Source organism: Burkholderia guangdongensis, assembly GCF_013403875.1.
GTDB classification, from domain to species: domain Bacteria; phylum Pseudomonadota; class Gammaproteobacteria; order Burkholderiales; family Burkholderiaceae; genus Burkholderia; species Burkholderia guangdongensis.
Window position 1 is genome coordinate 53,983 of the sequence record NZ_JACBNX010000004.1, and the last position, 55,040, is coordinate 109,022.

General features: G+C 66.7%; 53 protein-coding genes and 1 tRNA gene (2 of these 54 only partly in view). 28 read left to right on the plus strand and 26 right to left on the minus strand.

The genetic code is table 11. From position 1 onward, the window contains the following. Positions 1-1,268 carry the 3' portion of an NADP-dependent isocitrate dehydrogenase gene (locus tag HZI36_RS05115; protein ID WP_179401551.1) on the plus strand. It extends 961 nt beyond the left edge of the window, so only the last 1,268 of its 2,229 coding nucleotides appear in the window; the start codon falls outside the window, past its left edge; it ends in the stop codon at positions 1,266-1,268. Between the two features lie 69 nt (positions 1,269-1,337). Here the strand turns inward: HZI36_RS05115 and HZI36_RS05120 are convergent, their stop codons facing one another. Next, complete coding sequence (locus HZI36_RS05120) at positions 1,338-1,565, minus strand: hypothetical protein (protein ID WP_179401552.1); 228 nt, start codon at positions 1,563-1,565, stop codon at positions 1,338-1,340. Between the two features lie 345 nt (positions 1,566-1,910). Between HZI36_RS05120 and HZI36_RS05125 the strand changes: the two genes are divergently transcribed. After that, positions 1,911-3,548, plus strand: coding sequence for a multicopper oxidase family protein (locus HZI36_RS05125; protein ID WP_179401553.1), 1,638 nt, complete (start codon positions 1,911-1,913; stop codon positions 3,546-3,548). A gap of 216 nt (positions 3,549-3,764) precedes the next feature. On the opposite strand, the gene HZI36_RS05130 is transcribed toward HZI36_RS05125, so the two are convergent. Then, a complete protein-coding gene (locus tag HZI36_RS05130; RefSeq protein ID WP_004196460.1) occupies positions 3,765-3,968 on the minus strand; it encodes a cold-shock protein in 204 nt (67 codons plus the stop codon). Positions 3,969-4,501: 533 nt separating this feature from the next. On the opposite strand from HZI36_RS05130, the gene clpS reads away from it, so the two are divergent. Both clpS and clpA read left to right on the plus strand, forming a co-directional pair. Next, positions 4,502-4,816 (plus strand): ATP-dependent Clp protease adapter ClpS, encoded by a 315-nt coding sequence (gene clpS, locus HZI36_RS05135; RefSeq protein WP_179401554.1) that lies wholly within the window; start codon positions 4,502-4,504, stop codon positions 4,814-4,816. Beyond that, the gene (clpA, locus tag HZI36_RS05140) at positions 4,813-7,113 is read left to right on the plus strand and encodes an ATP-dependent Clp protease ATP-binding subunit ClpA (RefSeq protein ID WP_179401555.1); all 2,301 of its coding nucleotides are present in this window, start codon (positions 4,813-4,815) and stop codon (positions 7,111-7,113) included. Before clpS ends, clpA begins: the two co-directional genes overlap by 4 nt. A gap of 102 nt (positions 7,114-7,215) precedes the next feature. Here clpA and dut read toward each other — a convergent pair whose 3' ends face one another. The 5 genes from dut to HZI36_RS05165 all read right to left on the minus strand — a co-directional run bounded on the left by dut (position 7,216) and on the right by HZI36_RS05165 (position 13,436). Further along, a complete protein-coding gene (gene dut, locus HZI36_RS05145; protein ID WP_179401556.1) occupies positions 7,216-7,662 on the minus strand; it encodes a dUTP diphosphatase in 447 nt (148 codons plus the stop codon). A gap of 14 nt (positions 7,663-7,676) precedes the next feature. After that, positions 7,677-8,888: a bifunctional phosphopantothenoylcysteine decarboxylase/phosphopantothenate--cysteine ligase CoaBC gene (gene coaBC, locus HZI36_RS05150; protein WP_179401557.1), complete on the minus strand. Its 1,212-nt coding sequence runs from the start codon at positions 8,886-8,888 to the stop codon at positions 7,677-7,679. A gap of 74 nt (positions 8,889-8,962) precedes the next feature. Beyond that, positions 8,963-9,478 (minus strand): signal peptidase II, encoded by a 516-nt coding sequence (lspA, locus tag HZI36_RS05155; RefSeq protein ID WP_179401558.1) that lies wholly within the window; start codon positions 9,476-9,478, stop codon positions 8,963-8,965. Further along, complete coding sequence (ileS, locus tag HZI36_RS05160) at positions 9,479-12,316, minus strand: isoleucine--tRNA ligase (protein ID WP_179401559.1); 2,838 nt, start codon at positions 12,314-12,316, stop codon at positions 9,479-9,481. Between the two features lie 133 nt (positions 12,317-12,449). After that, entirely contained in the window at positions 12,450-13,436 is a 987-nt protein-coding gene (locus tag HZI36_RS05165; protein ID WP_179401560.1) for a bifunctional riboflavin kinase/FAD synthetase, read from the minus strand. A gap of 123 nt (positions 13,437-13,559) precedes the next feature. On the opposite strand from HZI36_RS05165, the gene purN reads away from it, so the two are divergent. The 6 genes from purN (at position 13,560) to nadC (ending at position 20,456) form a co-directional block, all read left to right on the plus strand. Further along, positions 13,560-14,222 carry a phosphoribosylglycinamide formyltransferase gene (gene purN / locus HZI36_RS05170; protein WP_179401561.1) on the plus strand — a complete coding sequence of 221 codons (663 nt, stop codon included), beginning with the start codon at positions 13,560-13,562 and terminating at the stop codon, positions 14,220-14,222. Continuing rightward, the gene (locus tag HZI36_RS05175) at positions 14,219-15,481 is read left to right on the plus strand and encodes an RsmB/NOP family class I SAM-dependent RNA methyltransferase (RefSeq protein WP_179401562.1); all 1,263 of its coding nucleotides are present in this window, start codon (positions 14,219-14,221) and stop codon (positions 15,479-15,481) included. The genes purN and HZI36_RS05175 overlap by 4 nt, the downstream gene beginning before the upstream one ends. Positions 15,482-15,499: 18 nt before the next feature. Further along, positions 15,500-16,846 carry a mechanosensitive ion channel family protein gene (locus HZI36_RS05180; protein ID WP_179401563.1) on the plus strand — a complete coding sequence of 449 codons (1,347 nt, stop codon included), beginning with the start codon at positions 15,500-15,502 and terminating at the stop codon, positions 16,844-16,846. Positions 16,847-17,055: 209 nt separating this feature from the next. Continuing rightward, complete coding sequence (locus tag HZI36_RS05185; protein WP_179401564.1) at positions 17,056-18,255, plus strand: DesA family fatty acid desaturase; 1,200 nt, start codon at positions 17,056-17,058, stop codon at positions 18,253-18,255. A 108-nt stretch (positions 18,256-18,363) separates the two neighbouring features. Beyond that, entirely contained in the window at positions 18,364-19,500 is a 1,137-nt protein-coding gene (gene nadA, locus HZI36_RS05190) for a quinolinate synthase NadA (protein ID WP_179401565.1), read from the plus strand. Then, positions 19,497-20,456, plus strand: coding sequence for a carboxylating nicotinate-nucleotide diphosphorylase (gene nadC / locus HZI36_RS05195; protein WP_246326970.1), 960 nt, complete (start codon positions 19,497-19,499; stop codon positions 20,454-20,456). Before nadA ends, nadC begins: the two co-directional genes overlap by 4 nt. A gap of 14 nt (positions 20,457-20,470) precedes the next feature. Here nadC and nadB read toward each other — a convergent pair whose 3' ends face one another. The 4 genes from nadB to radC form a co-directional block, all read right to left on the minus strand. Then, the gene (nadB, locus tag HZI36_RS05200; RefSeq protein ID WP_179401566.1) at positions 20,471-22,057 is read right to left on the minus strand and encodes an L-aspartate oxidase; all 1,587 of its coding nucleotides are present in this window, start codon (positions 22,055-22,057) and stop codon (positions 20,471-20,473) included. A gap of 151 nt (positions 22,058-22,208) precedes the next feature. Continuing rightward, positions 22,209-22,376, minus strand: coding sequence for a 50S ribosomal protein L33 (gene rpmG, locus HZI36_RS05205; protein ID WP_121281636.1), 168 nt, complete (start codon positions 22,374-22,376; stop codon positions 22,209-22,211). A gap of 18 nt (positions 22,377-22,394) precedes the next feature. Beyond that, positions 22,395-22,628: a 50S ribosomal protein L28 gene (rpmB, locus tag HZI36_RS05210; protein ID WP_007586227.1), complete on the minus strand. Its 234-nt coding sequence runs from the start codon at positions 22,626-22,628 to the stop codon at positions 22,395-22,397. Positions 22,629-22,893: 265 nt separating this feature from the next. Further along, a complete protein-coding gene (gene radC, locus HZI36_RS05215; protein WP_179401567.1) occupies positions 22,894-23,625 on the minus strand; it encodes a RadC family protein in 732 nt (243 codons plus the stop codon). 138 nt (positions 23,626-23,763) lie between these two features. Here radC and HZI36_RS05220 point away from each other — a divergent pair, with 138 nt between their 5' ends. From HZI36_RS05220 to HZI36_RS05245, 6 genes are all read left to right on the plus strand, one after another. After that, entirely contained in the window at positions 23,764-24,219 is a 456-nt protein-coding gene (locus tag HZI36_RS05220; protein WP_179401568.1) for an FKBP-type peptidyl-prolyl cis-trans isomerase, read from the plus strand. 2 nt (positions 24,220-24,221) lie between these two features. Beyond that, the gene (ispH, locus tag HZI36_RS05225) at positions 24,222-25,205 is read left to right on the plus strand and encodes a 4-hydroxy-3-methylbut-2-enyl diphosphate reductase (RefSeq protein WP_179401569.1); all 984 of its coding nucleotides are present in this window, start codon (positions 24,222-24,224) and stop codon (positions 25,203-25,205) included. A 700-nt stretch (positions 25,206-25,905) separates the two neighbouring features. Then, complete coding sequence (locus HZI36_RS05230) at positions 25,906-26,856, plus strand: branched-chain amino acid ABC transporter permease (protein ID WP_179401570.1); 951 nt, start codon at positions 25,906-25,908, stop codon at positions 26,854-26,856. An 18-nt stretch (positions 26,857-26,874) separates the two neighbouring features. Continuing rightward, positions 26,875-28,041 carry an ABC transporter permease subunit gene (locus HZI36_RS05235; RefSeq protein WP_179401571.1) on the plus strand — a complete coding sequence of 389 codons (1,167 nt, stop codon included), beginning with the start codon at positions 26,875-26,877 and terminating at the stop codon, positions 28,039-28,041. A gap of 21 nt (positions 28,042-28,062) precedes the next feature. Continuing rightward, positions 28,063-28,839 carry an ABC transporter ATP-binding protein gene (locus HZI36_RS05240; protein WP_179401572.1) on the plus strand — a complete coding sequence of 259 codons (777 nt, stop codon included), beginning with the start codon at positions 28,063-28,065 and terminating at the stop codon, positions 28,837-28,839. Between the two features lies 1 nt (position 28,840). After that, entirely contained in the window at positions 28,841-29,557 is a 717-nt protein-coding gene (locus HZI36_RS05245; protein ID WP_179401573.1) for an ABC transporter ATP-binding protein, read from the plus strand. A gap of 45 nt (positions 29,558-29,602) precedes the next feature. Here the strand turns inward: HZI36_RS05245 and HZI36_RS05250 are convergent, their stop codons facing one another. The 3 genes from HZI36_RS05250 to HZI36_RS05260 form a co-directional block, all read right to left on the minus strand. Further along, complete coding sequence (locus HZI36_RS05250; protein WP_179401574.1) at positions 29,603-30,055, minus strand: GNAT family acetyltransferase; 453 nt, start codon at positions 30,053-30,055, stop codon at positions 29,603-29,605. Positions 30,056-30,068: 13 nt separating this feature from the next. Then, positions 30,069-31,253 (minus strand): acetylornithine transaminase, encoded by a 1,185-nt coding sequence (locus HZI36_RS05255; protein WP_179401575.1) that lies wholly within the window; start codon positions 31,251-31,253, stop codon positions 30,069-30,071. A 316-nt stretch (positions 31,254-31,569) separates the two neighbouring features. Continuing rightward, entirely contained in the window at positions 31,570-32,601 is a 1,032-nt protein-coding gene (locus HZI36_RS05260) for a CDP-6-deoxy-delta-3,4-glucoseen reductase (RefSeq protein ID WP_179401576.1), read from the minus strand. An 83-nt stretch (positions 32,602-32,684) separates the two neighbouring features. Between HZI36_RS05260 and HZI36_RS05265 the strand changes: the two genes are divergently transcribed. After that, a complete protein-coding gene (locus HZI36_RS05265) occupies positions 32,685-33,734 on the plus strand; it encodes an NAD-dependent epimerase/dehydratase family protein (RefSeq protein WP_179401577.1) in 1,050 nt (349 codons plus the stop codon). On the opposite strand, the gene HZI36_RS05270 is transcribed toward HZI36_RS05265, so the two are convergent. Together HZI36_RS05270 and HZI36_RS05275 are read right to left on the minus strand one after the other, a co-directional pair. After that, entirely contained in the window at positions 33,717-33,905 is a 189-nt protein-coding gene (locus HZI36_RS05270; protein WP_179401578.1) for a hypothetical protein, read from the minus strand. The genes HZI36_RS05265 and HZI36_RS05270 overlap by 18 nt on opposite strands. A 165-nt stretch (positions 33,906-34,070) precedes the next feature. Beyond that, entirely contained in the window at positions 34,071-34,790 is a 720-nt protein-coding gene (locus tag HZI36_RS05275) for a 16S rRNA pseudouridine(516) synthase (RefSeq protein WP_179401579.1), read from the minus strand. 218 nt (positions 34,791-35,008) lie between these two features. On the opposite strand from HZI36_RS05275, the gene HZI36_RS05280 reads away from it, so the two are divergent. Beyond that, positions 35,009-35,167, plus strand: a complete 159-nt coding sequence (locus HZI36_RS05280; protein ID WP_179401580.1) for a hypothetical protein — start codon at positions 35,009-35,011, stop codon at positions 35,165-35,167. Here the strand turns inward: HZI36_RS05280 and HZI36_RS05285 are convergent. Genes HZI36_RS05285 through HZI36_RS05295 form a run of 3 tightly spaced genes read right to left on the minus strand, consistent with a single transcriptional unit; the run spans position 35,154 to position 39,258 of the window. Then, positions 35,154-36,632, minus strand: coding sequence for a hybrid sensor histidine kinase/response regulator (locus HZI36_RS05285; RefSeq protein WP_179401581.1), 1,479 nt, complete (start codon positions 36,630-36,632; stop codon positions 35,154-35,156). The genes HZI36_RS05280 and HZI36_RS05285 overlap by 14 nt on opposite strands. Next, the gene (locus HZI36_RS05290; RefSeq protein ID WP_179401582.1) at positions 36,629-37,081 is read right to left on the minus strand and encodes a response regulator; all 453 of its coding nucleotides are present in this window, start codon (positions 37,079-37,081) and stop codon (positions 36,629-36,631) included. The genes HZI36_RS05285 and HZI36_RS05290 overlap by 4 nt, the downstream gene beginning before the upstream one ends. Positions 37,082-37,095: 14 nt before the next feature. Beyond that, on the minus strand, positions 37,096-39,258 hold the full coding sequence (locus tag HZI36_RS05295) for a sensor histidine kinase (RefSeq protein WP_179401583.1): 2,163 nt from the start codon (positions 39,256-39,258) through the stop codon (positions 37,096-37,098). A 353-nt stretch (positions 39,259-39,611) separates the two neighbouring features. Between HZI36_RS05295 and HZI36_RS05300 the strand changes: the two genes are divergently transcribed. The 3 genes from HZI36_RS05300 to HZI36_RS05310 all read left to right on the plus strand — a co-directional run bounded on the left by HZI36_RS05300 (position 39,612) and on the right by HZI36_RS05310 (position 41,239). After that, the gene (locus HZI36_RS05300) at positions 39,612-40,127 is read left to right on the plus strand and encodes a hypothetical protein (protein WP_246326971.1); all 516 of its coding nucleotides are present in this window, start codon (positions 39,612-39,614) and stop codon (positions 40,125-40,127) included. Beyond that, positions 40,124-40,882 (plus strand): DUF1828 domain-containing protein, encoded by a 759-nt coding sequence (locus tag HZI36_RS05305; RefSeq protein ID WP_179401584.1) that lies wholly within the window; start codon positions 40,124-40,126, stop codon positions 40,880-40,882. The genes HZI36_RS05300 and HZI36_RS05305 overlap by 4 nt, the downstream gene beginning before the upstream one ends. A 120-nt stretch (positions 40,883-41,002) precedes the next feature. Further along, complete coding sequence (locus HZI36_RS05310) at positions 41,003-41,239, plus strand: hypothetical protein (RefSeq protein WP_179401585.1); 237 nt, start codon at positions 41,003-41,005, stop codon at positions 41,237-41,239. A 167-nt stretch (positions 41,240-41,406) separates the two neighbouring features. Here HZI36_RS05310 and HZI36_RS05315 read toward each other — a convergent pair. The 3 genes from HZI36_RS05315 to HZI36_RS05325 all read right to left on the minus strand — a co-directional run bounded on the left by HZI36_RS05315 (position 41,407) and on the right by HZI36_RS05325 (position 43,794). Further along, a tRNA-Leu gene (locus tag HZI36_RS05315) sits at positions 41,407-41,491 on the minus strand. A 95-nt stretch (positions 41,492-41,586) separates the two neighbouring features. Then, positions 41,587-42,747, minus strand: a complete 1,161-nt coding sequence (locus HZI36_RS05320; protein WP_179401586.1) for an ABC transporter substrate-binding protein — start codon at positions 42,745-42,747, stop codon at positions 41,587-41,589. A gap of 105 nt (positions 42,748-42,852) precedes the next feature. Beyond that, positions 42,853-43,794: a CysB family HTH-type transcriptional regulator gene (locus tag HZI36_RS05325; protein WP_179401587.1), complete on the minus strand. Its 942-nt coding sequence runs from the start codon at positions 43,792-43,794 to the stop codon at positions 42,853-42,855. A gap of 202 nt (positions 43,795-43,996) precedes the next feature. Between HZI36_RS05325 and HZI36_RS05330 the strand changes: the two genes are divergently transcribed. The 6 genes from HZI36_RS05330 (at position 43,997) to cobA (ending at position 50,201) form a co-directional block, all read left to right on the plus strand. Further along, positions 43,997-45,676: a nitrite/sulfite reductase gene (locus HZI36_RS05330; RefSeq protein ID WP_179401588.1), complete on the plus strand. Its 1,680-nt coding sequence runs from the start codon at positions 43,997-43,999 to the stop codon at positions 45,674-45,676. Between the two features lie 24 nt (positions 45,677-45,700). Beyond that, a complete protein-coding gene (locus HZI36_RS05335; RefSeq protein ID WP_179401589.1) occupies positions 45,701-46,258 on the plus strand; it encodes a DUF934 domain-containing protein in 558 nt (185 codons plus the stop codon). Then, entirely contained in the window at positions 46,255-47,004 is a 750-nt protein-coding gene (locus HZI36_RS05340) for a phosphoadenylyl-sulfate reductase (RefSeq protein WP_179401590.1), read from the plus strand. The genes HZI36_RS05335 and HZI36_RS05340 overlap by 4 nt, the downstream gene beginning before the upstream one ends. Before the next feature lie 74 nt (positions 47,005-47,078). Next, the gene (gene cysD, locus HZI36_RS05345; RefSeq protein ID WP_179401591.1) at positions 47,079-48,041 is read left to right on the plus strand and encodes a sulfate adenylyltransferase subunit CysD; all 963 of its coding nucleotides are present in this window, start codon (positions 47,079-47,081) and stop codon (positions 48,039-48,041) included. 22 nt (positions 48,042-48,063) lie between these two features. Beyond that, positions 48,064-49,380: a sulfate adenylyltransferase subunit 1 gene (locus HZI36_RS05350; protein WP_179401592.1), complete on the plus strand. Its 1,317-nt coding sequence runs from the start codon at positions 48,064-48,066 to the stop codon at positions 49,378-49,380. A 68-nt stretch (positions 49,381-49,448) separates the two neighbouring features. Then, a complete protein-coding gene (cobA, locus tag HZI36_RS05355) occupies positions 49,449-50,201 on the plus strand; it encodes a uroporphyrinogen-III C-methyltransferase (protein WP_179401593.1) in 753 nt (250 codons plus the stop codon). 48 nt (positions 50,202-50,249) lie between these two features. Here cobA and HZI36_RS05360 read toward each other — a convergent pair whose 3' ends face one another. The 4 genes from HZI36_RS05360 to lptF form a co-directional block, all read right to left on the minus strand. After that, positions 50,250-51,092, minus strand: coding sequence for a hypothetical protein (locus tag HZI36_RS05360; RefSeq protein ID WP_179401594.1), 843 nt, complete (start codon positions 51,090-51,092; stop codon positions 50,250-50,252). A gap of 163 nt (positions 51,093-51,255) precedes the next feature. Beyond that, positions 51,256-51,648 (minus strand): sirohydrochlorin chelatase, encoded by a 393-nt coding sequence (locus tag HZI36_RS05365; RefSeq protein ID WP_179401595.1) that lies wholly within the window; start codon positions 51,646-51,648, stop codon positions 51,256-51,258. A gap of 28 nt (positions 51,649-51,676) precedes the next feature. After that, positions 51,677-52,825, minus strand: a complete 1,149-nt coding sequence (lptG, locus tag HZI36_RS05370) for an LPS export ABC transporter permease LptG (protein ID WP_179401596.1) — start codon at positions 52,823-52,825, stop codon at positions 51,677-51,679. 3 nt (positions 52,826-52,828) lie between these two features. Next, positions 52,829-53,926, minus strand: coding sequence for an LPS export ABC transporter permease LptF (gene lptF, locus HZI36_RS05375; protein ID WP_179401597.1), 1,098 nt, complete (start codon positions 53,924-53,926; stop codon positions 52,829-52,831). Positions 53,927-54,048: 122 nt separating this feature from the next. Between lptF and HZI36_RS05380 the strand changes: the two genes are divergently transcribed. Continuing rightward, positions 54,049-55,040, plus strand: the 5' portion of a protein-coding gene (locus HZI36_RS05380) for a leucyl aminopeptidase (protein ID WP_179401598.1). It continues 523 nt past the right edge of the window; 992 of the gene's 1,515 nt are visible here — the first part of the coding sequence; it begins with the start codon at positions 54,049-54,051; its stop codon lies beyond the right edge, outside the window.

Consider the following 55,040-nt stretch of genomic DNA (forward strand, 5'->3'; position numbering starts at 1 on the left):
AGGCGCTGTACGCGCGCCAGCCGCGCGTCGCGATGGTGAACTCCGACCGCGGGATCACGAACCTGCACGTGCCGAGCGACGTGATCGTCGACGCGTCGATGCCGGCGATGATCCGCGACTCGGGCGGCATGTGGGGCCCGGACGGCGAGCTGTGCGACGCGAAGGCGGTGATTCCGGACCGCTGCTACGCGGGCGTCTACCAGGCGGTGATCGACGACTGCAAGGCGCACGGCGCGTTCGACCCGGTCACGATGGGCAGCGTGCCGAACGTCGGCCTGATGGCGCAGGCGGCCGAAGAGTACGGCTCGCACGACAAGACGTTCCAGATTCCGGCGGACGGCGTCGTGCGCGTGATCGACGAAACGGGCAACGTGCTGCTCGAGCACTCCGTCGAGGCGGGCGACATCTGGCGCATGTGCCAGACGAAGGACGCGCCGGTGCGGGACTGGGTGAAGCTCGCGGTGAACCGCGCGCGTGCGACGGGCGTGCCGGCCGTGTTCTGGCTCGATCCGGCGCGCGCGCATGACGCGCAGATCATCGCGAAGGTCGAGCGTTACCTGAAGGATCACGACACGAGCGGCCTCGACATCCGGATCATGACGCCGGTCGACGCGACGCGCTTCTCGCTCGAGCGGATCCGCCAGGGCCTCGACACGATCTCGGTCACGGGCAACGTGCTGCGCGACTACCTGACCGACCTGTTCCCGATCATGGAGCTCGGCACGAGCGCGAAGATGCTGTCGATCGTGCCGCTGATGGCGGGCGGCGGGATGTTCGAGACGGGCGCGGGCGGCTCGGCGCCGAAGCACGTGCAGCAGTTCGTCGAGGAGGGCTTCCTGCGCTGGGATTCGCTCGGCGAATTCCTCGCGCTTGCGGCGTCGCTCGAGCATCTGGGCGCGGCGTACGCGAACCCGAAGGCGCTTGTGCTGGCGAAGACGCTCGATCAGGCGACCGGCAAGTTCCTCGACGAAAACAAGTCGCCGGCGCGCAAGGTCGGCGGCCTCGACAATCGCGGCAGCCATTTCTACCTGTGCCTGTACTGGGCGCAGGCGCTGGCCGCGCAGACCGACGACGCGGCGCTGCAGGCGCAGTTCGCGGGCGTCGCGAAGGCGCTCGGCGATGCCGAGGCGCGGATTCTCGACGAACTGGGCGCCGCGCAGGGCAAGGCGATGGAGATTGGCGGCTACTATCGTCCGGACGTCGAGCTGACGAGCCGCGCGATGCGTCCGAGCGCGACGCTGAACGCGATCGTCGACGCGATAGCCTGACGCGTCGCCGCGTGCCGGGATGAAATGAAACGGGGAGCGCCCGGACCGCCGGACGCTCCCCGTTCGCCATTACACGTGGACGATTTCCCAGTCCACGATCTGTTCGGGAACGTCGAGGGTCGCGGTGTCCAGTTCGGACAGTGCCGGGCAGCTCGCGCCACGCGCGATGTGATCGGCCGCATGTTCGGGGCTCGCGAAAGCGCCGAGCGACGCGTTGCCGAACGTCGCTTCCCAGCCGTCGTTGCCCGGCAGGATGTAGAACGATCCTTGCGCTGAACCGAAGCGAAATCCCTTCATTGCCGTTCTCCCTTTCTATGACGCGTTTTCGGTGACGCTCCCGCTGCCTGGGCGGGAACGGAGTCGACTGGCGGTCTGCGGCGCAATGTCTGCTTCCGGAGCGCAGCGGAACGTCGGTCCATGTGGAGCAGTCTACGTCCGGGCCCCCATTCCGCGGAGTGGGTGTAGGCGATGCTCGACGCAAAAAATAATCTTTTATAAACAAAGAGATATTTTTCTTGTTCCGAATGGCGGAATGGTCTGCGGCATTGCGAAACCGGCGATTTGTGCCTTGCATCATGGTTTTTTACAGTGCAACGGTATATTCCGCATCGTGAAATTTTGAGCGATTATGAGGACCGATCGATGATTCGCAGAACCTTCCTGTCGCGCGCCGTCGGCGTTGCCGTTGCGTCGCTGTTCGCGCGCGGCGCATGGGCCCAGCACGCGGACCACGCCGGCATGGGCGGCATGAGTGACATGGACGGCATGGGCGGCATGGGCGGCATGGGTGATATGGAAATGGACGACATGCCCGGCATGTCGATGCACGCTCGCCACGCGCAGGCGGCGCCTGCGGCGCCGGCCTCGCTCGCGGCGCCCGATGCGCTGCCGGCGGGCGCGCCGCTGCCGGCGCTGCGCACGCTCGCCGACGAGAGCCGCGAGCCGGGCACGTTTCGCGCGACGCTCGTCGCGCAGCCGGTCGCTCGCGCGATACTGCCGGGTGCGCGGCCGACGACGTTCTGGCAGTTCGGGGCGGGCACGCAGGGCCCGGTGGTCGGCCCGCTGATCGACGTGCACGAGGGCGACACGGTCGAGATTCGCTTCGTGAACCGGCTGCCGCAGCCGTCGACGATTCACTGGCACGGGCTGCCGGTGCCGCCGGACCAGGACGGCAACCCGTCCGATCCGGTCGCGCCGGGCGCGACGCGCGTCTACCGTTTCACGCTGCCGAAGGGCAGCGCGGGCACGTACTGGTATCACCCGCATCCGCATGGGATGACGGCCGAGCAGGTGTTTCGCGGGCTCGCGGGGCCGTTCGTCGTGCGAGCGGCCGACGATCCGCTCGCCGGCTGGCCGGAGCGGCATCTGTTCGTGTCCGACCTGAAGCTTGCGCGCGACGGTACGATTGCGCCGAACGACATGATGGACTGGATGAACGGCCGCGAAGGGCAGTACGCGCTCGTCAACGGTGCACGCCGGCCGCGGATCGACGTCGCGGGCGACGAGCGATGGCGCGTATGGAACGCATGCAGCGCGCGCTATCTGCAGCTCGCATTCGACGACGGCCGTGCGTTCGAGCACGTCGGCAGCGACGGCGGGCTGTTCGACGTGCCGCGCGGCGTGACGTCGCTGCTGATCGCGCCGGGCGAGCGCGCGGAGCTGCTGGTGCGCGCGGGCGAGCGCGCGTCGCGCGCGGTGCTGATCGCCGCGCAATACGACCGGCGCAAGATGGCGATGTCGACGAGCGGGCACGGCAGCCTGCCGCCGGCCCCGGCGCTGCCGCTCGCGGATCTGTCGTTCGCCGCGGCCGAGTCACGCGCGCGGCCGGCGACGCTGCGCACGGTGCCGGCGCTCGGCGAGCGGGCCGCGCAGAAGGCGGTGACGTTCGCGGAGTCGATGGACATGGCCGCGATGATGCGCGCGCCCGTACAAGGCCGCCCGGCCGGCATGCGCTTCATGATCAACGGCGAGACCTACGCGCCGCATCGCGCGACGCTGACGAGCCGCGCGGGCGACGTCGAGCGCTGGGCGATCCGCAACGATACCGACATGGATCATCCGTTCCATCTGCATGGCACGCAGTTCCAGGTGATCGCGCGCGAGTCGGACGGTGCGCGCACGCCGGAGCCGTATCGCGCGTGGCGCGACACGGTGAACGTGCGCAGCGGGGAAACCGTGACGATCGACACGCGGCAGCCGACGCCGGGCGAGCGCATGTTCCATTGCCATATCCTCGAGCACGAGGATATGGGGATGATGGGGACGTTGAAGGTCGTGTAATGCGCACGTAATGCACACGTCAAGCGCACGTCAAGCACGCGTAAATCACACGTAAAGCGCGACGCGCGGCGATTATGCAATGCAGGCGAAACAGTGTGTCGCGCGCGTCGCGATAATCCATTCAGCGGTACAAAAAAGACGGCGGCACAAAAGACGGCGGCACAAAAAAAGAAACCCGGCGCTTCGCCGGGTTTCCTCACTCGAAATCCGATGCCCTCAGGCGGCCTGGATGTTCGACGCTTGTTTGCCCTTCGGGCCTTGGACGACCTCGAAGCTCACTTTCTGGCCTTCCTTCAGGGTTTTGAAGCCCTGCATGTTGATGGCCGAGAAGTGTGCGAACAGATCCTCACCGCCCTCGTCGGGGGTGATGAAACCGAAGCCCTTCGCGTCGTTGAACCACTTGACAATACCTGTTGCCATACCTACTTCCCCTGTCACACAGTCGCTACTTACCACGAGCACGCTCGAAAAGCTAAACGACCGGAAAATACAGCCGTTCCCCCCTCACAAGCTCACCACGGCCCCTTTTTATTTGCCTTTACGGCAAATTGAAAAAAGTGCCAGCTTGATTGTTGGCGCTCTTTATTTGAGTGTCAAGAAAATTTTTGGGCGTATCGGAGGGCGTTGTAAAGAACCCATTTTCAGGGTTTTTCCGGCTTTGCTTTGCGTGGCCGTCACAAGCGCGACGTCTTGAAAAGAAGCATAATCGACGCACATACCAGGCTCGAGTGACACGCGTTCGAGCGATCCCGGCTTGTGGGATACTGGATGCGATCGCGGCGAAACGAATCGGTTCTCGCCGCGCGCGCCAAGCGTGAAAGCCGGCACCGCAGCCGGCTTTCGCATGGCGCGAAAACGCGCAAGCGTGATTCCGGGAAGCCGGGGAGGGCGCCGGCCGGTCGGTCGGGTTATGACAGGATTGCGGGCCTGTCCGAGTTGTTTAGAATGGGTGTATGGCGATTATCCCGGACAAGCAGGACAGCACCGTCCTGGAACGCAAGCAGCAGAAGCTGAAGCCGCCTTCGATGTACAAGGTGGTGCTGCTCAACGACGACTTCACGCCGATGGAGTTCGTCGTGATGGTCGTGCAGGAGTATTTCAAGAAGGATCGCGAAACGGCCACGCAGATCATGCTGAAGGTGCATCGCGAAGGGCGAGGGGTATGTGGGGTCTTCACGCGGGACATCGCGTCGACCAAAGTTGAGCAAGTCGTTACCCATGCGCGGCAGGCAGGGCATCCGCTGCAGTGCGTGATGGAGGAAGCATGATTGCCCAGGAATTGGAAGTCAGCCTGCACATGGCGTTCATGGAGGCACGTCAGGCGCGCCATGAGTTCATTACGGTAGAGCATCTGTTGCTGGCGCTGCTCGACAATCCGACGGCGGCCGAGGTGTTGCGCGCGTGCGCGGCGAACATCGAGGACCTGCGTCAGAACCTGCGCAATTTCATCCACGACAACACGCCCACCGTTCCGGGCACCGACGACGTCGACACGCAGCCGACGCTCGGTTTCCAGCGCGTGATCCAGCGCGCGATCATGCATGTGCAGTCGACGTCGAACGGCAAGAAGGAAGTGACCGGCGCGAACGTGCTCGTCGCGATCTTCGGCGAGAAGGATTCGCACGCGGTCTACTACCTGCAGCAGCAGGGCGTGACGCGTCTCGACGTCGTCAACTTCATTTCCCACGGCATCGCGAAGACGAGCAGCGGCGAGACCGCGAAGGCGGCCGACGCGAACGCCGAGGGCGAGGACGCGAACGCGCAGAAGGAAACGCCGCTCGCGCAGTTCACGCAGAACCTGAACCAGATGGCGAAGGACGGCCGCATCGATCCGCTGATCGGCCGCGAGTCCGAAGTCGAGCGCGTCGTGCAGGTGCTGTGCCGCCGCCGCAAGAACAATCCGCTGCTCGTCGGCGAGGCCGGCGTCGGCAAGACGGCGATCGCCGAAGGCCTCGCGTATCGCATCACGCGCGGCGAAGTGCCGGACATCCTCGCGAACGCGCAGGTCTACTCGCTCGACATGGGCGCGCTGCTCGCCGGCACCAAGTATCGCGGCGATTTCGAGCAGCGCCTGAAGACCGTGCTGAAGGAGCTGAAGGAGCGTCCGCACGCGATCCTGTTCATCGACGAGATCCACACGCTGATCGGCGCGGGCGCCGCGTCGGGCGGCACGCTCGATGCGTCGAACCTGCTGAAGCCGGCGCTGTCGTCGGGCACGCTGAAGTGCATTGGCGCGACGACGTTCACCGAATATCGCGGGATCTTCGAGAAGGATGCGGCACTTTCGCGTCGTTTCCAGAAAGTCGACGTGACCGAGCCGACCGTCGAGCAGACCATCGCGATCCTGCGCGGCCTGAAGTCGCGCTTCGAGGAGCATCACGGCGTCAAGTATTCGTCGGGTGCGCTGTCGGCGGCGGCCGAACTGTCGGCGCGCTTCATCACCGACCGTCATCTGCCGGACAAGGCGATCGACGTGATCGACGAGGCCGGCGCCGCGCAGCGGATCCTGCCGAAGTCGAAGCAGAAGAAGACGATCGGCAAGAGCGAGATCGAGGAAATCATCTCGAAGATCGCGCGCGTGCCCCCGCAGAGCGTGTCGCAGGACGACCGCAGCAAGCTGCAGACGCTCGATCGCGATCTGAAGAGCGTCGTGTTCGGCCAGGATCCGGCGATCGACGCGCTCGCGGCGTCGATCAAGATGGCGCGCGCCGGGCTCGGCAAGACCGACAGGCCGATCGGCTCGTTCCTGTTCTCGGGCCCGACCGGCGTCGGCAAGACCGAAGTCGCGCGCCAGCTCGCGTTCACGCTCGGCATCGAGCTGATCCGCTTCGACATGTCCGAATACATGGAGCGCCATGCGGTGAGCCGGCTGATCGGCGCGCCGCCGGGCTATGTCGGGTTCGATCAGGGCGGCCTGCTGACCGAAGCCGTCACGAAGAAGCCGCATTGCGTGCTGCTGCTCGACGAGATCGAGAAGGCGCATCCGGATATCTACAACGTGCTGCTGCAGGTGATGGATCACGGCACGCTGACGGACAATAACGGCCGCAAGGCGGACTTCCGCAACGTGATCATCATCATGACGACGAACGCGGGTGCGGAGTCGATGCAGAAGTCGACGATCGGCTTCACGACGCGCCGCGAGACCGGCGACGAGATGGCCGACATCAAGCGGCTGTTCACGCCCGAGTTCCGCAACCGGCTCGATGCGACGATCAGCTTCCGCGCGCTCGATGAGGAAATCATCATGCGCGTGGTCGACAAGTTCCTGATCCAGCTCGAAGACCAGTTGCACGAGAAGAAGGTCGACGCGTTGTTCACCGACGCGCTGCGCAAGCATCTCGCGAAGCACGGCTTCGATCCGCTGATGGGCGCGCGCCCGATGCAGCGGCTGATCCAGGATACGATCCGCCGCGCGCTCGCCGACGAACTGCTGTTCGGCAAGCTCTTGAACGGCGGCCACGTGACGGTCGATGTCGACGAGAACGACAAGATCCAGCTGTCGTTCGACAAGCTGGCGAATCCGCCGCACAAGCCGAACGAGGAAACGGTCGAAGTCGAATGAGCCGGCGGGTCCGGCGGCTCACCGAACGGCGCGGGAAGTTTCCCGCGCCGTTTTCATTTTCGGGCGACGGCGGCGCGCCGCCGTCTGGTCAGTGACGCCCGGTCAGTGGCGCCCGGTGCTGCCGAAGCCGCCTTCGCCGCGCTCGCTCGCGCCGAATTCGTCGACGATGTTGAACCGCGCCTGCACGACCGGCACGATCACGAGCTGCGCGAGGCGCTCGAACGGGTTCAGCGTGAACGTCGTCTGGCCGCGGTTCCACGTCGAAATCATCAGCTCGCCCTGGTAGTCGGAGTCGATCAGCCCGACCAGGTTGCCCAGCACGACGCCGTGCTTGTGGCCGAGCCCCGAGCGCGGCAGGATCAGCGCCGCGTAGCCCGGGTCGGCGACGTGGATCGCGAGGCCGGTCGGCACGAGTACCGTCGCGCCCGGCTCGAGCGTGATCGGCGCGTCGATGCACGCGCGCAGGTCGAGGCCGGCGCTGCCGGGCGTCGCGTACTTCGGCAGGTAGTCGCGCATCCGCGCGTCGAGAATCTTCAGGTCGAGGTTCATGCGGCAGTATGAGGTCAGATGAGGCGGGTGTCCGGCACGCGCTTCGCGATCTCGTCGATCAGCGTGTGCGCGAGCAGATCCTTGTTCGCGCGCGGCAGGCGCGTGATGCCGGACGCTTCGAACAGCACGACTTCGTTGTCGTCGCGGCCGAACGTCTGCGGGCCGAGGTTGCCGACGAGCAGCGGCACGTTCTTGCGGCGGCGCTTCTCGTCGCCGTGCACGTCGAGATCGCCGCTCTCGGCCGCGAACCCGACGCAGTACGGCGGATGCGGCAGCGCCGCGACCGTCGCGAGAATGTCCGGATTCTCGACGAACGCGAGCGTCGGCATCTTGCGGTCGGCGGTCTTCTTGATCTTGTGCTCGGCCGGCTGCGCGGCGCGCCAGTCGGCGACCGCCGCGACCGCGATGAAGATGTCCGCGTCCGGCACCGCGTGCATCACCGCGTCGTGCATCTGCTGCGCGGTCTGCACGTCCTCGCGGTACACGCCCCACGGCGTCGCCAACGCGACCGGGCCCGCGACGAGGTGCACGTCGGCGCCCGCCTGCTGCGCGGCGCGCGCGAGCGCGAAGCCCATCTTGCCGCTCGAGCGGTTCGTGATCCCGCGCACCGGGTCGAGCGGTTCGAACGTCGGGCCGGCCGTGATCAGCACGCGGCGGTGCACGAGCCGCTTCGGCTGGAAATGCGACACGATCGCTTCATAGATTGCTTCCGGTTCGAGCATCCGGCCGTCGCCGACCTCGCCGCATGCCTGCGCGCCGGAATCGGGGCCGAGCACCGCGACGCCGTCCGCGCGCAGTTGCGCGACGTTGCGCTGCGTCGCCGGGTTCTGCCACATCTGGCGGTTCATCGCGGGCACGACGAGCAGCGGGCAGTCGCGCGCGACGCACAGCGTCGACAGCAGATCGTCCGCGAACCCGTGCGCGAGCTTCGCGAGGAAGTCGGTCGACGCGGGCGCGATCACGATCGCGTCGGCTTCGCGCGACAGGTCGATGTGCGCCATGTTGTTGTCGATGCGTGCGTCCCACTGGCTCGTGTAGACGGGCCGGCCGGACAGCGCCTGCATCGTGACGGGCGTGATGAACTGCGTGGCCGCTTCGGTCATCGCGACCTGCACGGTCGCGCCGGCTTTCGTCAGCAGGCGCGTGAGCTCGGCGATCTTGTAGCAGGCGATGCCGCCCGTCAGGCCGAGAACCAGATGCTTTCCTGCGAGTTCTGCGTGTGCCAACTCATGTCTCCGTTGGGGGCGAGCGCGTCGGCCGGCGCGCGGGCGCCGGCCGACGACGCAGAGTATGCGCTGCTTTAGCGCGCGCCGCGCACGCGACGCAGCTCGTCGTAGATCAGCAGCACCGCGCCGACCGTGATCGCCGAGTCGGCGAGATTGAACGCGGGCCAGTGCCACGCGCCGACGTGGAAGTCGAGAAAGTCGATCACGTGGCCGTACATCACCCGGTCGATCACGTTGCCGAGCGCGCCGCCGAGGATCAGCGCGAGCGCCAGGCTGAACAGGCGCTGATGGCCGTGGCGCTTCAGCAGCGCGCAGATCACGAGCGTCGCGACGATGCCGAGCGCGGTGAACGCCCAGCGCTGCCAGCCGCTCGCGGTCGACAGGAAGCCGAACGCGGCGCCGCGGTTGTACACGAGCACGAGGCTGAAGAACGACGTGAGCGCGTGCTGCGCGCCGTATGCGAACGTCTTCACGATCGCGATCTTCGACAGCTGATCGAACAGGATCACGATCAGCGACACGCCGAGCCACGGCACGAGCGCGCCGCCCGTTGTGGAATTGCCGCGCGATTTCGTCATCGTTTTCGCCATTTACGCTGCGCTCCGGATTTCGCCGTTGTCGAACAGGTTCGAGAAGCAGCGGCCGCAGAGCGTCGGATGCTCGGCGTGCGTGCCGACGTCCGCGCGATAGTGCCAGCAGCGCTCGCATTTCTGGTACGCCGATGCCGCGACGTCGACGCTTTCGTCCGCGACGTCGTCGACCTTCTCGACCGTCGCGGCCGACGTGATCAGCACGAACTTCAGGTCGTCGCCGAGGCTCGCGAGCGCGTCGTAGCGCGCGTCGCTCGCGCGCACGGTCACTTCGGCCTGCAGCGACGAGCCGATCCGGTTCGCGGTGCGCGCTTCCTCGAGCGCCTTCATGATGTCGCCGCGCACCGCGCGCAGCACGGCCCACTTGGCCGTCAGCTCGGCGGCGCCGGCGATCTCCGGATACGCGTAATACGTTTCGGTGAAGATCGTGTCGCTCGCCGGCTGGAACACCTTCCACGCTTCCTCGGCCGTGAACGACAGGAACGGCGCGAGCACGCGCAGCAGGCCCTGCGTCAGGTGATGGAGCGCCGTCTGCGCGGAGCGGCGGGCCTTCGAATCCGGCGCGCTCGTGTACAGGCGGTCCTTCAGCACGTCGAGGTAGAAGCCGCCGAGATCTTCCGAGCAGTACGTCTGCAGCTTCGCGACGACCGGGTGGAACTCGTACTTCTCGTAGTGCGCGAGCAGCTCGGTCTGCAGCTGCGCGGAGAACGCGACCGCGTAGCGGTCGATCTCGAGCCATTCCTCGGCCGGCACCGCGTGCTTCGCATAGTCGAAGTCCGACAGGTTCGCGAGCAGGAAGCGCAGCGTGTTGCGGATCCGGCGATAGCCTTCGGTCACGCGCTTCAGGATCTCCTCGGAGATCGCGAGCTCGCCCGAGTAGTCGGTCGACGCGATCCACAGGCGGATGATCTCCGCGCCGAGGCGGTTCGCGACCTCGTGCGGATCGACGCCGTTGCCGAGCGACTTGCTCATCTTGCGGCCTTCGCCGTCGACGGTGAAGCCGTGCGTGAGCAGGCCCTTGTACGGCGCGCGGCCGTCGAGCATCGACGCGGTCAGCAGCGACGAGTGGAACCAGCCGCGGTGCTGGTCCGAGCCTTCGAGATACAGGTCGGCCGGGAACTGCAGATCGTGCGCGTGCGAGCGGCGCAGCACGTGCCAGTGCGTGGTGCCCGAGTCGAACCACACGTCGAGCGTGTCGCGGTTCTTTTCGTACATGTTCGCGTCATCGCCGATCAGCTCGCGCGCATCGAGCGTCTGCCATGCCTCGATGCCGGCCGCTTCGACGCGCTTCGCGACGGCCTCGAGCAGCTCGAGCGTGCGCGGATGCAGCTCGCCCGTTTCCTTGTGCACGAAGAACGCCATCGGCACGCCCCACTGGCGCTGACGCGACAGCGTCCAGTCCGGGCGGTTCGCGATCATGCTGTAGAGGCGCTGCTGGCCCCACGACGGATAGAACGCGGTCGCGTCGACTGCCGCGAGCGCGGTTTCGCGCAGCGTGCCGGCGCCGTCGTTCGGTTTCACGTCCATCCCGGCGAACCACTGCGACGTCGCGCGGTAGATGATCGGCGTCTTGTGGCGCCAGCAGTGCATGTAGCTGTGCGTGTACTTCTCGTTGCGCAGCAGCGTGCCGGCCGCGTTCAGCGCGTCGACGACCTTCGGGTTCGCATCCCAGATCGTGAGGCCGCCGAACAGCGGCAGCGACTCGATGTAGCGGCCGTCGCCCATCACCGGGTTGATGATGTCGGAATCCGTCATCCCGTGCGCCTTGCACGACTGGAAATCCTCGACGCCGTACGCGGGCGACGAGTGCACGACGCCGGTGCCGGTGTCGGTCGTCACGTAGTCGCCGAGGTAGACGGGCGCGGTGCGCTTGTAGCCCGGATGCGCGGCCGCGAGCGGGTGATGGAAGCGCAGGTTCGCGAGCTTCTCGCCGCGCGTCGTCGCGACGATCGTGCCGGTCAGCTTGAACTCCTGCATGCACGCGGCGACGCGCTCTTCCGCGATGATCAGCAGCCCGCGTTCGGTGTCGACGAGCGCATAGACGATCTCGGGATGCAGGTTCAGCGCCTGGTTCGCGGGAATCGTCCACGGCGTCGTGGTCCAGATCACGATCCCGCCCTCCGTGCGCGGCAGCGCGGCGAGGCCGAACGCCTTCGCGGTTCGGTCGGGCTCGGCGAACGGGAACATCACGTCGATCGTCGGGTCGGTGCGGTCCTTGTACTCGACCTCGGCTTCCGCGAGCGCGGAGCCGCAGTCGAAGCACCAGTTCACCGGCTTGAGCCCGCGATACACGTAGCCCTTCTCGATGATCTTGCCGAGCGCGCGGATTTCCTCGGCCTCGTTGACGAAGTTCATCGTCTTGTACGGATTGCCCCAGTCGCCGAGCACGCCGAGCCGCTTGAAGCCGGCCTTCTGCTTCTCGATCTGCTCGCTCGCGTACGTGCGCGCCTTGCTCATCACCTCGGCCGCGGGCAGCGACTTGCCGAACTGCTTCTCGATCTGGATCTCGATCGGCATGCCGTGGCAGTCCCAGCCGGGCACGTACGGCGCGTCGAAGCCGGCCATGTTGCGCGACTTCACGACCATGTCCTTCAGAATCTTGTTGACCGCGTGGCCGAGGTGGATGTCGCCGTTCGCGTACGGCGGGCCGTCGTGCAGGATGAACTTCGGCCGGCCCTTGCTGGCCGCGCGGATCTTCTCGTAGATCCCGCGCTCCTCCCACTCCCTGACCCACTGCGGCTCGCGCTTCGGCAGGTCGCCGCGCATCGGGAACGGCGTGTCGAGCAGGTTGACCGGATACTTCGCCTGCGGTTTCGAATCGGCTTTCTTGTTGCTCATGGTGAGATCGCTATCTGAATCGAGGGACGCTCGTGCGTCGTGAATCGGGGGCGTTGACGCGCGCGCTCGCGCGTCATGGCGTCATGGCGTCATGCGGCGTCGGCGGCGCCGTGCGCCGTCGTCCGGCGGAGAATCAGCTAATTCGGTCGGTTGCCGACGTCGAGAAGCCGGTCGCGCAACTGCCCGGCGCGTGTTCCGCGAAATACGCGCGTGCGTTCGCGACGTCCTGCGCGATCGCGCGCGACAGCGCCTCGAGATCGTCGAACTTCGCCTCGTCGCGCAGCTTCTTCAGGAATTCGACGCGCACGAGCTTGCCGTACGCGTCGCCGTGCCAGTCGAGCAGGTGGACTTCGAGCAGCACGCGGCCCGAATCGACGACGGTCGGGCGCAGCCCGAGGCTCGCGACGCCGGGCAGCGGCGTGTCGCCGAGCCCGTGCACCTGGACGACGAGGATCCCGGCGAGGGCCGGCCGCTTGTGCGCGATCGGCAGGTTCAGCGTCGGGAAGCCGAGGTCGCGGCCGAGCTTCAGCCCGTGCGTCACGTGGCCGCTGATCGCGTAGCCGTGGCCGAGCGCCTGCGCGGCCGTGGCGAGATCGCCGGCCGCGAGCGCGGCGCGCACGCCGGAGCTCGAGATCCGCTGGCCGCCCGGATCGACGATCGTGCCCATCTGCTCGACGTCGAAGCCGTGCCGCTCGCCCGCCGCGCGCAGCGACTCGAACGTGCCCGCGCGCTTCGCGCCGTAGCGGAAATCGTCGCCGACCATCATCCAGCGCGTGTGCAGCCCGCCGACGAGCGTATGCTCGACGAACGTCTCGGGCGACTGGCTCGCGAACGAGTGATTGAAGTGCTCGACGACGACGCGGTCGACGCCGTGGTCGCGCAACGCTTCGAGCTTGTCGCGCAGCATCGCGATCCGCGGGGGGGCAGCGGCCGGATTGAAGAACTCGCGCGGATGGGGCTCGAAGGTCATCACGCAGACCGGCAGCCCGCGCGCGTCCGCTGCCGCGCGCACGCGCGCGAGCAGGGCCTGGTGGCCGCGATGGACACCGTCGAAGTTGCCGATCGTCAGCGCGCAGGGCGCGCGGCTTTCGGCGTTGGGCAGGCCGCGGAAGACTTTCACGATAGTGAGTGGCAGCGTCGGGGAACGGGCAGGGGATCCCGCAAAGCAGAAGATTATAAACGTTCGGGCGGACGGGCGGCTCGGCGCGCCGGAAACCGCATGGCCGAATGGTAAAATCCGCGGATGAAAAATCTCGTCATCCTGATCTCCGGTCGCGGCAGCAACATGGAGGCCATCGTCCGCGCGTGCGCGGACGAAGCGTGGCCCGCCCGCATCGCCGCCGTGATCGCCAACCGGCCCGACGCGGCCGGTCTCGCATTTGCCGCGTCGCGCGGCATCCCGACCGCGGTCGTCGACCACCGCGCGTTCGACGGCCGCGACAGCTTCGACACCGCGCTCGCGGCCGAGATCGACCGCTTCGGCGCCGATCTCGTGATCCTCGCGGGCTTCATGCGCATCCTGACGCCGGCCTTCGTCCAGCGCTACGAGGGCCGGATGCTGAACGTCCACCCGTCGCTGCTGCCGAGCTTCAAGGGCGTGCACACGCACCAGCAGGCGCTCGACGCGGGCGTCGCGCTGCACGGCGCGAGCGTGCATTTCGTGATTCCCGAGCTCGACAGCGGCGCGATCGTCGCGCAGGGCGCGGTGCCGGTGCGCGCCGGCGACGACGCCGACGCGCTCGCGAAAAGGGTGCTCGCGGTCGAGCACGTGCTGTATCCGCGCGCGGTGCGCTGGTTCGTCGACGGCAAGCTGCGCCTCGACGGGAGCCGCGCGGTGGTCGCGCCGGACGAGAACCGCTGGATCTTCGCGGACGATACGAACGTAAAAACGAGCGAGAACGTATGAAACTGCACGGTTTCCTGATCGGCCAGACCGAGACGCTGCTGGCCGAGGTGCTGAAATTCGCGGGCCCGGCCGACGCGACGACGAGCCGCTTCTTTCGCGCGCACCCGAAGCTCGGGCACGCGGAGCGCGGCGTGATCGCCGAGGCGGTGTTCGCGGTGCTGCGCCGCAAGATGGAGTATGGGCATCTCGCCGAGAGCGGCAGCGGCAGCCCGGCGCGGCGGCTCGCGCTGCTCGGGCTGATGCAGACGAACGGCCGCGGCGCGCTGCGGCCGTTCGTGTCGGAGGCCGAGCACGCGTGGCTCGAGCACGTGTCGAAGATCGATCCGGCGAGCCTGCCGCTGCGCGTGCGCACGAACCTGCCGGACTGGATCCACCAGGCGCTCGCGACGCGCTTCGACGCGGCCGAACTCGCGCAGCTCGCCGCCGCGCTGAATTATCCGGCGCCGCTCGACCTGCGCGCGAACGCGCAGAAGGCGACGCGCGACCAGGTGCTCGCCGCGCTGAAGGCGTCCGGCATCGAGGCGGGCGCGACGCCGTTCGCGCCGTACGGCGTGCGCGTCGTCGGCAAGCCCGCGCTGACGAAGCTCGCGCTGTTCACGGACGGAATGATCGAGGTGCAGGACGAGGGCAGCCAGCTGCTCTGTTCGCTGGTCGCGCCGAAGCGCGGCGAGATGGTCGTCGATTTCTGCGCGGGCGCCGGCGGCAAGACGCTCGCGCTCGGCGCGGCGATGCGCTCGACCGGGCGCCTGTACGCGTTCGACGTGTCCGAGAAGCGGCTCGCGAAGCTGAAGCCGCGGCTCGCGAGAAGCGGGCTGTCGAACGTGAACCCGGTGCTGATCGACAGCGAGCACGACGCGAAGATCAAGCGGCTCGCGGGCAAGATCGACCGCGTGCTCGTCGACGCGCCGTGCAGCGGCCTCGGCACGCTGCGCCGCAATCCGGACCTGAAGTGGCGCCAGTCGCCCGCGTCGATCGACGAGCTGCGGCCGAAGCAGGCGTCGATCCTCGCGAGCGCCGCACGCCTCGTGAAGCCGGGCGGCCGGCTCGTCTACGCGACCTGCAGCGTGCTCGACGCCGAGAACGAGCAGATCGTCGCGCAGTTCGTCGCCGATCACCCGGAATTCGTGCTCGTGCCCGCGCAGCAGGTGCTCGCCGACCAGCGGATCACGCTCGAAACCGGCGATTACCTGTCGCTGTGGCCGCACCGCCATGCGACCGACGGCTTCTTCGCGGCGGTGCTCGAGCGGCGCGCGCGCTGACGGCGACGATTTCGTCCGATGATAGACGGTCGGCTGTTCGCGCGCCGTGTCGCGGCGGTGATCCAGGATTTCAACGAGCCCGCGACGGTCTGGCAGCTCGGCGTGCTCGCCGGCGCGCTCGGCCTCGCGTGGGTCGTTGCGCGCTTTTTGCGCGGCCGCCTCGACGCGCGGCGCCGCGCGGCCGGGCGCCGGCCGGGTGCCGGCGCGCGGAGCCTGAACCGCGCGATCTTCCCGCTGATCGGCGGCGTGTTCGTGTCGATCGCGCAGGCCGCGCTCGACGGCGTGATGCCGACGGCGGTGCTGTCGCTCGCGCTCGTGCCGCTCGTCGGCATCGGCCTCATCTACATCCTGTTCTTCGTCGCGCGCCGCGTGTTCGCGCGCGACGGCAGCACGTACGCGTGGCTGTCGATCGTCGAGAAGATCGTGTCGGTCGTGATCTGGGCCGGGATGGCGTTCACGGTGCTCGGCATCCAGCGCGACGTGCTGCAGTGGCTCGACAGCGTGCAGTTCCGCGTCGCGAACGCGCACCTGACGCTGCTGTCGGTGCTGTCGGGCGCGCTGTGGATCTGCGTGACGCTGATCGTCGCGATGTGGCTCGGCTCGATGCTCGAGGATCGCCTCGCGCGCGCGAGCACGCTCGACGCGAACCTGAAGGTCGTGCTGTCGCGGATCGGCCGCGCGCTGCTCGTCGTCGCGGCGGTGCTGATCGGGCTGTCGCTCGTCGGCATCGACGTGACGGTGCTCGGCGTGTTCGGCGGCGCGCTCGGCGTCGGGCTCGGCTTCGGGCTGCAGAAGATCGCGAGCAACTACGTGTCCGGCTTCATCATCCTGCTCGACCGGTCGCTGCGGCTCGGCGACGCGATCAGCGTCGGCGGGCTGAACGGCATCGTCACGCAGATCCGCACGCGCTACACGGTCGTGCGCGGCCTCGACGGCAACGAGACGCTGATCCCGAACGAGAAGCTGATCACCGACGTCGTGCAGAACCAGTCGTCGTACCAGACGCGCGGCTACGCGAAGCTCGCGGTGCAGGTCGCGTACACGAGCGACGTCGAGGCGGCGCTCGCGTTGCTCGCCGACGCGGCGAAAGGCGTGCCGCGCGTGCTGGGCGAGCCGGCGCCGACGCCGTATCTGGCGGGCTTCGGCGCGGACGGCATCAATCTCGAGCTCGGCTTCTGGATCGAGGACGCCGCGAAGGGCACGTCGGGCGTGCGCTCGACGGTGAACCGGAACATCTGGCGCCTTTTTTCGGAGCACGGGATCTCGATTCCGTTCCCGCAGCGCGAGGTGCGCGTCGTCGGGCTGCCGGACGGCTTCGCGGGCCGCGCGCAGGCGGACGGCGACGCGGATCGCGTACACGAGTAAGGTAGCCAAAAGCGCGGCCAAAAGCGGATTGTCAGGCGGAGAACGTCCGTACATGGACTGCCAGACGTTGCGAACCGTCAAGAAATATTCATTTTTTACAAAGACTTGGATCGAATGCAGTAAAATTCTGGTCTATCGTTCTGCACGCTTTCATTTTTCTGACGCCCGGCCGTGTGGCCGGCGCCACTTTCACACCGCAGGTAACCGACTTGTTGAATTCCCTGTCCGATTTTCTTGCCCACGGGCTGCTGCACTTCTCGTGGTGGCAGATCGTGCTGTTCGCGCTTGCCGTCACGCACGTGACGATCATCGGCGTGACCGTCTATCTGCATCGCTGCCAGGCACACCGCGCGCTGGATCTTCATCCGATCGCGAGCCACTTCTTCCGCGCATGGCTGTGGGCGACCACCGGCATGCTGACCGGCCAGTGGGCCGCGATCCATCGCAAGCATCACGCGAAGTGCGAGACCGAGGAAGATCCGCACAGCCCGCAGACGCGCGGCATCTGGAAGGTGCTGCTCGAGGGCGCCGAGCTCTATCGCGCGGAGGCGAAGAACGAGGAAACGCTGCGCAAGTTCAGCCACGGCACGCCGAACGACTGGCTCGAGCGCAACGTCTACTCGAAGTACCCGATTCTCGGCATTAGCCTGATGATGGTGATCGACGTCGCGCTGTTCGGCCTCGTCGGCCTGACCGTCTGGGCGGTGCAGATGATCTGGATCCCGTTCTGGGCGGCCGGCGTGATCAACGGCCTCGGCCACTTCTGGGGCTATCGCAACTTCAACTCGGCCGACGCGAGCACGAACCTGATTCCGTGGGGCATCGTGATCGGCGGCGAGGAACTGCACAACAACCACCACACGTTCGCGACGTCGGCGAAGCTGTCGAACAAGTGGTACGAGTTCGACATCGGCTGGATGTACATCCGGATCATGTCGGCGCTCGGGCTCGCGAAGGTCAAGAAGATCGCGCCGACGCCGCGCCTGAAGGCCGGCAAGGCCGTGCTCGATCAGGAAACGCTGCAGGCCGTGTTGTCGAATCGCTACGAAGTGATGGCGCGTTACGGCAAGGCGGTGAAGCGTGCGTATCGCCAGGAGCTCGCGCGTCTGAAGGAGCTCGGCGCCGCGCGCGAGAAGTATCAATTGATGCGCGGCGCGCGCAAGTGGTTCCACAAGGACGAAGACGGCCTCGACGAGCCGCAGAAGCGCCTGCTGCCGGAAATCTTCGCGAACAGCCAGAAACTGCAGACGTACTTCCAGCTCCGCCAGGATCTCGCGGCGATCTGGGATCGCTCGACCGCGTCGCGCGAACAGCTGCTCGTCCAGTTGCAGGACTGGTGCCATCGCGCCGAGCAAAGCGGCATCAAGGCGCTGCAGGAATTTGCGTCGCGTCTGCGCCGCTACGCGTAATCTGAAATCGATTAGAATTCGAGGACGTCACAAACCCCGCGTTGGCGGGGTTTTTTCTTTTGAGCCGTCCATTTCGAGCGGCGGATCAGCAGGGCTGAGGAGATGATGATGCAATCGGCGATCAAACCCGTCGAGTACGACCGGCCGGTCGCGGCAGGCATGACCTGTGGCGTCGGGCAGGCTTGGGCGAAAGTGCCCGACGCGCTGTCCCCCAACGAGCGCGCGGCGCTCAAGGCGCGTATCAGGACACTGCTCGCGCGCGAGAAGGCGGTGCTGGTCGCACACTATTACGTGGACGCCGAGTTGCAGGAACTCGCGGACGAAACCGGCGGCTGCGTGGCCGATTCGCTCGAGATGGCCCGCTTTGGCCGCGATCACGATGCGCAGACGCTCGTCGTCGCCGGCGTGCGCTTCATGGGCGAGACCGCGAAGATCCTGAGCCCGAACAAGCGGATCCTGATGCCGGATCTCGACGCGACGTGCTCGCTCGATCTCGGCTGCCCGGTCGATGAATTCACCGCGTTCTGCGACGCGCATCCGGATCGCACGGTCGTCGTCTACGCGAACACGAGCGCTGCCGTGAAGGCGCGCGCGGACTGGATGGTCACGTCGGCGATCGGTCTCGATATCGTCGCCGATCTGCATGCGCGCGGCGAGAAGATTCTCTGGGCGCCGGACCGTCACCTCGGCCAGTATATTCAGAAGAAAACCGGCGCCGACATGCTGATGTGGCAGGGCTCGTGCCTCGTGCACGACGAGTTCAAGGGCATCGAGCTCGATCTGCTGCGCGCCGAATACCCGGACGCGAAGGTGCTCGTGCATCCGGAGGCGCCGGAGAGCGTCGTCGCGCTGGCCGACGTCGTCGGCTCGACCAAGCAGCTGATCGACGCCGCGCAAAAGCTCGATGCGACGCGCTTCATCGTCGCGACCGACCTCGGCATTCTGTACAAGATGCGGCTCGCCGCGCCGGGCAAGACCTTCATCGAAGCGCCGACCGCCGGCAACAGCGCGACCTGCAAGAGCTGCGCGCATTGCCCGTGGATGGCGATGAATGGTCTCGCGAATCTCGCGGACGTGCTCGAGCGCGGCCACAACGAGATCTTCGTCGACGCGGCGATCGGTGAGCGTGCGCGCGTGCCGATCGACCGGATGCTCGACTTCGCCGCGCGTCAGAAACAGCGCGTGCAGGCGAGTGGCGACCTGCAGCGCGACGCGCAACTGTTCGCGAACGTGGGGCCCGCATGAACGAACGACCCCCACGCTCACATTCGTTCGCTGCCCCCCGAGGGGGCGACGGCCTTCCTTGGGGCGGCCCGGCGGAAGGCCGCGCGGTTTCACCGCTGTACGACGAAATCCGCGCGCAGTACGGCGCCGCGTTCGATCAGGCGCTCGCGCGCAACGTCGCCGATGCGATCGCCGAGGACGTCGGCGACGGCGACCGGACCGGGCGGCTCGTACCGGCCGACGAGCGGCGCCGCGCGCGCATCATCGTGCGCGACGAGGCAGTGCTCTGCGGCGTGCCGTGGTTCGACGCGGTGATGCGCACGATCGATCCGTCGATCGCGGTGCGCTGGCAGTATCGCGAAGGCGACCGGATGACCGCCGATTCGACCGTCTGCGAGCTCGACGGCCCGGCGCGCGGGCTGCTGACCGCCGAGCGCAACGGCCTCAATTTCCTGCAACTGCTATCGGGCGTCGCGACCGCGACGCGCCGCTACGTCGAGCGGATCGAAGGCACGCGCGCGAAGATTCTCGACACGCGCAAGACGCTGCCGGGCCTGCGGCTCGCGCAGAAGTACGCGGTGCGCGTCGGCGGCGGCGCGAACCAGCGGCTCGCGCTGTACGACGGCATCCTGATCAAGGAGAACCACATCGCGGCGGCGGGTGGCGTCGGCGAGGCGCTCGACGCCGCGTTCGCGCTGAACGCGGGCGTGCCGGTGCAGATCGAGGTCGAGACGCTCGCGCAGCTCGACGTCGCGCTCGCGCACGGCGCGCAGTCGGTGCTGCTCGACAACTTCACGTTCGACATGATGCGCGACGCGGTGCGGGTCGCGGGCGGCCGGGCGGTGCTCGAAGTGTCGGGCGGCGTCAATTTCGACACGGTGCGCGCAATCGCCGAGACCGGCGTCGACCGCATCTCTATCGGCGCGCTGACGAAGGACGTGCGTGCGACCGATTATTCGATGCGTATTATCGGTTGATTCCGGTCGGTTGATCAGCGCCGCACGCGCGGCGCGAGCACCGACGGCAGCGCCTTCGGCAGCGTCTGCGGCCAGTCGCGGCTGAAGTGCAGGCCGCGGCTCTCGCGCCGCGACTGCGCGCTTTTCACGATCAGCGACGCGACGTCGACGAGATTGCGCAGCTCGAGCAGATCGCGGCTCACGCGGAAGTTCGCGTAATACTCGTGGATCTCGTCGCGCAGCAGCGACAGCCGGTGTTTCGCGCGCTCGAGGCGCTTGTCGGTGCGCACGATGCCGACGTAGTTCCACATCAGGCGGCGCAACTCGTCCCAGTTGTGCGCGACGACGACTTCCTCGTCCGCATCCGATACGCGGCTCTCGTCCCACGCGGGCAGCGGGCCGGGCGGCGCGGCGTCGAAGCCAGCCGTCTCGATCGCTTGCGCGGCCGCGCGGCCGATCACCACGCATTCGAGCAGCGAGTTGCTCGCGAGGCGATTCGCGCCGTGCAGCCCGGTGTACGCGGTTTCGCCGACCGCGTACAGGCCCGCGAGATCGGTGCGGCCCGCGAGATCGGTGACGACGCCGCCGCACGTGTAGTGCGCGGCCGGCACGACCGGAATCGGCTCGCGCGCGATGTCGATGCCGAACTCGAGACAGCGCGCGTGAATCGTCGGGAAATGCTCGCGCAGGAACGCTTCGGGCTGATGGCTGATGTCGAGGTACACGCAGTCGATCCCGCGCTTCTTGATCTCGAAGTCGATCGCGCGCGCGACGATGTCGCGCGGCGCGAGCTCCGCGCGCTCGTCGTGCGCGGGCATGAAGCGGGTGCCGTCCGGCAGCTTCAGCAGGCCGCCTTCGCCGCGCACCGCCTCGGAGATCAGGAACGATTTCGCGTACGGATGGAACAGGCAGGTCGGATGGAACTGGATGAACTCCATGTTCGAGACGCGGCAACCGGCGCGCCACGCCATCGCGATTCCGTCGCCGGTCGCGGTGTCCGGGTTCGTCGTGTACAGATAGACCTTGCCCGCGCCGCCGGTCGCGAGCACCGTGTGCTGCGCCTCGATCGTGACGGTCCGGCCTTGCTTCACGTCGAGCGCGTAGAGCCCGTGGCAGCGCTGGCCGGGCACGCCGAGCCGTTCGGACGTGATCAGGTCGATCGCATGATGGTCTTCGAGGAACGTGATGTTCGGATGGCGCCGCACGCGCTCGGACAGCGTCGCGAGCACCGCATGGCCGGTCGCGTCGGCGGCGTGGATGATGCGCCGGTGGCTGTGACCGCCTTCGCGCGTCAGATGGAAGCCGAGTTCGGCCGCATCGTCCTTCGTGAACGGCACGTGTTGCGAGATCAGCCATTCGATCGCCGCGCGGCCGTTCTCGACGATGTAGCGCGTCGCGCCCTCGTCGCAGAGGCCGCCGCCGGCGATCAGTGTGTCGCTGACGTGATTCTCGATGCTGTCGGCGGAATCGAGCACGGCGGCGATGCCGCCCTGCGCGTGATTGCTCGCGCCGTCCATCAGCGAGCGTTTCGCGATCACCGCCACGCGTCGTGTGCCGGCCAGGTTGAGCGCGACCGACAGCCCTGCCAGGCCGCTGCCGACGATCGCCACGTCGAATTTCATACTGCGTCTCCGTTGTTGCGCCAGGGGCGCCCGCGTTCGTCCGGGGCGGCTGGGCAAAGGGGAGAGGATACCGCGTCGCGCGCGCGTGCAAAAACAAAAAGCCCCGCGATTGCGGGGCTTTTCGTCGTCGTCGAGCCGACAGGAACCAGGCTTACTTGATCTTGGTTTCCTTGTACTCAACATGCTTGCGGACGACGGGATCGAACTTCATGATCGCCATCTTTTCCGGCATGTTGCGCTTGTTCTTCGTGGTCGTGTAGAAATGACCCGTGCCAGCGGTGGACTCGAGCTTGATCTTGTCGCGTGCGCCTTTTGCCATGATTACGCTCCTTCGGCTTTAGGCTTCGCCACGTGCGCGCAGGTCAGCGAGCACGGTATCGATGCCGTTCTTGTCGATCAGGCGCAGGCCGGCGTTCGAAACGCGCAGGCGCACCCAACGGTTTTCGCTTTCCACCCAGAACCGGCGGTTCTGCAGGTTCGGAAGGAAGCGACGCTTCGTCTTGTTGTTCGCGTGGGAAACGTTGTTGCCGCTCATCGGCGCTTTCCCAGTTACTTGGCATACGCGTGCCATGAGAGCACTCCTAATACGCTAAATTCGGGGTTCGATCGCCGGTGAAGGTCATCTTCGAGCGCGCACGTGATCCATGCACGCCTTCGGAACGCCCAAGCCCTGACAGACGAGGCCCTTCGATGGCTAGAACTGGTTGGAAAAAAGTCAGACGGCGATTCTAGCAGAAAAAACTCAGAAAAATCAAACCGAATTTCGCTCGCGTGATGCGGGCCGATGCGCGCGCGTGCCGCGCTCGCGTGCGCGGCCCGCCGGGCGGCCCTCGGCGCTACAGCCAGCCGGCCCGCGCGAACGAGAACGTGTCGCTCACGCCGACGACCACGTGATCGAGTAGCTGCACGTCGACGAGCGCAAGCGCGTCGCGCAGCACGCGCGTCAGGCGCCGGTCCTCCGCGCTCGGGCGCACCGCGCCGGACGGGTGATTATGCGCGACGATCAGCGCGGCTGCCTGCGTCGATAGCGCGCGGTGCACGATTTCGCGCGGATACACGGCCATCCGCGTCAGCGAGCCGCGCGCGCTTTCCTCGGTGGACATCACCCGGTGGCGCGCGTCGAGAAACAGCGTGACGAACACCTCCTGCGGCTGCGTGCCGATTTTGAGGCGCAGGTAGTCCTCGACCGCGCCCGGCGAATCGACGAACGGCCGCTCGCACGCCTTCTCCGCGAGCGCGCGCCGCGCGAGCTCGGTCACCGCGACGAGCAATGCGGCGCGCGCCGGGCCGATCCCGCGCTGGCCCTGGAAGTCGTTGGGCGACGCGTCGAGCAACTCGCGCAGCGAGCGGTACTGCCCGACGAGCGCCCGCGCGACATCGAACACGTTGCGGCCCGGTATGCCGGTGCCGAGCAGCACCGCGACGAGCTCCGCGTTCGTCAGCGCCGCCGGCCCGCGGTCGAGGAGCCGCTCGCGCGGCAGGTCGGGCTTGCGGCGCTTTTTCGGGGGCGCGCGCCGGGTGTCGTCGTCGGCGTCGCGGCACACCAGCGCGAGGGAGGAAAGCAGCATCGTCGAATCTCCAGCAGCGGCGCGCGCGGCGGCGGTCTCGCCGGACTCTCCGCCCTGTGCGCCGAGGTGACTTACAATAACGGTTTTGCGCCGGGCATCACGGCTGTCGCGGGCGCGACCGAACGAGTCATTCCATTCATGAGCCTCATCGATCTTTCCGAAGTCAAGCCCGGTTCGCACGTCACGCTCCATTACCGGCTGGCCCTCGCCGACGGCGCCGACATCGTCAACACCTTCACCGACAAGCCCGCCACGCTGCTGCTCGGCGCCGGACAGCTCGCGCCGTCGCTGGAACAGATTCTCGTCGGGCTCAGGGTGGGAGACCATTCGACTTTTCGGCTAGCGCCCGAGCAGGCGTTCGGTCCCCGGAATCCGGACATGATCCAGCGCGTGACGCTCGCGGCGCTGCGCGCGAACGGCATGGTCGGCGACGATTTCGCGCCCGGCGACTTGATCGAATTCAACGCGCCCGACGGCGGGCGCTACGCGGGCGTGCTGAAGGAAATCAGCGAGACCTCCGCGCTGTTCGACTTCAACCATCCGCTCGCGGGCCAGGCGCTCACGTTCGAAGTGAAAATCATCGGGATCCTGTAATCATGCGTTCCACCGATTCCCTGACCGGGCAGACCGTCGCCGCCGACGCGGAAATCCTGCTGGCCCAGCCGCGCGGCTTTTGCGCCGGCGTCGACCGCGCGATCGAGATCGTCGAGCGCGCGATCGCGATGTATGGCGCGCCGATCTACGTGCGCCATGAAATCGTGCACAACAAGTATGTCGTCGAGGATTTGCGCAAGAAGGGCGCGATTTTCGTCGAGGAACTCGCCGAGGTGCCGACCGGCAACACCGTGATCTTCAGCGCGCACGGCGTGTCGAAGGCGGTGCGCGACGAGGCGGCGGTGCGCGGTCTGCGCATTTACGATGCAACGTGCCCGCTCGTCACGAAGGTGCACGTCGAGGTCGCGAAGATGCGCCAGGATGGTGTCGACATCGTGATGATCGGGCACAAGGGCCATCCGGAGGTCGAGGGCACGATGGGGCAGGTCGAGCGCGGGATGCATCTCGTCGAGAGCGTCGACGACGTCGCGAAGCTCGAATTGCCCGATCCCGAGCGGATCGCGCTCGTCACGCAGACGACGCTGTCCGTCGATGACGCCGCCGAAATCATCGCCGCGCTGAAGGCGAAGTATCCGGACATCCGCGAGCCGAAGAAGCAGGACATCTGCTACGCGACGCAGAACCGCCAGGACGCGGTGAAGTTCATGGCGCCGCAGTGCGACGTCGTGATCGTCGTCGGCAGCCCGAACAGCTCGAACTCGAGCCGTCTGCGCGAGGTCGCCGAGAAGCGCGGCGTCGCCGCGTACATGGTCGATGCGCCCGAGCAGATCGATCCCGCGTGGGTCGCGGGCAAGCGCCGGATCGGCGTGACGGCCGGCGCGTCGGCGCCCGAGGTGCTCGCGCAGGCCGTGATCGCGCGGCTGCGCGAACTCGGCGTGCGCAACGTCCGCGCGCTCGACGGGATCGAGGAGAACGTGTCGTTCCCGCTGCCGCGCGGCCTGAATCCGCCGCCCGCCGCCGCCTGACGGCCCGCGGTTTTTCCCGCTCATCGCAAAAGGCGCGCCTCGTGGCGCGCTTTTTTTTCGTCTTGCCGTTTTGAACGTGCAACTCCGAGCCTTCATTCAAAGTGCAACCAGGTTGCTCCCATTTTGCATTCGCGCTTGCCAAAAAAGGTTGCAATGCAGGAAAACCCTGTCGAATCAGGAATATTGACGCCTCATAAATGGAGTTACAATGCGCCCGTTTTCAGGCTGGATTGGCCCGGGAAACCGGGTTTGGAAGGCGTGGGAGAACTAATAAATGCATCTAAAGTTGGCTAACGACGTATTCGTCGCCACGGGGGTTGCACTGCCGTTCGACTGCAGCGGCAAGTGCGACGACGAGATGGGCATGCAATTTGCCTGTCTCAACTTTTTTTCACGCATGCCGATGACGCCGCGTCGAAAAACGGCGCGATCACGCTCTACGATTTCAAGGAGGCCTCGACAACCGTCCTCGATGTCGTGACGATGTAGTGACGGGACGCGTGACGGTGCCGAACCAGTGCGGTGCCGTTTCTGTATCCGCTTCGGCGGCGCGCGAGGCCGAACAGGCTGAACGATGCCGCCGGACGATCCAACCCTTACCGGTCTTTTCTAGTACCCGCAGTGCGGTCGAGGTGATCCGATACCCCGCTTACCCGCGTGGCATGACGTTCATCCGGCTGTATCGGCCAAGGAGCGTTAAATGGATATCTTCATCCAGCAGGTTCTCAACGGATTGGTGCTCGGTAGTGTGTACGCCATCATCGCGTTGGGCTACACGATGGTGTACGGCATTCTCGGCATCATCAACTTCGCGCACGGCGACGTGCTGATGATCGGCGCAATGGTCGCGCTCTCCGCGATCACCGTGCTGCAGAACCACTTTCCCGCGCTCGGTAGCGTCGCGACACTCGTGATCGCGCTCGGCATCGCCGCGGTCGTCTGCGCGGTCGTCGGCTACGCGATCGAGAAGATCGCGTACCGGCCGCTGCGCCGCGCACCGCGCCTCGCGCCGCTGATCACCGCGATCGGCGTGTCGATCCTGCTGCAGACCGCCGCGATGATCATCTGGGGCCGCAACCCGATGTCGTTCCCGCAGCTGATCTCGACCGATCCGCTCAACGTGATCAAGGCGACCGACACCACGCCGGGCGCGGTGATCTCGATGACCGAAATCGTGATCATCGCGGTCGCGTTCCTCGTGATGGCGGGCCTGTTGCTCCTCGTCCACAAGACCAAGCTCGGCCGCGCGATGCGCGCGATCGCGGAGAACCCGAACAACGCGAGCCTGATGGGCGTGAACCCGAACTTCGTGATCTCGGCGACGTTCATGATCGGCTCCGCGCTCGCCGCGCTGGCCGGCGTGATGATCGCGTCCGAATACGGCAACGTGCACTTCTACATGGGCTTCATCCCCGGCATGAAGGCGTTCACCGCCGCAGTGCTGGGCGGGATCGGCAACCTCGGCGGCGCGATGGTCGGTGGCGTCGTGCTCGGCCTGATCGAGCAGCTGGGCGCCGGCTACATCGGCGGTCTCACGGGCGGCGTGTTCGGCAGCAACTACCAGGACGTGTTCGCGTTCGTCGTGCTGATCATCGTGCTGGTGTTCCGTCCGTCGGGCCTGCTCGGCGAACGTGTCGCGGACCGCGCGTAACGGCAACGGGAGAACAACATGACATCCATTCAACCGATCGAATCGTCGACGTCGCTCGTCGAAGAGCGCAACACCGCGAAGACCATCACCATCGGCGCGCTCGTCACGCTGTTCGTCGTCGCGGCGCCGTTCGTCATCGGCGCCGCGGGCGGCAACTACTGGGTTCGCGTGCTCGACTTCGCGATGCTGTACGTGATGCTCGCGCTGGGCCTGAACGTCGTGGTCGGCTTCGCCGGCCTGCTGGATTTGGGCTACATCGCGTTCTACGCGGTCGGCGCGTACACCGCGGCGCTGCTCACGTCGCCGCACCTGACCACCCAGTTCGCGTGGATCGCCGCGATGTTCCCGAACGGCCTGAATACGCCGTACTGGATCGTCGTGCCGTTCGCGATGGGGCTCGCGGCGTTCTTCGGCGTGCTGCTCGGCGCGCCGACGCTGCGGCTGCGCGGCGACTATCTGGCGATCGTCACGCTCGGCTTCGGGGAGATCGTGCGGATCTTCATGAACAACCTCGACCGGCCGGTCAACATCACGAACGGGCCGCAGGGGATCACCGGCGTCGCGCCGCTGAGGGTGTTCGGCTTCAATCTGGCGCATGCGCATACGCTGTTCGGTTTCACGATCACGTCGGTGTACCTGTACTACTACGTGTTCGTGCTCTGCGCGCTGTTCGTGATCTGGACCTGTACGCGCCTGCAGCATTCGCGGATCGGCCGCGCATGGGCCGCGATTCGCGAGGACGAGATCGCCGCGAAGGCGATGGGCATCAACACCCGCAACGTGAAGCTGCTCGCGTTCGCGATGGGCGCGTCGTTCGGCGGCCTGTCGGGTGCGATGTTCGGCTCGTTCCAGGGCTTCGTGTCGCCGGAATCGTTCACGTTCTGGGAATCGGTCGTCGTGCTCGCGTGCGTCGTGCTGGGCGGGATGGGCCACATTCCGGGCGTGATCCTCGGCGCGGTGCTGCTGTCGGTGTTCCCGGAATTCCTGCGTTCGACGATGGGCCCGCTGCAGCATGCGCTGTTCGGCCATCAGATCATCGATACGGAAGTGATCCGTCAGGCGCTGTACGGCCTCGCGATGGTCGTCATCATGCTGTATCGCTCGGAAGGCCTGTGGCCTGCGGCGAAGCATGAGGACCGAATCGCGAAACTGGCGAAGCGCAGCGCCAAGTCGGCGCGCGCATAACGGACGGGTAGGAGAAAAGAGATGAGCGACAAACAAATCCGCCTGTCCGTGAAGGGCGTGAACAAGCGCTTCGGCGGCCTGCAGGCGCTGTCCGACGTCGGCCTGGAAATCAGGGAAGGGCAGATCTACGGGCTGATCGGCCCGAACGGCGCCGGCAAGACGACGTTCTTCAACGTGATCACGGGCCTGTACACGCCGGATTCCGGCGAGTTCAAGCTCGACGGCCTCGATTACAAGCCGACCGCGGTGCACCAGGTCGCGAAGGCCGGGATCGCGCGGACGTTCCAGAACATCCGCCTGTTCGGCGGGATGACCGCGCTCGAGAACGTGATGGTCGGCCGTCACGTGCGCACGAAGCATGGCCTCATCGGCGCGGTGTTCCAGACGCCGGCGGAACGCAAGGAGGAGCGCGAGATCAAGGAACGCGCGATCGAGCTGCTCGAGTACGTCGGCGTGCTGCAGTACGCGGACTACACCGCGCGCAACCTGTCGTACGGCCACCAGCGCCGTCTGGAAATCGCGCGCGCGCTCGCGACCGATCCGAAGCTGCTCGCGCTCGACGAGCCGGCGGCGGGAATGAACGCGACCGAGAAGGTCGAGCTGACGCGTCTGCTCGACAAGATCCGTTCGGACGGCAAGACGATTCTGCTGATCGAGCACGACGTGAAGCTCGTGATGCACTTGTGCAACCGGATGACGGTGCTCGATTACGGCAAGGTGATCGCCGAAGGTCTGCCGCAGGACGTGCAGAAGAATCCGAAGGTGATTGAGGCATATCTCGGCGCGGGGGTGCACTGACATGGCAGCGGCAATGTTGAAAATCAAGGGCTTGCAGGTCAACTACGGCGGGATTCAGGCCGTCAAGGGCGTTGACATGGAAGTCCAGCAGGGCGAGCTCGTGACGCTGATCGGCGCGAACGGCGCGGGCAAGACGACGACGATGAAGGCGATCACGGGCCTGAAGCCGTACTCGGCCGGCGACATCGAGTACGACGGCAAGTCGATCAAGGGCGTGCCGGCGCACGAGCTGTTGAGGCGCGGGCTCGCGATGGTGCCGGAGGGCCGCGGGATCTTCGCGCGGATGTCGATCGTCGAGAACATGCAGATGGGCGCGTATCTGCGCAACGACAAGGAAGGGATCAAGAAGGACGTCGACCGGATGTTCGGTTTCTTCCCGCGCCTGAAGGAGCGTGCGACGCAGCTCGCGGGCACGCTGTCGGGCGGCGAGCAGCAGATGCTCGCGATGGCGCGCGCGATCCTGTCGAAGCCGAAGCTGCTGCTGCTCGACGAGCCGTCGATGGGCCTGTCGCCGATCATGGTCGAGAAGATCTTCGAAGTGGTGCGGACGATCTCGCAGGAGGGCATCACGGTGCTGCTCGTCGAGCAGAACGCGCGGCTTGCGCTGCAGGCGGCGGACCGCGGCTACGTGATGGATTCGGGCATGGTCACGATGGAAGGCGACGCGAAGCAGATGCTCGACGATCCGAAGGTGCGCGCCGCGTATCTGGGCGAATGACGGGCGGCGCCGTCGCGCCGCGCCCGCGCAGCGCGACGGCGCCCTTCAGGCCGTATAGAGCCGCTTGCCGAACGAGATCAGCGCCTCGACGCGATAGCCGAGCGCTTCGTAGAAGCGGCACGCGCTGTCGTTGCCCGGCAGCACCTGCAGGTTGACCTTCAGGCAGCCGCGCGCGGCGAGCGCGCGTTCCGCATGCGCGATCAGCGCGCGGCCGATGCCGAGCCGCCGCGCGCCGGCGTCGACGCCGAACGAGTAGAGCCAGCCGCGATGCCCGTCGTAGCCCGCCATCAGCGTGCCGACGACGCGCGCGTCGACCGTCGCGACGAAGAACAGCGCCGGCTGCGTCGCGAGCTTCTGCTCGATCGCGCGCCGCGCGTCGCGGTGCGGCGCGGTCGGCTCGTCGTACTCGGGAAACGCGACGCGCCACAGCGCGATCACGGCTTCGGTGTCGGCTCGATCGAACGGGCGGATCTCGATCGCTTCGGCGGCGGGCTTCATCGCGCGGGTCTCCTTACAGCGTGTCGAGCACGGCGCGCAGCATCGCCATCATCTGGTCGATCTCGTCGTTCGTCACGTTCAGCGCCGGCATGAAGCGCAGCAGGTTCGGGCGCGCGGCGTTCAGCAGCAGGCCGTCCGGCTGCATGTCGCGCGCCTTCTCGACGATCTGCGCGCCGATGTCCTTGCCGAGCAGCAGCGCGCGCAGCAGCCCCTCGCCGCGCTCGCCCTCGAAGCCGCGCTCCTCCGACAGCTCGAGCAGCCGGCGCTTCAGGTATTCGCCGCGCGCGCGCACGCCTTCGAGGAAGCCCGGCGCGACGAGCTGCGAGATCACCGCGTGGCCGGCCGCCGTCATCAGCGGGTTGCCGTTGTACGTGCCGCCCTGGTCGCCGGCCTCGAACACCGCGACGTCGGCCTTCGACAGCAGCGCCGCGAGCGGCACGCCGCTGCCGATTCCCTTGCCGAGCGTCATGATGTCCGGCTCGATGCCGGCGAGCTCGTACGCGAACAGCGTGCCCGCGCGGCCGCAGCCGCTCTGCACTTCGTCGACGATCAGCAGCAGATCGTGCTGCTTCGTCAGCGCGCGCAGCGCCTGCATGAATTCGCGCGTCGCCGGGATCACGCCGCCTTCGCCCTGGATCGGCTCGAGCATCACCGCGACAGTCTTGTCGCTGATCAGCCGCTCGACCGAGTTGATGTCGTTCAGCTCGGCCTTCGGGAAGCCGGGCACCTGCGGCGCGTAGATCGTGTCCCAGCCGGGCTTGCCGCTCGCGGACATCGTCGCGATCGTGCGGCCGTGGAAGCTGTGATCGAACGTGATGATCTCGTACGCGCCTTTCCTGAACTTGCGGCCCCACTTGCGCGCGAGCTTGATCGCGCCTTCGTTGGCCTCGGCGCCGCTGTTGGTGAAGAACACCTTGTCGAAAACGCTGTGCTCGGTCAGCAGGCCGGCGAGCTTCGCCATCGGCTCGTTGTAGAACGCGGGCGACGGGTTCAGCAGCTTCTCCGCCTGCGTCTTCAGCGCGTCGACGACGCCGTCGTTGCAGTGCCCGAGGCTGTTGACCGCCCAGCCCTGGATGAAGTCGAGATAGCGCTTGCCGGCGTGATCGTAGAGCCACGAGCCCTTGCCGTGCGTGAACACGAGGTCGGGGCGGTTCGTGATGTACATCAGCGAGTCGATCGGATAGTCGTTCAGCGGCATGGCGGCAGGCTCCAGCGGGTGTTCAAGGGAAAAAGGGCAATAAAAAAGCCACGGGGCATGCCGTGGCTGGGTGGTTCGAACCGCTTGTGCGTAGCGTCGTAGGCGTTACGCGCGAGTCCGTGACGAGCCGGCGGCATCCGGGCGGAGCGGCGAGCGGCGACGTCGAAGGGCGGACAGGGTGCGGTTCATGTGCGCAAGCATAAGGCATCCCGCGTTCCGCTGTAAACCGCCGCGATTCACCGCCGCGATGCATCGGGGGCGATGCATCTCCTGGTCAATGAAGCGGCGGTCCGGCGGACGCGGGCCGTGGCGCCCGTCAGACCGGATGCGCGAGATCGGCGGCGCTCGTGAACGAGTCCGCGTAGAACTCGTCCGCGGGCAGGCCGTGATGCTGCGTGAAGTCGCGCTGCGCGGACTCGACCATCACCGGCGCACCGCACGCGTACACCTGATGGCCGGACAGGTCGGGCAGATCCTCGATCACCGCGCGGTGGACGAAGCCGGTGCGGCCGGTCCACTGGTCGTCGTCGTCCGGCTCGGACAGCACCGGCACGTACGTGAAGTTCGGCATCTCGCTCGCCCACTGCTCGGCGAGCTCGCCGAGATAGATGTCCTTCTTGCGGCGCGCGCCCCAGTAGAGCGTCATCGGGCGCGCGAGGCCGACGTGCCGCGCGTGCTCGATGATCGCCTTGATCGGCGCGAAGCCGGTGCCGGACGCGAGCAGCACGATCGGCTTGTCGGAGTCCTCGCGCAGGAAGAACGTGCCCATCGGGCCTTCGAAGCGTAGGATGTCGCGCTCCTTCATCGCGCCGAACACGTGGTCGGTGAACTTGCCGCCCGGCATGTGGCGGATGTGCAGCTCGACCGGGCCTTCCTGGTGCGGCGCGGTCGCCATCGAGTAGCTGCGGCGCGCGCCGTCCTTCAGGATGAATTCGACGTACTGGCCCGCGAGATACTGCAGGCGCTCGTTCGCGGGGAGTTGGAGCTTCACGACCATCACGTCGTCGGCGCGCCGCTCGAGCGCGGCGATCCGGCACGGCAGCTTCTTCACCTGCACGCCGTCGACACCGGCGATTTCGCGCACGTCGAGCTCGAGATCGCACTGCGCCTTCGAGCAGCAGAGCAGCGCGAGGCCGCGGGTGCGCTCGTCGTTCGACAGCGCGGAGGCCGAGTGCGGGCCCTGTTCGACCTGACCCGACACGATCTGGCCTTTGCACGAGCCGCACGCGCCGTTCTTGCAGCCGTACGGCAGATGCACATTCTGGCGCAGCGCGGCCGACAGCACGGTTTCGTCCGGCTCGACCTGGAATTGCCGGCCGCTTTGCTTGAGAGTTACGTTGAATGCCATAAGTCCATCGAGAACAAAATAGGGGGACCGTGGATGTCGCGCACGGCAGCTACAATGCATCCGCTACTGATTTCGCCACCATCATGATCGCAACACGAATTCTGCGTCGGCCGCGCCTGCTGATCGTCGGCTGCGGCGACGTCGGCCTGCGCTGCATCGAGCAACTGCGCGCGCGCCGCGGCGCCGTGCGGATCGTCGCGCTGACGCACGATCCGGCCCGGCGGGCCGAGCTGCGCGCGGCGGGCGCGACGCCGCTCGTCGGCGACCTCGATCGCCGGGCGACGCTCGCGCGCGTGGCCGGCATCGCGCGCACGATCCTGCATCTCGCACCGCCTCGTCCGCACGGTACCGACGACTTGCGCACGCGCGCGCTCGTCGCGGCGCTGGCCGCGCATGCGCGGCGACGAGCGCGTCAGCCGGTGCCGGTGCCGTCATACGGCAGGGGCAGGCTGCGGCCCGGGCGCGCGGCGGCCCGGTCGGCCGGCTCGCCCTTGCAGGCAGCGCGTATTGTACCCGACGGGCTTCGCGGGCCGACGCTCGTTTATGCGAGCACGAGCGGCGTTTACGGCGATTGCGGCGGGGCATGGGTTGACGAAACGCATCCTTTGTGCCCGGCGAATCCGCGCGCGTTTCGGCGCGTATCGGCGGAGCAGCAACTGCGCGCGGCGACCGCGCGCGGCGCGATCTCGGCGCGGATCGTGCGGATTCCGGGGATCTACGCGGCGAACCGGCTGCCGATCGCGCGCCTCGAACGCGGCACGCCGGCGCTCGCGCGCGCCGACGACGTCTACACGAACCACATCCATGCGGACGATCTCGCGACGATCCTGCTGCGTGCGGCGGTGCGGGGCCGGCCGGCGCGCGTGGTGCACGCGTCGGACGACAGCGAGTTGCGGATGGGGGACTATTTCGATCGCGTCGCGCACGCATTCGGCCTGCCGCCGCCGCCGCGCGTGAGCCGCGCGGATGCTCAGCGGCAGCTCGAGCCGACGCTGCTGTCGTTCATGCGCGAATCGCGCCGGCTGCGCAACGCGCGGCTCAAGCGCGAGCTGCGCGTGACGCTGCGCTATCCGACCGTCGACGACTTTTTAAGGGCCGCCGCGCGCGACGGCGCGTCAGGTCAGCGCCGGTAGCGCCTCGATCAGCAGGAAGCAGAGCAGTGCGCCGACGAGCGCGCCGATCAGGCCCGGATAGGATTTGTGCTTCACGTGCATCGCCGCCGTCAGCGCGGCGATGGCGATCGCGCCGAGCGCCGCGACCGCGAGCAGCCCATACGTCACTTCGAACGGATTGTGGATTGGCATGATGGCTCCCCTATTGCTTTTTTTCTGCTTGTAAATCGAGTATAGGAGCCACATCCGGCGATGCCATGCTGCCGCGCAGCATGCGGGGGCGGAGCCCGCGCGGAGCCCGCGCGGGGCCAGCGCGAGGCCAGCGCGGGGCCAGCGCGGGGCCGGCGCGGCGGGCGGTTATCCGGCGGCGGGCGGCGGCGCGCGCAGCGCCGCGAGATCGGCGTCGCCGAGCCAGCGCCACGCGCCGGGCGCGAGCGCATCGGGCAGCGCGAGGCCGCCGATGCTTTCACGGTGCAGCGCGTCGACGCGATTGCTCGCGGCGGCGACCATGCGTTTCACTTGATGATATTTGCCTTCGAGCACGGTCAGCGCGAGCTGGTGCGTGTCGCGCGCGTCGGCGGCCACGGCCGCGAGCGGCTTCGGTTCGCCGTGCAGCGCGACGCCGGCGCGCAGCGCGCCGAGCTGCGCGTCGTCGAGCGGATGGCGGACGGTCGCGACGTAGGTCTTCGGCACCTTGCGCTTCGGCGACGTGTACGCGTGCACGAACTGGCCGTCGTCGGACAGCAGCAGCAGGCCGGTCGTGTCCTGGTCGAGCCGGCCGACGCACTGCACGCCGCGTGCGACGAGCGGCGCCGGCAGCAGGCTGAACACGCTCGCATGATGCTGCGGATCGCGCGAGCATTCGTAGCCGGCCGGCTTGTTGAGCATCAGGTAGGCGCGCGCGTGGAACGGCCATGCGATGCCGTCGACCGAGAACACGAGGCCGGCTGTGTCGAACGTCGCGTCGGGGTCGGAGCGGGCCGCGCCATCGATTTCGACGCGCGCCGCCTCGATCAGGCCGCGGCACTGGCGGCGCGAGCCGAAGCCCTGCGTGAAGAGAATGCTTTCGAGATCCATAGCGCGCGCATTCTACCCGCATCGGGCGTGGGGGCGCGTTGCGGAGGGGCGCTTGTGCGGCCGTGTAGGAAAACGCCGACACCCACACCCACTGGACTACGCGATCTTCAGCGCCGTCTGATTTTTTTCCCGCGGGCGCTCTCCGATACTTGAATCACAACAAAAAGATTTCGAGAGAAAACGCGGCCATCGTCCGAGCGCCGCACCGGGGGATCCAAATGAGCCACTCTGCCCACGACCTGATCGAACTCCTGCGCCTCGCCGAAGGCGGCGCCGGGGCGCTGACACAGCACCTGCTGCGCGAACTGGCCAGAAGCCTCATCGCCGCAGGGATCGGCGATGCGCCGCCGTCATTGCCCGCCGTCATTCGCGATTAGGCGCCTCGACAACGGCGAGCGGCAACGTGATCACGAGCTCGAAACCGGAACCGGGCGCCGTGCCGATCCGGATTTCGCCGCCCAGCCGCGTGGCGCGCTCGCGCATCCCGAGCAGGCCGAGTGAGTGCGGGCCCGGGCGTATGTCGCGCGCGGTGCCGCGGCCGTTGTCGGCGACGCGCACAATGCAGTGGGTTTTGTCGCGGACGATGTCGAGCGTGACTTCCGTCGCGCCGGAATGGCGCACCACGTTCGTCAGCGCTTCCTGAACCATGCGGAATACCTCGGTGACGCTTTCGCGGCTGAACGCGATGTCATCCGCGTCGAAGCGGCGCTGCACCTGCACGCCATAGCGCGCCGAAAACTGGCTCGTCAGCCACTCGATCGCCGGAATCAGGCCGAGATCGTCCAGCATCACGGGGCGCAGATCCGCCGCGATCCGCCGCACCGAGTCGAGCAACTGGTCGATCAGCGAATACACATCCGGCAGATGGCTCGCACCTGCCGCCGGCGCCGCGCGCTTCAGTTCGTCTCCGACCAGAATGACGGCCATCTTCAGCGCGGTCAGCTGCTGGCCGAGGTCGTCGTGCAGTTCGCGCGCGATGCGTGTCTTTTCCTCCTCGCGGATATGCTGGATATGCGCGGACAGGCGGCGCAGCTCTTCGCGCGAGATCCGCAGCGCGTCTTCGTCGCGCTTGCGGTCCGTCACATCCATGATCCAGCCCACCATCCGGTACGGCTCGCCGGCGCTGTTCCACAGCGCCTGCCCGCGCGACTGGATCCAGCGAAAGCCGTTCGACGGCATGCGCACGCGATATTCGACGTCGTACGCATGCCCGTGCTCCAGATGCGCTTCGAGGGCCTGGGTGGCGCGATTCCGGTCGTCCGGGTGGATCGCATCCTGATGCGCACGCATCTCGTCGGGCAGCGCGCCCGCGCCGATCCCCGTGATCGTCCTGAAATGCGGCGAAAAATAGACCGCGCCCGTTTTCAGGTTCCAATCCCACAGCCCCGCCGTCGCGCCGCTCACCGCCAGTTGAAACCGTTCCTCGCTGGCCGACAGCGCGGCGGCGACGCGGTGCCGTTCGATCGCATAGCGGACCGCCCGGCTGAGCAGCGACGGCTCGATCTCCTTCTTGAGCAGATAGTCCTGCGCGCCTTCCTGAATCGCCTGCAGTCCGACCAGCACGTCGTCCAGCCCCGTGAGCACGAGCACGGGCACGTCGGGTATCTGCCGGTGCAGCGTGCGGAACGAGTCGAGCCCCTGAGCATCGGGCAGGCCGAGGTCGAGCAGCACGACGTCGCAGCGGGAGGTCTGCGCGTGGGCAACCGCTTGCGACATCAGCTCGGCGTGCGCCAGCCGGGGTTCGAAATCGGTTACGTCGGAGAATGCCTCGTGGATCAGCAACGCATCGGTCGGGCTGTCTTCCACGAGCAGGATCTCGACGATTCGCGGCGACGTGTTCATGGCTTGGTCGGCGGCAAAGTGACGACACCCAGCCAGAAGGCGTTGATGTTGCGCACGACTTCGGTGAACTTCTCGAAGTCCACCGGCTTGCTGATATAGCAGTTGGCATGAAGGCCGTAGGATTTCATCACGTCTTCTTCCGATTTGGAGGTGGTCAGGATGACGACCGGAATCGTCGCGAGCGACGGGTCGCTCTTGAGTTCCTGAAGCACTTCCCGCCCGCTCTTCCTCGGCAGGTTGAGGTCGAGGATGATCAGCCCCGGCCGCCGCGCGTTCGCATACGGCCCCTGCCGCCTCAGGTATTCCATGGCCATCACGCCGTCGTCGACGACGTGGAGGGGATTGAGCACCTTGTAATACTCGAGCGCCTCGCGGGTCATCAGCACGTCGCTTGGACTGTCTTCCACCAGCAGGATCTCGACCAGATTTCCATTCGCATCGGCAATCATCGGCTACCTCTTTGTCAGGTTGTGCCGCCATCGCGGTCATCGCCGGCCGGCCCGCGCAGCGTGAAGAAGAACGTGGTGCCCTGCCCGGGCAGGGATTCGACCCAGATGTGGCCGCCATGGTGCTCGACGATCCGTTTGCACAACGCGAGCCCCAGCCCCGTGCCAGGATACTCGCGGCGGGTATGCAGCCGCTGGAAGATCAGAAAGATCCGCTCGTAATACTGCGGGTCGATTCCGATGCCGTTGTCGCGCACGTGGAACACCCATGCGCCGTCCCGGGTTTGCGCGCCCACGTGAATGCGCACCGGGCGTTCCGCGCTGCGGAATTTGAGCGCATTGCCCACCAGATTCTGGAACAGCAGTGTGACCTGGGTGGCAATCGCCGGAACGACCGGAAGCGGATCGCGGCTGATTTCCGCTTGCGCGTCCCGTATCGCGGCGCTCAGATTCCTGAGCGCGTCGTCGAGCACCTGTTCGACGTCGGTCGGCTGCCGCGGGTTTTCGAGCCGTCCGACGCGCGAATAGCTGAGCAGATCGTCGATCAGCGACTGCATCCGCGTCGCGCCATCCACCGCGTGGCCGATGAACTCGTCGGCCCGCTCGTCCAGTTGCCCGCGATAGCGGCGCTGCAGCAGCTGCAGCGGGCCCGCCACGGCGCGCAATGGCTCCTGCAGATCGTGCGAGGCCACATAGGCGAACTGCTCGAGATCCCTGTTCGAACGGGCCAGTTCCTCGCTGCGCAGACGCAATTCGCGCTCGGCGCGCTTGCGCTCGGTGATGTCGGCAATCGCGCTGAGCACGAGCATGCCGTCCGACGTGTTGATCGGGTTGAGACCGATTTCCACCGGGAATTCCGTGCCGTCGTGGCGCACGCCATAGAGGTCGCGGCCGACTCCCATCGGCCGGGTGTGCGGCCTGCCGAAAAACGCGGAACGGTGGTCGGCATGCGCGGCGCGAAAGCGCTCGGGCACCAGCAGGTCGATGCTTTGCCCGATCATGTCGCTGCGCGGGTAGCCGAACAGTTTTTCGGCCTGCGAGTTGACCAGCACGATCCGGCCTTCGCCGTTCACCATGATCATCGCGTTGGGGGCCGCTTCCACCGCAAGCCGGAAACGCTCCTCGGCGCGCTCGCGCTCGGACACGTCCCGCACGACGAGAACCGAGCCGACCAGCTTCCCCGCTTCGTCGAAGGTCGGCGCGCCGTTGCCGTCCACCCGTGTTTCCGTGCCGTCGCGGCTGACCAGCCGGGTCCGGCCGGCGAGGTTGGTGGTTTGCCGCTCCTCGAGCGCGATCAGCGCCGGATTGGGGACGTTTTCCTGCGTCGACGCATGTTTCAGGGTCAGCACGCCGGCGATGGGCTGGCCCACCGCGGTGTGGCTCTGCCAGCCGGTCAGTTGCTCGGCGACCCGGTTGAAGAACGTGATGCGGCCGTCGACGTCCGTGGCGACGACGCCGTCGCCGATGCTCGACAGCGTGACGCGGAGCAACTCCCGCTGCTCGAAGAGGCGGGTCGCGGCTCGGGCTTCACCCAGCAGCAGACGGCGCATCAGGTAGCCGAACGACAGACACACCGTCAGGGTCAGCACGCCGGCGGCGAGCCCGGCCGTGATCGCCAGGTCGCGTGTCGTCGTGGCGGTGGCGCGCAGGGCGGTCAGACGTTCCAGCGCGGTGAGCTCCATATCGTCGACGAGCGCGCGCGCCTGATCCATGAAGGCCTTGCCGGTATCGCTCAGCACGATGGCCTGTGCGGCGCGGAAACCTTCGACTTGCCGCAGCTCGATCGTGGAGGCCAGTTCCGCCTGTTTTTTGTCGAGCAGCACGCGCAGCGCGGCGAGACGCTGCTGCTGGACGGCATCGCCCTGAACGCCGGGCGCGAGGAGATCGAACTGTTGCTGGACTTTCGGCAGCGCGGACTGATAGGGCTCGAGGTACTCGGGCTTGCCGGTGATCACGTACCCGCGCTGTCCGGCCTCCATATCGCGTTCCAGCGACAGTAGCCGTTCGAGATTGGTGATCAGCTCGCTGGCCTGGAAGACCTCGGCCTCGTTGCCGTACAGGCGGGCGGTGCCGAACGCGCCGATGCCGGCCGTCAGCATCAGCATCGCGGCGGCGGTTCCCAGTCCAATGTCGATCCAGAGTGAGGCCGATTTTCCCAGTCGCCTGATGGCATCGGTCATGCCCGCTTCCCCCGAAAGTCAGAGCTTGCCGTAAGGCAATGCCGACGAATCAAAGCCTCGCGCGACGACCGCACTCGACGCCAATAGGGGCCCGCGAATGCTATGTGAAGATTAGGCGACCGATCCCGTGGCCGCAACCCTTGGCAGCGGTGAGCAGGGATCGTGCCGGAAAGACGTGGTACTGCGCCGCCGTCTCGGCTCCGGTCCTCGTCTTCGCTGGCTCGGCGGATGGATTCTGATCTGGCTCAACTTTCGTGTAATTCGTATGATGTTAGCGAGCTAGCCTACCTTCCGACGCGGACATCCAGATATATAATCGCGCAACCGCGTACTGGCAGGCGCGGTATGCCGCCTTGCAGAGAACGGTTAATCGCGAGCCGGGGATCGCGTACGACAATCTGACAATTGAAGCCATGCCAGACCTTTCGCGCGCCGAAGCTGAGCGATTGATCGCTATGAAGAAAATTTTACGTGGCGACGTGGAGCTCAAGGCTCGGAAGAATCATGCCGGCTACCTTTTGGCGATTCTTCGGCCCGAAGACGATCTCGGTGCCACGCTGCCCGGTATGACAGTTGAGATCGAGACTAAGGCCCCATTGATCATCGACGCGTGCCGAACGACAGCGACGCTATTTGTTCTTCGTCAAGGCGTGAAATGGCGAGTACATCAGATTGAGGTGCAACCGACGCACAAGCGATCCCACAACGCTCCGGGTGGGCCGCTCTATGGTCCGCATGAACATCGTGGTGATGAGACGCTCGCTCTTGAAGATGTAACGCTGTCCTGCCAGACCCCGCTGGAAGAATTTTTTGCAGTATTCTGCAAAAGATCGAACATCAGCTTCGACGGAAGTATCTACACATCATGAACATCGATTGCGCATGGCTTCACAAAAAGCTGGCTTACGATTGCCGCGCCGTTAAGACGGTGAACGGAGAGTGCGCGTTCGAGATTGGGACGCCGTTCAGCTTCGTTGACGGCAGCGCGATCACGTTCTATGTAATCGAACACGGTACCCATTCGCTTATCAGTGACAATGGGGACACACTGTTCCATCTCAGTTCGAGTGGAACGGACCCGTTCAACGGGCGACGACTCTCGGCAATCCGTAACCTGCTGACGCAACACGGGATGACCGTTGAGGCAAACGGCGAGATACGCGCCCTTGCTCCGGTTGAGAACACCAGTACGTTGATAGCTACCTACATAGCCGGCTTGCTCGCACTTGCCGAACAGGAGCGTGCGTGGGTCGGTGTTCCCGAGGCCGTCAATAACCTTGCCGATGATGTTGAGCATTACTTGCGTGTCCTCAGGCCCGAGCAACCCATCGTTCGGAATCCCAAGGTAAAAGGTATTTCGAATAACGAATACACTTTCCAGTTCATGTGGGGAAGTGAGCTTGTAGACGTGCTCAGTCCTAGTCCACAGGCTACCGGTGGTTTGATGCGAAAGCTTGGCGATGTGTTAAGCGCACCCGGAGAGACGCCAACGATACGTGTTGTCATCGACGATCGTGGGGATTTGATGAAAGCCGAAACGGAAAAACAAATCATCGGATCGATGGCGAGTGCAATGCTATATTCCGCCCTTGCCAGGGCCGCCAATCAACCGACACTGCATTAGACATCGCCTAGGCTGTGCGGGGCTCTTCATCGTTTGCCCGGCTGCGCAAAATTGCGCACCCCCTGATCGCCCGCCTCGAGCGGGCTTTCGCACGTTAAGCCTACGAAACTGAGGTGCGAAATGAGCAGGAGCAGGCGGAAGTCGCCGTTCATCGGCGTCACAACGGCGGAGTCCGAAGCGCAGGACAAGGCCCAATGGCATCGCCGTCACCGCCGAATCGAGTCGGCCCGTCTCAAGGAAGACGCGGTTGACTACGAGACTCGCAGTCACCGCGCGCAGTCTGATCCGTGGAAGATGGACAAGGACGGGAAGATCTACTGGGGGCGCGACGTCCCCGGCTACCTGATGCGGAAGTGATCGGGGCGGCGCGGTATGTGTGCTGTCGGTCGTCTACCGCGCTGCCGTTCTGACTGGGATGACTTCTGCCCTAGGCTCAACCGAACGATACCGGAATGAAAAAACCCCGCAAGACCTTGATCTTGCGGGGTTTATCGGAATTCTTCGGCTTTCGCCGGAACATCTTCTGGTGCCCAGGGCCGGAATCGAACCGGCACGCCTTGCGGCGGGGGATTTTGAGTCCCCTGCGTCTACCAGTTTCACCACCTGGGCTTGTTCGGTGCCGCGCGTGCAATTGCGCGCGGCGAACCACGGATTATGTCGGAAAACCGGCTACCGGGCAAGCAGCCCGCGGTCGCTCGCCACCGTCACTGACTCAGAAACACGAATTCGCCGTGCTTCACGATCCCCATCACGCTCGCGCGCTGATCGAGCCCCACATGATCCTGTTCGCTCGTGTTGACGATGCCGTTCGGCACGACGAGCTCATGCGCGCGCTCCAGCTCGTGCCGCAGCGCGACGCGGAACGCCGGCGTGCCCGGCTGCGCGGTCTTCAGCGCGCGGCCGACCGCGTCCGCGAGGCGCGGATAGACGCCCGCCGCGTCGCCCGCGAACTGCGTGACCGATCCCGGGCCGTACTTCGCGTCGTACGCGTCGACGAACGCGAGCGCCGCCTTGCGCGCCGGATGGTCGGCCGGCAGTGTCCGCGCGACGACGACCGGCTGCGTCGGGAACAGCGTGCCCTCGACGTCCTTGCCGCCGAGCCGGATGAATTCCGGCGTCGCGATCCCGTGCGTCTGGTAGATCGGGCCCGGGTAGCCGCGCTCGATCAGCGTGCGCTGCGGCAGCACCGCCGGCGTGCCGGCGCCCGCGATCAGGATCGCGTCCGGCCGCGCGGCGATCAGCTTCAGCGCCTGGCCGGTGACGCTCGCGTCCGTGCGGTTGAAGCGCTCGGTCGCGACGATCCGGATCTGGCGCAGCGCCGCGAAGCGCGTGAACTCGTTGAGCCAGCTGTCGCCGTAGCTGTCCGCGAAGCCGATGAAGCCGACGGTCTTCACGCCGTGATTCGCCATGTAGCGCGTGATCACGTCGGCCATCGCGCGGTCGCCTTGGGCCATCCGGAACGCCCAGGTCCGCGCGCCTTCCTGCGGCTCGACGACGGCGTTCGAGCCGATCAGCGTGATCATCGGGGTCTGCGCGGCGGCGATCGGATCGAGCGCCGCGAGCGCGGCCGGCGTGATGTTCGGCCCGATCACGACGTCGACCTTGTCCTCGGACACCAGCCGGCGGATGTTGCGCACCGCCGCGCCCGGATCGGAGCCGTCGTCGAGCAGCGTCACCTGCACGTTCTGGCCGGCGATCGTCTTCGGCCACATCAGGATCGCGTTCTTGCTCGACAGGCCGATCGCGGCGGCGGGGCCGGTCGTCGACAGATCGACGCCGACCTTCAGGTCGGCGTGCGCGGCCGCGCAGGTCAGCGCGACGGCGGCGCCGGCGGCGACGCGGCGAAGCAGGGCGGGAAGCGTCATGCGGAGGTCTCCTTCTGGTTGTTGTCGGGATGATGGCGCGGGCCGCCATGGGCCCCGCCACGGGTCACCCACCGCGGGCCGCCCACCACGGGTCGCCGTGCAGGCTCAAAGCTCGTACGATTCCGCCTCGCCCTTGAGCGCCTGCTCGATCAGCCTGCGGGTCATCGTCGGCGACAGCAGCTCGACGAGCGTATACACATAGCTGCGCAGATACGCGCCCTGCTTCAGCGCGACGCGCGTCACGTTGCTGCCGAACAGATGGCCGACCGGAATCGCGCGCAGGCCGCGGTCGCGCTCCGGATTGAACGCGATGTCGGCCATGATCCCGACCCCGAGACCGAGCTCGACGTAGGTCTTGATCACGTCCGCGTCGATCGCCTCGAGCACGATATCCGGCGACAGCCCGCGCAGCGCGAACGCCTGGTTGATCTTCTTGCGGCCGGCGAACGCGTCGTCGTAGGTGATCAGCGGATACTGCGCGAGATCGTCGAGCGACGGCGTCTTGCGGTCGAGCAGCGGGTGATCGGCGGGCACGACGGCCGCGTGGTGCCACTGGAAGCACGGCAGCGACACGAGATCCTTGTAGTCGGCGATCGCCTCGGTCGCGACCGCGAGGTCCGCCTGGTCGTGCAGCACCATCTCGGCGACCTGCGTCGGGCTGCCCTGCAGGATCGACAGATGCACCTTCGGGAAGCGCTTCTTGAATTCGGCGATCGCCGCGGGCAGCGAGTAGCGCGCCTGCGTATGCGTCGCCGCGATCGTCAGGTTGCCCTGATCCTGCGCCGCATAATCTTTTCCGACCCTTCTCAGGCTTTCGACCTCCTGCAGGATCCGCTCGACCGACGCGAGAATGATCCGTCCGGGCTCGGTCAGCGAGCGCACGCGCTTGCCGTGGCGGGTGAAGATTTCGACGCCGAGCTCGTCCTCGAGCTCGATGATCGCCTTCGACACGCCCGGCTGCGACGTGAAGAGCGCCTTGGCCGCCTCGGTGAGGTTGAAATTCTGCCGGACGGCCTCGCGCACGAAGCGAAATTGGTGCAGGTTCATTTATAACCCTTCCGCATATCAACAGAATTTTTTAGTCGTTTGAAATATAAGGCGAGTTTATTACGATTGCCTGGAGTTTTTCAAATATGGATATCTGTATTCGTCATGAGCGGGCCGCAGCGGCGCGCGGGCGGTACGGAGAGTCGGGCGCGGCGTGGCTAGGCCGCCGCGCGGTCAACCGAGACAACCCTGGGGTTCCCGAATGTATCAGTACGACCAGTACGACCAGACGATCGTCGACGAGCGCGTCGAGCAGTACCGCGATCAGGTGCGCCGCCGCCTGTCGGGCGAACTGAGCGAGGACGAGTTCCGTCCGCTGCGCCTGCAGAACGGCCTGTACCTGCAGCGCCACGCGTACATGCACCGCATCGCGATTCCGTACGGCAACCTGCGCAGCAAGCAGCTGCGCATGCTCGCGCGCATCGCCCGCGAGCACGATCGCGGCTACGGTCACTTCTCGACCCGTTCGAACATGCAGTTCAACTGGATCCAGCTCGAGGAAACGCCGGAGATCCTCGCGAAGCTCGCGTCGGTGCAGATGCACGCGATCCAGACGTCCGGCAACTGCATCCGCAACATCACCGCCGACCAGTTCGCCGGTGTCGCGGCGGACGAGGAAATCGATCCGCGTCCGTGGGCCGAGATCCTGCGCCAGTGGTCGACGTTCCACCCCGAGTTCGCGTGGCTGCCGCGCAAGTTCAAGATCGCGGTGTCGGGCTCGAAGGCCGACCGCGCGGCCGTGCAGATCCACGACCTCGGCGTCTACCTGAAGAAGGACGAGAACGGCGAAGTCGTCGCGAGCATCCTCGCGGGCGGTGGCCTCGGCCGCACGCCGATCGTCGGCGCGATCATCCGGGAAAACCTGCCGTGGCGGCACCTGCTGTCGTACTGCGAAGCCGTGCTGCGCGTGTACAACCGCTACGGCCGCCGCGACAACATGTACAAGGCGCGGATCAAGATCCTCGTGAAGGCGCTGTCGCCGGCGAAGTTCTCGCAGCAGGTCGAGGAAGAATGGCAGCACTTGAAGGACGGCCCGTCGACGCTGACGCAGGAAGAGTTCGACCGCGTCGCGCAGTACTTCCAGCCGCCCGTGTATGAAAAGCTCGCGGACACCGACGCGTCGTTCGAGCAGCATCTGCTCGAGAGCCGCGCGTTCGCGCGCTGGGTCGAGCGCAACGTCGCGTCGCACAAGGTGCCGGGCTACGCGGCCGTCACGCTGTCGCTGAAGGACCATCGCGTCGCGCCTGGCGACGCGAGCGCCGAGCAGATGGAGCAGGTCGCCGACTGGGCGGACGAATACTCGTTCGGCGAGCTGCGCGTGTCGCACGAGCAGAACCTGATTCTCGCGAACGTGAAGAAGAAGGATCTGTACGCGGTGTGGGAAAAGGCGAAGGCCGCCGGTTTCGCGACGCCGAACGTCGGCCTGCTGACCGACATCATCGCGTGCCCGGGCGGCGACTTCTGCTCGCTCGCGAACGCGAAGTCGATCCCGATCGCGCTCGCGATCCAGCAGCGCTTCGACGATCTCGACTTCGTGTACGACCTCGGCGAGCTGTCGCTGAACATCTCGGGCTGCATCAACTCGTGCGGTCACCACCACGTCGGCAACATCGGCATTCTCGGTGTCGACAAGGATGGCGCGGAGTGGTATCAGGTGTCGCTCGGCGGCGAGCAGGGCACGGGCAACAACGGCGCGCGCCTCGCCCGCGTGATCGGCCCGTCGTTCTCGGCGGAAGAGGTGCCGGGCGTCGTCGCGAAGCTGATCGACACGTTCGTCGAGTCGCGCATCGACGGCGAGCGTTTCATCGACACGTTTGATCGCATCGGCATCGCGCCGTTCAAGGAGCGCGTGTACGCCGCGCGCCAGCCCGCGCACGCGTAACCCACCGGTACAAGGAATTTGCAGATGGCTTCGATTATCAAGAACCGCACCGTGATCGACGACGACGCATGGCAGGTCGTGCGCGCGGCCGAGGACGGCGCGCTGCCGGCGGTCGACGCGCTGCCGGCCGGCAAGGTGCTGGTGCCGTTCGCGTACTGGCAGGCCGAGCGCGCGGCGCTCGTCGCCGCGAAGGCGAAGGACGAGCTCGGCGTGTGGCTCGCGCCGGACAGCGAGCCGGCCGATCTCGTCGCCGACTTCGATGCGATCACGCTCGTCGGCGTCGAGTTCCCGCGCTTCGCGGACGGCCGCGGCTACAGCATCGCGCGCCTGTTGCGCGAGCGCTACGGCTGGACGGGCGAGCTGCGCGCGATCGGCGACGTGCTGCGCGACCAGCTGTTCTACATGGCGCGCTGCGGCTTTGACGCGTTCGCGGTGCGCGCGGACAAGGACATCCACGACGCGCTGAACGCGTTCGGCGCGTTCTCGGTGCGTTACCAGACCGCGGTCGACGAGACGCAGCCGCTGTTCCGCCGCCGTGCGGCGGCCGCCGCGGCTTCGGCCGACGCGAAGGCGGGCGCATGAGCGGCGTGCACGCACCGGCGCTTTCGCCCGCGCTCGCGGCGAAGGTCGAGCGGCTCGACGCGCTGCTCGCGCGGATCGGCGAACGTCACCCGAACGTGAAGCTCGCGAGCAGCCTTGCGGCCGAGGACATGCTGCTCACGCACGCGATCCTGTCGCATGGCGCCGCGATCGGCATCTTCTCGCTGAACACCGGCCGCCTGCACGCGGAGACGCTCGGCATGATCGACACCGTGCGCGAGCGCTACGGCTACGAGATCGAGCAGTTCCATCCGCGGCAGGATGCGGTCGACCAGTACGTCGCCGAGCATGGCGCGAACGCGTTCTACGACAGCGTCGACCTGCGCAAGGCGTGCTGCCACATCCGCAAGGTCGAGCCGCTGAATCGCGCGCTCGCCGACGTCGACGCATGGGTCACCGGCCAGCGCCGCGAGCAGTCGGTCACGCGCGCGGAGCTGCACGAAGAGGAGCAGGACGACGCGCGCGGAATCGCGAAGTACAACCCGCTCGCGGACTGGACGGAAACGGACGTGTGGGATTACCTGAATGCGTTCGACGTGCCGGTCAATCCGCTGCACGCGCGCGGCTACCCGAGCATCGGCTGCGAGCCGTGTACGCGCGCGATCCGCCCCGGCGAGGACAGCCGGGCCGGACGCTGGTGGTGGGAATCGCGCGACACGAAGGAATGCGGGCTGCACATCTCGATCACGCCGATTCCCGCGACGGCCGACGCCGGCGCCGCGCAGTGAGCCGCACGCCACACGGAACAGAGCGCCGCCCGCCAGAACGGGCGACACGAACCCAGATGAGAAGGACCGAAACCATGAGCACGACGCTCGAGCAAACCGACATTGCCACGCCCACCGGCGACGACAGCCGCATGGGCCACCTCGACTGGCTCGAAGCCGAGTCGATCCACATCCTGCGCGAGCTCGTCGCGGAATGCAGCAAGCCGGCGCTGCTGTTCTCGGGCGGCAAGGATTCGGTCGTCGTGCTGCATCTCGCGCTGAAGGCGTTCGGTCTCGGCGCGGGCCGCAAGACGACGCTGCCGTTCCCGCTCGTGCACATCGACACCGGCCACAACTACGGCGAAGTGATCGACTTCCGCGATCGCCGCGCGAAGGAGATCGGCGCCGAGCTGGTCGTCGGCCACGTCGAGGATTCGATCAAGCGCGGCACCGTCGTGCTGCGCCGCGAGACCGATTCGCGCAATGCCGCGCAGGCGGTCACGCTGCTCGAGACGATCGAGCAGTACGGCTATACCGCGATGATCGGCGGCGCGCGCCGCGACGAAGAGAAGGCGCGCGCGAAGGAGCGCATCTTCTCGTTCCGCGACGAGTTCGGCCAGTGGGATCCGAAGGCGCAGCGCCCGGAACTGTGGAGCCTGTTCAACGCGCGTCTGCACAAGGGTGAGCACCTGCGCGTGTTCCCGATCTCGAACTGGACCGAGCTCGACGTGTGGCAGTACATCGCGCGCGAGAACCTCGAGCTGCCGTCGATCTACTACGCGCATCAGCGCGAGATCGTGCGCCGCAACGGCCTGCTCGTGCCCGTCACGCCGCTCACGCCGATGCGCGAAGGCGAGGCGAGCGAGCTCGCCCAGGTGCGCTTCCGCACGGTCGGCGACATCAGCTGCACGTGCCCGGTCGAGAGCGATGCGGACGACGTCGAGAAGATCATCGCCGAGACGGCGGTGACCGAGATCACCGAGCGCGGCGCGACCCGGATGGACGATCAGGCCTCCGAAGCCGCGATGGAACAGCGCAAGAAGCAAGGTTATTTCTGAAGCACGCGAGGACATTCACATCATGAGCATCACCGGAAACAACGAAGACCTCGGCGTGCTGCGCTTCATCACCGCGGGCAGCGTCGACGACGGCAAGAGCACGCTGATCGGCCGCCTGCTGTACGACAGCAAGGCGGTGCTGTCCGACCAGCTCTCCGCGCTGTCGCGCGCGAAGAACAAGCGCACGGTCGGCGAAGAACTCGACCTCGCGCTGCTGACCGACGGCCTTGAGGCCGAGCGCGAGCAGGGCATCACGATCGACGTCGCGTACCGTTATTTCGCGACCGCGCGCCGCAAGTTCATCATCGCGGACACGCCGGGCCACGAGCAATACACGCGCAACATGGTGACGGGCGCGTCGACCGCGCACGCGGCGATCATCCTGATCGACGCGACGCGCATCACGGTCGAGGACGGCGTCGTGCAGTTGCTGCCGCAAACGAAGCGCCACAGCGCGATCGTGAAGCTGCTCGGCCTGCAGCACGTGATCGTCGCGATCAACAAGATGGACCTTGTCGACTACAGCGAGGCGACCTTCAACGAGATCCGCGATGCGTACGTGACGCTCGCGAAGCAGCTTGGCCTGACCGACGTGCGCTTCGTGCCGGTGTCCGCGCTGAAGGGCGACAACATCGTCGGCCTGAGCGAGCGGATGCCGTGGTACGTGGGCGAGCCGCTGCTCGACGTGCTCGAGACGCTGCCGGTCGAATCGCAGGCGCACGATGTGCTGCGCTTCCCGGTGCAGTGGGTCGCGCGCCAGGACGGCAGCTCGGCCGACGATTTCCGCGGCTACATGGGCCGCATCGAATCGGGTGAAGTGAAGGTCGGCGACGAGATCCTCGTGCTGCCGTCGAACCGCACCGCGACCGTCGCCGAGATCGTCGCGCCGGTGCCGGGCGGCACCGCGTCGGTCGAGCATGCGTTCGCGGGCCAGACCGTGACGATCCGGCTCGCCGAGGATGTCGACGTGTCGCGTGGCGATACGTTCGTGCCGGCGTTGGAGCCGGTCGCGCCGGCGAAGAAGCTCGAGGCGGATCTGTGCTGGTTCGATGAGGTGCCGCTGTCGCCGCAGCGCAAGTATCTGCTGAAGCAGACGACGAGCACGGTGTTCGCGAAGATCGGCGCGGTGAAGGAAGTGCTCGACGTGCACACGCTGTCGCAAGCGATCGATCGTCACGACCTGAAGATGAACGACATCGGCCGCGTCGCGCTGACGCTGCAGAAGCCTATCGTCTGCGACACGTACGACGCGCATCCGGGCACGGGCGCATTCGTGCTGATCGACGAGGCGACGCATCACACGGTCGCCGCGGGCATGATCCGCGCGTTTTCGGCGTAAATTGGTGTAATTGGCGTAATCGGCGAGCCGCGGCGCTTCGCGCGCGGCGAGCCAGGGAAGTGGCGGGTATGGGCAAGGTGTATCTGATCGGCGCGGGGCCGGGCGCGGCGGACCTCATCACGGTGCGCGGCGCGCGCCTGCTCGCGCAGGCCGACGTCGTGCTGCACGACGCGCTCGTCGAGCCCGCGATGCTCGACTATGCGCCGAACGCGCGCCGTATCGCGGTTGGCAAGCGCTGCGGGCAGCGCTCGACCGCGCAGCATTTCATCAACAAGCAGATCGTCGATGCGGCGCGCGAGCATGCGTGCGTCGTGCGGCTGAAGGGCGGCGATCCGATGCTGTTCGGCCGCGCGGACGAGGAGATGCGCGCGCTGGAGGCGGCCGGCATTGACTACGAGGTCGTGCCGGGCATCACCGCGGCGCTCGCGAGTGCCGCGACACTGAAGCGCTCGCTGACGCTGCGCGGCGTCGCGCGCAGCGTCGCATTCGCGACGCACAGCCGCGCGCCGGACAGCGACGCGATTCGCGAGGCGGCGCGTGCCGATTCGCTCGTCTATTACATGGGGCGCGACAGCGCGCCGGGCATCGCGCAACAACTGATCGACGCGGGTCGCGCGGGCTCGACGCCGGTCGCGATCGTCGAGGCGTGCAGCACGCCGCGCGAGCGCACGCTGACACTGACCCTCTCCGGGATGGCCGCGGGCGACGCGCAGGCGTGGCTCGATCCCGCGCAGCCGAGCCTGCTGATGATCGGCGATGCGTTCGCGGCGCGCGGGCGCGACGCCGACACGAACGCTCACGCGCTGCGCAGCGCGGCCTGAGCGGCCTGAGCGGCCTGAGCGGCCTGAGCGGCGCGAGCCCGTTGCCGCTTACTGCGGCATCTTCTTGTCCTTATCCGAATACGGTCTTCTCTCCGCCGGCTGCGGCTGGCCGGGATTCGGCCGCATCATGCCGCCGTAGTGCGGGTTCTGCTGGCCCGGCATGCCCGGGCCGCCGTAGCGCTGGTTCGGCGGGTTCTGTGGATTCTGGTTCGGCCCGCCCGGCCCGCCGTAACGTTGATATGGCTGGTTCGGCATGCCTGGGCCGCCGTAGCGTTGATTCGGCTGGTTCGGCATGCCTGGGCCGCCGTAGCGTTGATTTGGCTGGTTCGGCATGCCCGGCCCACCATAGCGCTGATTCGGCTGGCCCGGCATGCCGGGCCCACCGTAGCCGCCGCGTTCCTGCGGCCCGCGCGCGTCGCCCGAAGGGCCGGGCGGACGGCCGCCATTGCGCATCATCGTGTTGTGCAACTCGTCACGACGGCGGAACACGTCCTGCCGCCGATCGCCGTGCGCGTAGAAGCGCCGATGCCGGGCGCCGTCCGACCCGACGAACCAGATATACGTATCGCCGCCGATCAGCACGACGTCGGTGTCGACGACCGTCGCGAGATACATGTCGTCGGGTGCGGGCGCATAGGGTGTATAGGGTGCATAGGGCACCGGCGTCGGCTGCGCGTACATCGGCATCGGGCCCGCGCCCGGATAGCACGACGGGTCGCCGCAGGGCACCTGCACGCAGGCGCCAAGCGACATCAGCGCGGCGAGCGCGGCCGTCCGCGCTGCGAGCCGCCTCGCCGTGTCGGGCGCCGCCGCGTCGGCGTCGTGCCGGGCCGTCCACTGGTGTCCGTTCGCGGGCGGACGCCCGCCGTTCCCGTCGCGTGTGGTGTTCATCTCCGCTCCTTTCTTGTCGTGCACGATTCGATTAGTAAGGGGCGCGACGCGGCTTGGCAACTTGGGGAAAGTCATGAAGGCCGCCGCGCAAAGTTCCGACGTTTCGACCGGAGTTTCGCGCCGGATGCGCGCCGCCGTTCGCGAGCGCGGCCCGCTTGCGTGCCTACGCGCGGTCGTCCGCCTGATCGAGGCAGTAGCGCGCGATCGCGTCGAGCACGTGATCGTCCTCGCCGACCGCGGTCGCGCAACGGATCTCGACGCCCGGATGCGCGGCGCGGCACGCGTCGATCAACTGCGGCAGGTCGCGCCGCACGTGCCCGCCCTGGCCGAAAAACACCGGCACGACGGTGATCCGCGTGCAGCCAGCGGATGCCTGCCCGGCGATCGCGTCTTCGAGCGACGGGGTCATCAATTCGAGATACGCGAGCGATATGAGCCGAGGCGGCCGCGCATCGACGCTCGCGGCGGAAAGCCGCGCGGCGAGCCGCTCGAACGGCTCGGCCCAGCGCGCGTCGCGCGAGCCGTGGCCGAACAGGATGATGCCGTGCGCGTTCATGGCGCCTCCGTCGAGAACCGGGCCGGCGTCAGTGCCGGTCGACCCATTTGAGCGCGAACAGGCCGAGCCCGAGGTAGATCAGGCCCGGCGTCGCGGCCGTCAGCGGCGCGGGCCACGTGTTCAGCGTGCCGATGTGCGAGAACAGCGTGTTCAGCAGCTGGAAGCTCATCCCGAGCATGATCCCGCCGAACACCTTCACGCCGACGACGCCCGCGCGCGTATGCAGATACGCGAACGGCAGCGACAGCACGAGCATCACGAACACCGCGAACGGATACAGCACCTTGCGCCACAGCGCGATGTCGTAGACCTGCGTGTTCTGCTGGTTCTCGCGCAGATGCTGGATGTAGCGGAACAGGTTGACGATCGACATCCGCTCCGGCGACACGAGCAGCACCGACAGGATCTGCGGCGTCAGATCGGAGCGCAGCGAGTATTCGGGCCGCGTGATCTGCTGCGACCGGTAGACCGGGCTCAGCGCGTCGGCCGGTTGAGCGCTGCTCTGCGGGATCGGCGACAGCTTCGTGTCGGTGACGCCCGTCAGCAGCCAGTGGCCGGGCGGCTGATAGCGGCCCGTCTGCGCGACGCGCACGTCCTGCAGATGGAAGTTCGAGTCGAACTCGTAGATCCGCACGTCGCTGATCGTCGAGTCGGGCGCGAGCTTGCCGACGTTCACGAAGCGCGTGACCGGCTCGCCGTTGTCGCGCGCGGTCAGCGTATCCTTGACCCAGACGCCCGACTGGAAGTCCGACGACACCGACGCGCCGAGCGCCTGCAGCCGCACCCGTTCGGACAGCTGATCGGCGTACGGGCCGACGAACTCGCCGATCAGGTAGGTGACGATCACCATCGGGATGCCGATCTTCAACAGCGAGCGCAGCGCCCGGCCGGTCGCGAGGCCGGACACGCGGAAGATCGTGAACTCGGAGCTCGCGGCCATCTGCGCGAACACGTAGATCGCGCTGATCAGCGCCGCGACCGGGATGATCTCGTAGAAGCGCGACGGCGTCTGCAGCGCGACGCGCAGCACCGCGTAGCCGAACTTGTAGTTGCCGTGGCCGACCGTGTTCAGCTCGCTGATCAGGTCGAAGAAGAAGAACAGGCCGGAGAACGCGAACAGGATGAACACGAACGCGACGTAGATCTGCCGGGCGAGGTATTTCTCGTAGATCCGCATCGGTCAGGCTCCGGCCGAGCGGCGCAACAGCGCACGGGTGAACAGCGGGCGATTGCGCACCCGCAGCCAGAAGATCACCGCGACGAGCGCCGAGACGATCACGTGCAGCCCGACGAGGCCGACGCCGAACGACAGCTTGCCCTGCTCGATCTGCGACTGCACGACGTTCAGCAGGTTCGAATAGGTCAGATAGATCAGCACCGCCATCACCAGGTTGATCGTGCGGCTGCGCCGCGGGTTCTGGTACGCGAGCGGAATGCCGAGCACCATCAGGTTGATCGCGATCAGCGGCAGGCCCGCGCGCCACGCGAATTCGGCGAGGTTGTCCTTGGTCGGATTGCGCAGCAGCTCGAGCGTCGGCGTGCTGGTCGTCGTCGGCGGGTTGACGATCTGGCGGCTCTGGATCTTCACGCCGTAGCGCTCGAACTCCATGATCTTGAAGTTCGGCTGGCCCGGCGTGCCGTCGTAGCGGCGGCCGTTCTCGAGCACGACGAAGCGGTCGCCGTTCTTCGTCGCCTCCGTATGGCCGGTGCGCGACACGACGACGCTGACCTTGCCGTTCTCCGTCGACGTGACGAACACGTTCTGCACCTTGCTCTGATCGGGCGACATCTTCTCGATGAAGAACACGCGATGATTGACCGCCGATTCGCGGAACTGGCCGGGCGCGAGCAGCGAGATCTCGTCGCGCTGCTGGAAGCGCGCCTTGATCAGCTTGCTCTGCTGGTTCGACCACGGCCAGCCGACGAACGCGAAGAACGCGATCAGCAGCACCATCGGCGTCGCGAACATGCCGATCGGCTTGATCAGACGCGTGAGGCTCACGCCGGACGCGAGCCATACGACCATTTCCGAATCGCGGTACCAGCGCGTCAGCACGAACAGGATCGATACGAACAGCGTGACGACGAGCATCACCGCGAGGTAGCCGATCACGGTGAGGCCGATCAGCACGAGCACGTCCCTCGGATCGATTTCGCCGGACGCGGCATAGCCGACGATGCGAATCATCATCGTCGTCAGCATGATCGTGAGCAGCACCATGAAGACGGCGCCGGCGGTATACGCAAGCTCGCGCTGGAGGGAGCGTTCGAAGATCATTCTTGATGAGAAGAGGGCGGGAAAGTGCGTGCGCCGGGGAGGGCGCTCGCGCCGCCGCGGGAAAAATAGCGGATAATTGCGGCTTTCATCCTAAGCCCAGATTTTATCCGAGGACAAGCGCGATGGACTTTAGCATAAAAGGCTGTGATTGGACCAAGGGCGAGACCAAGGGTTTCGCGACCGGCAAGGCCGATTGCATCGTGCTGGGCGTGTTCGAGGCGCAGACCCTGTCGGGCGCGGCGCTCGACGTCGACGAGGCCACCGGCGGCCTCGTGTCGCGCGTCGTGAAGGCGGGCGACATGGACGGCAAGAGCGGCAAGACGCTGTTCCTGCACGAAGTCGCCGGGATCGGCGCGTCGCGCGTGCTGCTCGTCGGCCTCGGCAAGCAGGATGCTTTCAACCAGAAAGCCTATCGCGACGCGGTGCGTGCCGCATGGCGCGCGCTGCTCGCGACCCGGATCGCTCAGGTCACGTTCACGCTCGCGCAGTCGCTCGCCGACGACGAGCGCGGCGCCGACTGGGGCGTGCGCGAGGCGATTCTCGCGCTGCGCGGCGAAACGTACCGCTTCACGGCGATGAAGAGCAAGCCGGAGCCGGTGCAGTACGGGCTCAAGCGCGTCGTGTTCACCGTCGACTCCGACGACGTGAAGCCGGCGCGCGACGCGATCAAGCGCGCGGTCGCGCTCGCGAACGGGATGGACCTGACCCGCGATCTCGGCAACCTGCCGGGCAGCGTGTGCACGCCGACCTATCTCGCGAACACCGCGAAGACGATCGCGAAGGACTGGAAGCTGAAGGTCGACGTGCTCGGGCTCAAGCAGATCGAGGCGCTGAAGATGGGCTCGTTCCTGTCCGTCACGCGCGGCTCCGTCGAGCCGCCGCAGTTCATCGTGCTGCACTACCAGGGCGCCGCCGCGAAGGCCGCGCCGGTCGTGCTCGTCGGCAAGGGCATCACGTTCGACACCGGCGGCATCTCGCTGAAGCCGGGCGAGGGCATGGACGAGATGAAGTACGACATGTGCGGCGCGGGCTCGGTGCTCGGCACGATCCGCGCAGTCGCCGAGATGGGCCTGAAGATCAACGTCGTCGGCATCATCCCGACCTGCGAGAACAT

Bases quoted from the DNA above. Each gene is read 5' to 3' on its own strand.
- HZI36_RS05120 (WP_179401552.1), bottom strand. From the start codon at position 1,565: ATGAAGGGATTTCGCTTCGGTTCAGCGCAAGGATCGTTCTACATCCTG.
- HZI36_RS05125 (WP_179401553.1), top strand. From the start codon at position 1,911: ATGATTCGCAGAACCTTCCTGTCGCGCGCCGTCGGCGTTGCCGTTGCG.
- HZI36_RS05130 (WP_004196460.1), bottom strand. From the start codon at position 3,968: ATGGCAACAGGTATTGTCAAGTGGTTCAACGACGCGAAGGGCTTCGGT.
- clpS (WP_179401554.1), top strand. From the start codon at position 4,502: ATGGCGATTATCCCGGACAAGCAGGACAGCACCGTCCTGGAACGCAAG.
- clpA (WP_179401555.1), top strand. From the start codon at position 4,813: ATGATTGCCCAGGAATTGGAAGTCAGCCTGCACATGGCGTTCATGGAG.
- dut (WP_179401556.1), bottom strand. From the start codon at position 7,662: ATGAACCTCGACCTGAAGATTCTCGACGCGCGGATGCGCGACTACCTG.
- lspA (WP_179401558.1), bottom strand. From the start codon at position 9,478: ATGGCGAAAACGATGACGAAATCGCGCGGCAATTCCACAACGGGCGGC.
- ileS (WP_179401559.1), bottom strand. From the start codon at position 12,316: ATGAGCAACAAGAAAGCCGATTCGAAACCGCAGGCGAAGTATCCGGTC.
- purN (WP_179401561.1), top strand. From the start codon at position 13,560: ATGAAAAATCTCGTCATCCTGATCTCCGGTCGCGGCAGCAACATGGAG.
- HZI36_RS05175 (WP_179401562.1), top strand. From the start codon at position 14,219: ATGAAACTGCACGGTTTCCTGATCGGCCAGACCGAGACGCTGCTGGCC.
- HZI36_RS05180 (WP_179401563.1), top strand. From the start codon at position 15,500: ATGATAGACGGTCGGCTGTTCGCGCGCCGTGTCGCGGCGGTGATCCAG.
- nadA (WP_179401565.1), top strand. From the start codon at position 18,364: ATGCAATCGGCGATCAAACCCGTCGAGTACGACCGGCCGGTCGCGGCA.
- nadC (WP_246326970.1), top strand. From the start codon at position 19,497: ATGAACGAACGACCCCCACGCTCACATTCGTTCGCTGCCCCCCGAGGG.
- nadB (WP_179401566.1), bottom strand. From the start codon at position 22,057: ATGAAATTCGACGTGGCGATCGTCGGCAGCGGCCTGGCAGGGCTGTCG.
- rpmG (WP_121281636.1), bottom strand. From the start codon at position 22,376: ATGGCAAAAGGCGCACGCGACAAGATCAAGCTCGAGTCCACCGCTGGC.
- rpmB (WP_007586227.1), bottom strand. From the start codon at position 22,628: ATGGCACGCGTATGCCAAGTAACTGGGAAAGCGCCGATGAGCGGCAAC.
- radC (WP_179401567.1), bottom strand. From the start codon at position 23,625: ATGCTGCTTTCCTCCCTCGCGCTGGTGTGCCGCGACGCCGACGACGAC.
- HZI36_RS05220 (WP_179401568.1), top strand. From the start codon at position 23,764: ATGAGCCTCATCGATCTTTCCGAAGTCAAGCCCGGTTCGCACGTCACG.
- ispH (WP_179401569.1), top strand. From the start codon at position 24,222: ATGCGTTCCACCGATTCCCTGACCGGGCAGACCGTCGCCGCCGACGCG.
- HZI36_RS05230 (WP_179401570.1), top strand. From the start codon at position 25,906: ATGGATATCTTCATCCAGCAGGTTCTCAACGGATTGGTGCTCGGTAGT.
- HZI36_RS05235 (WP_179401571.1), top strand. From the start codon at position 26,875: ATGACATCCATTCAACCGATCGAATCGTCGACGTCGCTCGTCGAAGAG.
- HZI36_RS05240 (WP_179401572.1), top strand. From the start codon at position 28,063: ATGAGCGACAAACAAATCCGCCTGTCCGTGAAGGGCGTGAACAAGCGC.
- HZI36_RS05245 (WP_179401573.1), top strand. From the start codon at position 28,841: ATGGCAGCGGCAATGTTGAAAATCAAGGGCTTGCAGGTCAACTACGGC.
- HZI36_RS05250 (WP_179401574.1), bottom strand. From the start codon at position 30,055: ATGAAGCCCGCCGCCGAAGCGATCGAGATCCGCCCGTTCGATCGAGCC.
- HZI36_RS05255 (WP_179401575.1), bottom strand. From the start codon at position 31,253: ATGCCGCTGAACGACTATCCGATCGACTCGCTGATGTACATCACGAAC.
- HZI36_RS05260 (WP_179401576.1), bottom strand. From the start codon at position 32,601: ATGGCATTCAACGTAACTCTCAAGCAAAGCGGCCGGCAATTCCAGGTC.
- HZI36_RS05265 (WP_179401577.1), top strand. From the start codon at position 32,685: ATGATCGCAACACGAATTCTGCGTCGGCCGCGCCTGCTGATCGTCGGC.
- HZI36_RS05270 (WP_179401578.1), bottom strand. From the start codon at position 33,905: ATGCCAATCCACAATCCGTTCGAAGTGACGTATGGGCTGCTCGCGGTC.
- HZI36_RS05275 (WP_179401579.1), bottom strand. From the start codon at position 34,790: ATGGATCTCGAAAGCATTCTCTTCACGCAGGGCTTCGGCTCGCGCCGC.
- HZI36_RS05280 (WP_179401580.1), top strand. From the start codon at position 35,009: ATGAGCCACTCTGCCCACGACCTGATCGAACTCCTGCGCCTCGCCGAA.
- HZI36_RS05285 (WP_179401581.1), bottom strand. From the start codon at position 36,632: ATGAACACGTCGCCGCGAATCGTCGAGATCCTGCTCGTGGAAGACAGC.
- HZI36_RS05290 (WP_179401582.1), bottom strand. From the start codon at position 37,081: ATGATTGCCGATGCGAATGGAAATCTGGTCGAGATCCTGCTGGTGGAA.
- HZI36_RS05295 (WP_179401583.1), bottom strand. From the start codon at position 39,258: ATGACCGATGCCATCAGGCGACTGGGAAAATCGGCCTCACTCTGGATC.
- HZI36_RS05305 (WP_179401584.1), top strand. From the start codon at position 40,124: ATGAACATCGATTGCGCATGGCTTCACAAAAAGCTGGCTTACGATTGC.
- HZI36_RS05310 (WP_179401585.1), top strand. From the start codon at position 41,003: ATGAGCAGGAGCAGGCGGAAGTCGCCGTTCATCGGCGTCACAACGGCG.
- HZI36_RS05320 (WP_179401586.1), bottom strand. From the start codon at position 42,747: ATGACGCTTCCCGCCCTGCTTCGCCGCGTCGCCGCCGGCGCCGCCGTC.
- HZI36_RS05325 (WP_179401587.1), bottom strand. From the start codon at position 43,794: ATGAACCTGCACCAATTTCGCTTCGTGCGCGAGGCCGTCCGGCAGAAT.
- HZI36_RS05330 (WP_179401588.1), top strand. From the start codon at position 43,997: ATGTATCAGTACGACCAGTACGACCAGACGATCGTCGACGAGCGCGTC.
- HZI36_RS05335 (WP_179401589.1), top strand. From the start codon at position 45,701: ATGGCTTCGATTATCAAGAACCGCACCGTGATCGACGACGACGCATGG.
- HZI36_RS05340 (WP_179401590.1), top strand. From the start codon at position 46,255: ATGAGCGGCGTGCACGCACCGGCGCTTTCGCCCGCGCTCGCGGCGAAG.
- cysD (WP_179401591.1), top strand. From the start codon at position 47,079: ATGAGCACGACGCTCGAGCAAACCGACATTGCCACGCCCACCGGCGAC.
- HZI36_RS05350 (WP_179401592.1), top strand. From the start codon at position 48,064: ATGAGCATCACCGGAAACAACGAAGACCTCGGCGTGCTGCGCTTCATC.
- cobA (WP_179401593.1), top strand. From the start codon at position 49,449: ATGGGCAAGGTGTATCTGATCGGCGCGGGGCCGGGCGCGGCGGACCTC.
- HZI36_RS05360 (WP_179401594.1), bottom strand. From the start codon at position 51,092: ATGAACACCACACGCGACGGGAACGGCGGGCGTCCGCCCGCGAACGGA.
- HZI36_RS05365 (WP_179401595.1), bottom strand. From the start codon at position 51,648: ATGAACGCGCACGGCATCATCCTGTTCGGCCACGGCTCGCGCGACGCG.
- lptG (WP_179401596.1), bottom strand. From the start codon at position 52,825: ATGCGGATCTACGAGAAATACCTCGCCCGGCAGATCTACGTCGCGTTC.
- lptF (WP_179401597.1), bottom strand. From the start codon at position 53,926: ATGATCTTCGAACGCTCCCTCCAGCGCGAGCTTGCGTATACCGCCGGC.